At 61.8% G+C, this 54,513-nt stretch carries 56 protein-coding genes, 5 tRNA genes and 1 riboswitch (1 of these 62 running past the window's edge); of the genes, 34 read left to right on the forward strand and 27 right to left on the reverse strand.

Annotated elements, in window-relative coordinates:
• Positions 1-49: 49 nt before the first annotated feature.
• From I6L48_RS12680 to mepA, 5 genes are all read right to left on the reverse strand, one after another.
• A tRNA-Ser gene (locus I6L48_RS12680) sits at positions 50-137 on the reverse strand.
• Positions 138-314: 177 nt separating this feature from the next.
• A complete protein-coding gene (locus tag I6L48_RS12685; protein WP_010675024.1) occupies positions 315-932 on the reverse strand; it encodes a TPM domain-containing protein in 618 nt (205 codons plus the stop codon).
• Between the two features lie 22 nt (positions 933-954).
• Positions 955-1,689, reverse strand: a complete 735-nt coding sequence (locus I6L48_RS12690) for a YgcG family protein (RefSeq protein WP_045524444.1) — start codon at positions 1,687-1,689, stop codon at positions 955-957.
• Positions 1,686-2,291, reverse strand: coding sequence for a LemA family protein (locus tag I6L48_RS12695; RefSeq protein WP_010675022.1), 606 nt, complete (start codon positions 2,289-2,291; stop codon positions 1,686-1,688). The genes I6L48_RS12690 and I6L48_RS12695 overlap by 4 nt, the downstream gene beginning before the upstream one ends.
• Positions 2,292-2,333: 42 nt before the next feature.
• Positions 2,334-3,077, reverse strand: a complete 744-nt coding sequence (gene mepA, locus I6L48_RS12700) for a penicillin-insensitive murein endopeptidase (protein WP_113070135.1) — start codon at positions 3,075-3,077, stop codon at positions 2,334-2,336.
• A 174-nt stretch (positions 3,078-3,251) separates the two neighbouring features.
• On the opposite strand from mepA, the gene I6L48_RS12705 reads away from it, so the two are divergent.
• Together I6L48_RS12705 and I6L48_RS12710 are read left to right on the forward strand one after the other, a co-directional pair.
• Positions 3,252-3,794 carry a hypothetical protein gene (locus I6L48_RS12705; protein ID WP_039038705.1) on the forward strand — a complete coding sequence of 181 codons (543 nt, stop codon included), beginning with the start codon at positions 3,252-3,254 and terminating at the stop codon, positions 3,792-3,794.
• A gap of 245 nt (positions 3,795-4,039) precedes the next feature.
• A complete protein-coding gene (locus I6L48_RS12710; RefSeq protein WP_010675019.1) occupies positions 4,040-4,285 on the forward strand; it encodes an RNA-binding protein in 246 nt (81 codons plus the stop codon).
• Between the two features lie 69 nt (positions 4,286-4,354).
• Here I6L48_RS12710 and I6L48_RS12715 read toward each other — a convergent pair whose 3' ends face one another.
• Complete coding sequence (locus I6L48_RS12715; RefSeq protein ID WP_113070136.1) at positions 4,355-5,254, reverse strand: aldo/keto reductase family oxidoreductase; 900 nt, start codon at positions 5,252-5,254, stop codon at positions 4,355-4,357.
• Between the two features lie 166 nt (positions 5,255-5,420).
• Between I6L48_RS12715 and I6L48_RS12720 the strand changes: the two genes are divergently transcribed.
• The 3 genes from I6L48_RS12720 to ltaE all read left to right on the forward strand — a co-directional run bounded on the left by I6L48_RS12720 (position 5,421) and on the right by ltaE (position 7,714).
• Positions 5,421-5,828, forward strand: coding sequence for a transcriptional regulator (locus I6L48_RS12720; RefSeq protein ID WP_042016637.1), 408 nt, complete (start codon positions 5,421-5,423; stop codon positions 5,826-5,828).
• A gap of 75 nt (positions 5,829-5,903) precedes the next feature.
• Positions 5,904-6,611 carry a short-chain dehydrogenase gene (locus I6L48_RS12725; RefSeq protein ID WP_103260271.1) on the forward strand — a complete coding sequence of 236 codons (708 nt, stop codon included), beginning with the start codon at positions 5,904-5,906 and terminating at the stop codon, positions 6,609-6,611.
• An 86-nt stretch (positions 6,612-6,697) separates the two neighbouring features.
• Entirely contained in the window at positions 6,698-7,714 is a 1,017-nt protein-coding gene (gene ltaE / locus I6L48_RS12730) for a low-specificity L-threonine aldolase (RefSeq protein ID WP_113070137.1), read from the forward strand.
• Positions 7,715-7,777: 63 nt separating this feature from the next.
• On the opposite strand, the gene I6L48_RS12735 is transcribed toward ltaE, so the two are convergent.
• From I6L48_RS12735 to I6L48_RS12750, 4 genes are all read right to left on the reverse strand, one after another.
• A complete protein-coding gene (locus I6L48_RS12735; RefSeq protein ID WP_039038700.1) occupies positions 7,778-8,209 on the reverse strand; it encodes a PAS domain-containing protein in 432 nt (143 codons plus the stop codon).
• Positions 8,210-8,240: 31 nt separating this feature from the next.
• Positions 8,241-9,263, reverse strand: a complete 1,023-nt coding sequence (locus I6L48_RS12740; protein ID WP_041211557.1) for a response regulator — start codon at positions 9,261-9,263, stop codon at positions 8,241-8,243.
• Between the two features lie 46 nt (positions 9,264-9,309).
• Positions 9,310-10,254, reverse strand: coding sequence for a LysR family transcriptional regulator (locus tag I6L48_RS12745; RefSeq protein WP_039038698.1), 945 nt, complete (start codon positions 10,252-10,254; stop codon positions 9,310-9,312).
• Between the two features lie 83 nt (positions 10,255-10,337).
• Positions 10,338-11,060: a DUF2982 domain-containing protein gene (locus I6L48_RS12750; RefSeq protein WP_319911464.1), complete on the reverse strand. Its 723-nt coding sequence runs from the start codon at positions 11,058-11,060 to the stop codon at positions 10,338-10,340.
• A gap of 148 nt (positions 11,061-11,208) precedes the next feature.
• Between I6L48_RS12750 and I6L48_RS12755 the strand changes: the two genes are divergently transcribed.
• From I6L48_RS12755 to I6L48_RS12775, 5 genes are all read left to right on the forward strand, one after another.
• Positions 11,209-13,149, forward strand: coding sequence for a bifunctional diguanylate cyclase/phosphodiesterase (locus I6L48_RS12755; protein WP_039038812.1), 1,941 nt, complete (start codon positions 11,209-11,211; stop codon positions 13,147-13,149).
• 154 nt (positions 13,150-13,303) lie between these two features.
• Positions 13,304-14,866, forward strand: coding sequence for an AbgT family transporter (locus I6L48_RS12760; RefSeq protein WP_113070138.1), 1,563 nt, complete (start codon positions 13,304-13,306; stop codon positions 14,864-14,866).
• A gap of 67 nt (positions 14,867-14,933) precedes the next feature.
• Entirely contained in the window at positions 14,934-15,659 is a 726-nt protein-coding gene (gene nfsA, locus I6L48_RS12765) for an oxygen-insensitive NADPH nitroreductase (RefSeq protein ID WP_216987295.1), read from the forward strand.
• A gap of 153 nt (positions 15,660-15,812) precedes the next feature.
• The gene (locus tag I6L48_RS12770; protein ID WP_010675007.1) at positions 15,813-16,577 is read left to right on the forward strand and encodes a hypothetical protein; all 765 of its coding nucleotides are present in this window, start codon (positions 15,813-15,815) and stop codon (positions 16,575-16,577) included.
• Positions 16,571-17,125, forward strand: a complete 555-nt coding sequence (locus tag I6L48_RS12775; RefSeq protein ID WP_216987296.1) for a VOC family protein — start codon at positions 16,571-16,573, stop codon at positions 17,123-17,125. Before I6L48_RS12770 ends, I6L48_RS12775 begins: the two co-directional genes overlap by 7 nt.
• Here I6L48_RS12775 and I6L48_RS12780 read toward each other — a convergent pair.
• Positions 17,110-18,363, reverse strand: a complete 1,254-nt coding sequence (locus tag I6L48_RS12780; RefSeq protein WP_041211552.1) for an MFS transporter — start codon at positions 18,361-18,363, stop codon at positions 17,110-17,112. The genes I6L48_RS12775 and I6L48_RS12780 overlap by 16 nt on opposite strands.
• 93 nt (positions 18,364-18,456) lie before the next feature.
• On the opposite strand from I6L48_RS12780, the gene I6L48_RS12785 reads away from it, so the two are divergent.
• On the forward strand, positions 18,457-19,359 hold the full coding sequence (locus tag I6L48_RS12785; protein ID WP_113070140.1) for a LysR family transcriptional regulator: 903 nt from the start codon (positions 18,457-18,459) through the stop codon (positions 19,357-19,359).
• Between the two features lie 66 nt (positions 19,360-19,425).
• Here I6L48_RS12785 and ribA read toward each other — a convergent pair whose 3' ends face one another.
• Positions 19,426-20,019, reverse strand: coding sequence for a GTP cyclohydrolase II (ribA, locus tag I6L48_RS12790; protein ID WP_010675003.1), 594 nt, complete (start codon positions 20,017-20,019; stop codon positions 19,426-19,428).
• A gap of 263 nt (positions 20,020-20,282) precedes the next feature.
• On the opposite strand from ribA, the gene cmk reads away from it, so the two are divergent.
• From cmk to pyrF, 6 genes are all read left to right on the forward strand, one after another.
• Positions 20,283-20,975, forward strand: a complete 693-nt coding sequence (gene cmk / locus I6L48_RS12795) for a (d)CMP kinase (protein WP_113070141.1) — start codon at positions 20,283-20,285, stop codon at positions 20,973-20,975.
• 93 nt (positions 20,976-21,068) lie between these two features.
• A complete protein-coding gene (gene rpsA / locus I6L48_RS12800; protein ID WP_010675001.1) occupies positions 21,069-22,739 on the forward strand; it encodes a 30S ribosomal protein S1 in 1,671 nt (556 codons plus the stop codon).
• A gap of 92 nt (positions 22,740-22,831) precedes the next feature.
• Positions 22,832-23,116, forward strand: coding sequence for an integration host factor subunit beta (gene ihfB / locus I6L48_RS12805; protein WP_005299934.1), 285 nt, complete (start codon positions 22,832-22,834; stop codon positions 23,114-23,116).
• Positions 23,117-23,272: 156 nt separating this feature from the next.
• Positions 23,273-23,557, forward strand: a complete 285-nt coding sequence (locus I6L48_RS12810) for a LapA family protein (RefSeq protein ID WP_216987297.1) — start codon at positions 23,273-23,275, stop codon at positions 23,555-23,557.
• Positions 23,558-23,566: 9 nt separating this feature from the next.
• Positions 23,567-24,733 carry a lipopolysaccharide assembly protein LapB gene (gene lapB, locus I6L48_RS12815; RefSeq protein WP_069651372.1) on the forward strand — a complete coding sequence of 389 codons (1,167 nt, stop codon included), beginning with the start codon at positions 23,567-23,569 and terminating at the stop codon, positions 24,731-24,733.
• 121 nt (positions 24,734-24,854) lie between these two features.
• A complete protein-coding gene (pyrF, locus tag I6L48_RS12820; protein WP_039038689.1) occupies positions 24,855-25,553 on the forward strand; it encodes an orotidine-5'-phosphate decarboxylase in 699 nt (232 codons plus the stop codon).
• Between the two features lie 85 nt (positions 25,554-25,638).
• On the opposite strand, the gene rrtA is transcribed toward pyrF, so the two are convergent.
• Positions 25,639-26,217 (reverse strand): rhombosortase, encoded by a 579-nt coding sequence (gene rrtA, locus I6L48_RS12825; protein ID WP_254203213.1) that lies wholly within the window; start codon positions 26,215-26,217, stop codon positions 25,639-25,641.
• Here rrtA and I6L48_RS12830 point away from each other — a divergent pair.
• From I6L48_RS12830 to I6L48_RS12850, 5 genes are all read left to right on the forward strand, one after another.
• Complete coding sequence (locus I6L48_RS12830; RefSeq protein ID WP_216987298.1) at positions 26,183-26,836, forward strand: tRNA-uridine aminocarboxypropyltransferase; 654 nt, start codon at positions 26,183-26,185, stop codon at positions 26,834-26,836. The two genes, rrtA and I6L48_RS12830, sit on opposite strands and share 35 nt — an antisense overlap.
• A 22-nt stretch (positions 26,837-26,858) precedes the next feature.
• Complete coding sequence (gene queC, locus I6L48_RS12835) at positions 26,859-27,566, forward strand: 7-cyano-7-deazaguanine synthase QueC (RefSeq protein WP_216987299.1); 708 nt, start codon at positions 26,859-26,861, stop codon at positions 27,564-27,566.
• Between the two features lie 61 nt (positions 27,567-27,627).
• Positions 27,628-28,299 carry a 7-carboxy-7-deazaguanine synthase QueE gene (queE, locus tag I6L48_RS12840; RefSeq protein ID WP_216987300.1) on the forward strand — a complete coding sequence of 224 codons (672 nt, stop codon included), beginning with the start codon at positions 27,628-27,630 and terminating at the stop codon, positions 28,297-28,299.
• Position 28,300: 1 nt separating this feature from the next.
• Positions 28,301-28,531 carry a DUF3820 family protein gene (locus I6L48_RS12845; protein ID WP_039038687.1) on the forward strand — a complete coding sequence of 77 codons (231 nt, stop codon included), beginning with the start codon at positions 28,301-28,303 and terminating at the stop codon, positions 28,529-28,531.
• Positions 28,528-29,091 (forward strand): cob(I)yrinic acid a,c-diamide adenosyltransferase, encoded by a 564-nt coding sequence (locus I6L48_RS12850; protein ID WP_041211547.1) that lies wholly within the window; start codon positions 28,528-28,530, stop codon positions 29,089-29,091. Before I6L48_RS12845 ends, I6L48_RS12850 begins: the two co-directional genes overlap by 4 nt.
• A 79-nt stretch (positions 29,092-29,170) precedes the next feature.
• On the opposite strand, the gene I6L48_RS12855 is transcribed toward I6L48_RS12850, so the two are convergent.
• Positions 29,171-29,569 (reverse strand): H-NS family nucleoid-associated regulatory protein, encoded by a 399-nt coding sequence (locus I6L48_RS12855; RefSeq protein WP_041215041.1) that lies wholly within the window; start codon positions 29,567-29,569, stop codon positions 29,171-29,173.
• Between the two features lie 317 nt (positions 29,570-29,886).
• Positions 29,887-30,058: riboswitch (Lysine riboswitch) on the forward strand.
• 87 nt (positions 30,059-30,145) lie between these two features.
• Between I6L48_RS12855 and I6L48_RS12860 the strand changes: the two genes are divergently transcribed.
• Positions 30,146-31,726 carry a Na+/H+ antiporter NhaC family protein gene (locus tag I6L48_RS12860; RefSeq protein ID WP_041211545.1) on the forward strand — a complete coding sequence of 527 codons (1,581 nt, stop codon included), beginning with the start codon at positions 30,146-30,148 and terminating at the stop codon, positions 31,724-31,726.
• A gap of 85 nt (positions 31,727-31,811) precedes the next feature.
• Positions 31,812-32,393: a thymidine kinase gene (locus I6L48_RS12865; protein WP_045524473.1), complete on the forward strand. Its 582-nt coding sequence runs from the start codon at positions 31,812-31,814 to the stop codon at positions 32,391-32,393.
• Between the two features lie 70 nt (positions 32,394-32,463).
• Here the strand turns inward: I6L48_RS12865 and I6L48_RS12870 are convergent, their stop codons facing one another.
• Complete coding sequence (locus I6L48_RS12870) at positions 32,464-33,801, reverse strand: flavohemoglobin expression-modulating QEGLA motif protein (RefSeq protein ID WP_048207843.1); 1,338 nt, start codon at positions 33,799-33,801, stop codon at positions 32,464-32,466.
• 155 nt (positions 33,802-33,956) lie between these two features.
• Here I6L48_RS12870 and I6L48_RS12875 point away from each other — a divergent pair, with 155 nt between their 5' ends.
• Positions 33,957-34,412 (forward strand): YbjN domain-containing protein, encoded by a 456-nt coding sequence (locus I6L48_RS12875; RefSeq protein ID WP_160839247.1) that lies wholly within the window; start codon positions 33,957-33,959, stop codon positions 34,410-34,412.
• Between the two features lie 248 nt (positions 34,413-34,660).
• Positions 34,661-34,748, forward strand: a tRNA-Ser gene (locus tag I6L48_RS12880).
• Positions 34,749-34,964: 216 nt separating this feature from the next.
• Here I6L48_RS12880 and I6L48_RS12885 read toward each other — a convergent pair.
• Both I6L48_RS12885 and I6L48_RS12890 read right to left on the reverse strand, forming a co-directional pair.
• Positions 34,965-35,480 (reverse strand): phosphoribosyltransferase, encoded by a 516-nt coding sequence (locus I6L48_RS12885; RefSeq protein WP_113070146.1) that lies wholly within the window; start codon positions 35,478-35,480, stop codon positions 34,965-34,967.
• Entirely contained in the window at positions 35,477-35,803 is a 327-nt protein-coding gene (locus I6L48_RS12890) for a hypothetical protein (RefSeq protein WP_113070147.1), read from the reverse strand. Before I6L48_RS12890 ends, I6L48_RS12885 begins: the two co-directional genes overlap by 4 nt.
• A 177-nt stretch (positions 35,804-35,980) precedes the next feature.
• Here I6L48_RS12890 and I6L48_RS12895 point away from each other — a divergent pair, with 177 nt between their 5' ends.
• From I6L48_RS12895 to I6L48_RS12905, 3 genes are read left to right on the forward strand one after another with little or no spacing between them, the layout of a single operon-like run.
• Positions 35,981-36,643: an HAD-IIB family hydrolase gene (locus I6L48_RS12895; RefSeq protein WP_216987301.1), complete on the forward strand. Its 663-nt coding sequence runs from the start codon at positions 35,981-35,983 to the stop codon at positions 36,641-36,643.
• Positions 36,643-36,789: an HAD family hydrolase gene (locus I6L48_RS12900; protein WP_200164072.1), complete on the forward strand. Its 147-nt coding sequence runs from the start codon at positions 36,643-36,645 to the stop codon at positions 36,787-36,789. Before I6L48_RS12895 ends, I6L48_RS12900 begins: the two co-directional genes overlap by 1 nt.
• Positions 36,790-36,832: 43 nt before the next feature.
• Entirely contained in the window at positions 36,833-37,597 is a 765-nt protein-coding gene (locus tag I6L48_RS12905; protein ID WP_048207840.1) for a DeoR/GlpR family DNA-binding transcription regulator, read from the forward strand.
• Positions 37,598-37,697: 100 nt separating this feature from the next.
• Here I6L48_RS12905 and katG read toward each other — a convergent pair whose 3' ends face one another.
• The 4 genes from katG to I6L48_RS12925 all read right to left on the reverse strand — a co-directional run bounded on the left by katG (position 37,698) and on the right by I6L48_RS12925 (position 40,705).
• Positions 37,698-39,872: a catalase/peroxidase HPI gene (gene katG / locus I6L48_RS12910; RefSeq protein ID WP_216987302.1), complete on the reverse strand. Its 2,175-nt coding sequence runs from the start codon at positions 39,870-39,872 to the stop codon at positions 37,698-37,700.
• Positions 39,873-40,393: 521 nt separating this feature from the next.
• Positions 40,394-40,469, reverse strand: a tRNA-His gene (locus I6L48_RS12915).
• Between the two features lie 46 nt (positions 40,470-40,515).
• Positions 40,516-40,592: transfer RNA gene (locus I6L48_RS12920), tRNA-Arg, on the reverse strand.
• A 36-nt stretch (positions 40,593-40,628) separates the two neighbouring features.
• Positions 40,629-40,705: transfer RNA gene (locus I6L48_RS12925), tRNA-Pro, on the reverse strand.
• Positions 40,706-40,908: 203 nt separating this feature from the next.
• Between I6L48_RS12925 and folD the strand changes: the two genes are divergently transcribed.
• Entirely contained in the window at positions 40,909-41,766 is an 858-nt protein-coding gene (gene folD / locus I6L48_RS12930) for a bifunctional methylenetetrahydrofolate dehydrogenase/methenyltetrahydrofolate cyclohydrolase FolD (protein ID WP_010674955.1), read from the forward strand.
• Between the two features lie 83 nt (positions 41,767-41,849).
• Here the strand turns inward: folD and I6L48_RS12935 are convergent, their stop codons facing one another.
• The 3 genes from I6L48_RS12935 to I6L48_RS12945 all read right to left on the reverse strand — a co-directional run bounded on the left by I6L48_RS12935 (position 41,850) and on the right by I6L48_RS12945 (position 45,114).
• Entirely contained in the window at positions 41,850-43,013 is a 1,164-nt protein-coding gene (locus I6L48_RS12935) for a PLP-dependent aspartate aminotransferase family protein (RefSeq protein ID WP_041215045.1), read from the reverse strand.
• Positions 43,014-43,105: 92 nt separating this feature from the next.
• Positions 43,106-44,128: an isopenicillin N synthase family oxygenase gene (locus I6L48_RS12940; protein ID WP_103260261.1), complete on the reverse strand. Its 1,023-nt coding sequence runs from the start codon at positions 44,126-44,128 to the stop codon at positions 43,106-43,108.
• A gap of 347 nt (positions 44,129-44,475) precedes the next feature.
• A complete protein-coding gene (locus I6L48_RS12945) occupies positions 44,476-45,114 on the reverse strand; it encodes an NAD(P)-dependent oxidoreductase (RefSeq protein WP_113070149.1) in 639 nt (212 codons plus the stop codon).
• Between the two features lie 101 nt (positions 45,115-45,215).
• Between I6L48_RS12945 and I6L48_RS12950 the strand changes: the two genes are divergently transcribed.
• Complete coding sequence (locus I6L48_RS12950; protein WP_113070150.1) at positions 45,216-46,115, forward strand: LysR family transcriptional regulator; 900 nt, start codon at positions 45,216-45,218, stop codon at positions 46,113-46,115.
• A 116-nt stretch (positions 46,116-46,231) separates the two neighbouring features.
• Positions 46,232-47,131, forward strand: coding sequence for an AraC family transcriptional regulator (locus I6L48_RS12955; protein WP_113070641.1), 900 nt, complete (start codon positions 46,232-46,234; stop codon positions 47,129-47,131).
• On the opposite strand, the gene I6L48_RS12960 is transcribed toward I6L48_RS12955, so the two are convergent.
• Both I6L48_RS12960 and I6L48_RS12965 read right to left on the reverse strand, forming a co-directional pair.
• Positions 47,128-48,696 carry an EAL domain-containing protein gene (locus I6L48_RS12960; protein ID WP_162726188.1) on the reverse strand — a complete coding sequence of 523 codons (1,569 nt, stop codon included), beginning with the start codon at positions 48,694-48,696 and terminating at the stop codon, positions 47,128-47,130. The two genes, I6L48_RS12955 and I6L48_RS12960, sit on opposite strands and share 4 nt — an antisense overlap.
• A complete protein-coding gene (locus I6L48_RS12965; protein WP_216987303.1) occupies positions 48,686-50,209 on the reverse strand; it encodes a sensor domain-containing diguanylate cyclase in 1,524 nt (507 codons plus the stop codon). The genes I6L48_RS12960 and I6L48_RS12965 overlap by 11 nt, the downstream gene beginning before the upstream one ends.
• Before the next feature lie 425 nt (positions 50,210-50,634).
• On the opposite strand from I6L48_RS12965, the gene I6L48_RS12970 reads away from it, so the two are divergent.
• Complete coding sequence (locus I6L48_RS12970) at positions 50,635-52,779, forward strand: TonB-dependent siderophore receptor (protein ID WP_113070153.1); 2,145 nt, start codon at positions 50,635-50,637, stop codon at positions 52,777-52,779.
• A gap of 146 nt (positions 52,780-52,925) precedes the next feature.
• On the forward strand, positions 52,926-53,648 hold the full coding sequence (locus I6L48_RS12975; RefSeq protein ID WP_180321026.1) for a siderophore ferric iron reductase: 723 nt from the start codon (positions 52,926-52,928) through the stop codon (positions 53,646-53,648).
• A gap of 73 nt (positions 53,649-53,721) precedes the next feature.
• Here I6L48_RS12975 and I6L48_RS12980 read toward each other — a convergent pair whose 3' ends face one another.
• Positions 53,722-54,513, reverse strand: partial view of a LysR substrate-binding domain-containing protein gene (locus I6L48_RS12980; protein ID WP_039041273.1) — the 3' portion only. 144 nt of this gene lie beyond the right edge of the window; 792 of the gene's 936 nt are visible here — the last part of the coding sequence; its start codon lies off the right edge, out of view; it ends in the stop codon at positions 53,722-53,724.

Raw genomic sequence — 54,513 nt, forward strand, 5'->3', positions numbered from 1 at the left:
GCAGACGCCTTGAAGCAAAAAACCGACCCTGAGGTCGGTTTTTACAATTTGGCGGTGAGGGAGGGATTCGAACCCTCGATACGTTGCCGTATACACACTTTCCAGGCGTGCTCCTTCAGCCACTCGGACACCTCACCAAATTTTGGTCTGTGATTTAACGTGTTCAGCCAACACGGTGTTCGCTGCGCCGTTGCGCTGGAACGGGGCGTAATTTAGGGGAAAGGGCTGCCTGGGTCAACCACTTTTCCCCTTATTTTTCATAATCTTTATCGAGTGCCTATCCCTTGAACAGAATGCCGGTTTTTTAAGCCCGTTCAGGGCTTGTCGAGAATGATCAGGCTGTCAGGCAGCTCGTTCTGATCCCGGGTGGCGGGGAAGGCGTCGGTCAGAATGGCGCTGGTGCGCTCCACGCACTCCAGGAATCCCTGCTCGACCTCCTTGTTGCGTACCCGAACCACGAAGTCGTCGATGATCTGCTGCCACTGGGTGTTGTCGATGTGCTGGGCGATCCCGTCGTCTACCAGGATCTCCACATAGTGCTCCGCCACCGAGACGAAGATGAGCACCCCGAGCCGGTCCCGGGTGCGGTGAAGTCCCTGCTCGACAAACTGCAGGCGGGCCATCAGGGCGGCCCGGTGACGGCGTACCTTGTTGGGAATGAGCCGCATCTTGATGGGCGTCCAGTGGAACAGCAGGCTCAGCAGCAACCAGACCGACCACTGCACCAGCAGGATCTCGTACCAGCCAAGCCAGAAGCCGAGCTGGAAGACCAGCAGGGGGGTGAGCATGGCCAGCAGGGCGGCCCACAGGGTCGGGATATAGCGATAGCCATCGCTGGCCGGGGCCAGCACGGTGACCAGTTCGGCATCCGTGGCCTGCTCGGCCTGTCGAACCCTGGCCTGCAAGGTGTGGAAAAACTGTTTCGAAATCATCTTGTTGTCTCTTTTTCCCTGATTACCAACCGCCAGATGCACCGCCGCCGCCAAAGCTGCCGCCGCCACCACTGAAACCGCCACCACCACCGCCAGTGCGGCCGCCAAAGGAGCCGGCACCGAATCCACCGGCCATGTAGGCGGCCCGGCGACGTCCTCCCGGCCCACCGCCGCCGCCGCGCAGGTTGTGCAGCACGATCATCGCAATCACCACCAGGATGAAGAGCCAGGGACCTCCCTGCTTGTCGGCCTTGCTGGTGTTGTCCACGGGCTGATACTCCCCGGCCAGGGCCTGCATGATGCCCTGGCTGCCGGCGAGGATGCCGGCCACCATGTCACCGCGCTTGAAGGCGGGCAGGATCCGGGTCTGGATGATATTGGCGGCGATGGCGTCGGGCAGGGCACCTTCCAGACCATAACCCACCTCGATGCGCACCTTGCGCTCGTCCTGGGCGATGATCAGCAGAACGCCGTTGTTCTTGCCTTTTTGGCCGATGCCCCAGTGGCGACCGAGCTGGTAGCCGTACTCTTCGATGGTATCCCCCGCCAGCGTGTCGATGGAGACCACCACCAGCTGGACGCCGCTGCGCTTCTCGAAGACGGCCAGTTGCTGTGCGAGTTGGTGGGCCTGCTTGCGGGACATCAGATTGGCCTCGTCCACCACCCGCCCGGTCAGGGCCGGGAAATCGGGGGCGGCATGCAGTGCCGTGGCACAGAGCAGCAGACAGAGCGCCAGCCAGTGTCTCATCACGTTCATTGGAAGCTGACCTTGGGCGCCTCATCGGCACCGGGTTTGGCGCTGAAGGTGGGTTTGGCTTCCAGATCGGAGTAAAGCAGCTTGGACCAGATGACCCCGGGGAAGGTACGGATCTCGGTATTGAACTGGCGTACTGCTTCGATGTAATCCCGTCTGGCCACCGCGATGCGATTCTCGGTGCCTTCCAACTGGGCCTGCAGGGTCAGGAACTGCTGATCGGCCTTCAGATCCGGGTAGCGCTCGACCACCACCATCAGCCGGGAGAGGGCGCTGGAGAGCTGCTCCTGCGCCGCCTCGAACGCCTTGAGCTGGGAGGGGTCACTCACCTGCACGCTGCCGACTCGGGCACGGGCATCGGTGACAGCCTTGAGGGTCTCCTGCTCGTGGCTGGCGTACCCCTTGACGGTGGCCACCAGGTTGGGAATGAGATCGGCCCTGCGCTGGTACTGGTTCTCGACCTGTCCCCAGCTCGCCTTGACCTGCTCATCCAGGGTCGGAATGGTGTTCATGCCGCAGCCGGTCAAACCCAGCAGCAGGGTCAGGGTCAGCAGGGCACGGGTACCACGCTGCCAGAGTGAAGTGGCCATCTTGTTGTTCTCCATTGATATTTCTCTCGGAAATAGGTTCACCATAACAGCTTGTGGTCAGCCCTCACAACGCCTGGGTAAGAGGGGGGCGCGGTAGCTCATCGACACCTTGGGCAGCTGGGGTTTGTCCTTGAGCCAGGAGGCCAGCTCCTCCCCACAGCCATTGCCGGGGGGAATGGGAGCCTGGGACTGGCAGTCCGGACTGTTTGCCGGGCAGCGCAGGCGCACGTGAAAGTGGCTGAAGTGGCCGACCCAGGGGCGCAGCTTGCCGACCCAGGCTTCACCGGGTGCCTGTTTGCACACCTCGGCCTTGATGACGGGGTTGACGAAGATGCGCGCCACCTCGGGGCGATCGGCCGCAAGGCGCAGCAGATTGAGCTGCCTGGGACCGAATCGGCCGGGCAGTATCCGGTAGCTGGGTTCGTCGATCAGCGCCCACTCCCTGGGGGCATCCTGCTCCCAGCGGCTGATGGGTCTGTCAGCCATCCTGAACCAGATGTCGGCATCCAGGCCGGTCTGGTGGCTGCGATGACCTGAGGTAAAGGGCCCCCCGTGCATCATGGCGAGGTCGGCGATATAGAGATCCGGCATGCCGGCCAGTCTGGTCTGGTTGGCCAGATGCTGCAGGTAATGGATGAGGTCGGGGTGACCGTAATAGCGCAGCCGTTTGGTGCGGATCACCTGATAACCAGGACCTTCGAGGGGCAGGGCCACGGCATTTTTCAGGCAGCCGGCGGAGTAGCCGCCGATGGCCTCGGCATAGAGTGTGCTCGCGGACAAGAGCAGGGCGGTGGCGAACATGGGACTCCCGGGATGGCGCCCAGTGCGGGCTCAGACAGCCCCAAGCATACCAAGAGTGGCGGCTGGCCGTCATCCGTGTCGCGGTGGCGGTTGCATCGCGGCGCGTCGCTCGCGCACAATGCGCGGCAACGCAGCGACGGCAAGGCCGTTCGCATCACAGAAGGAGAAGAGAAGATGAGAGTCAGTGAGCTGGCAGCGCAAGAGAACGTGCGCTGGCTGATGCCCCCGGCCCGGCGGTTTTACGGGGTGATGATCTGCCTGTTGCTGGCGAGTCTCGCCACTGTGGTGGCCGCCCTCTGGCTGGGATATCCCGACATGGGCCTGCTGCCCTGGGTCGGGGTGGTCTTTGGCGGTATCGTGCTGGTGATGATGGTGTTGCCGCGCAACTGGCAGCGCTGGCGTCTGGCGGAGCTTGCCTGGGATGAACGTCATCTCTATCTGCTCAATGGCGGCGAAGACCGGGCCTTGGCGCTGCCCAGGGCTGTGCTGGTGGGCATGGAGCGGGATCGAAAGGTGGGACACGATGGCCAGTGGCTCGATTTCAGCCTGGATCTCGGGCTGGATGAGGTGACCCTGGCGACGGCCACCAGCCTGCTCGGGTTGTCCCGGGAAGGGACTCACGAAGTGGCCCCCGGGGTCTATCGATTCGGGTTCAAACGTGCCTGGCATGGGCGTCGTGCCCTCGGCACATTGCTGGCCGAGCTGCACCCGCTCTGACTATTTTCTCGACAATTCATCCCAATGCTCAGATACTGCCTCTGATTCGATTTGATCTTTCCTGCTCTGATAACCCAAGAGATCAAGGACTTGGGATACGAAGCTGGAAGTGCCATGGCATGATGCCGTGGCTGGTCCGGCAGGGGGGTTGTGCCCTTACTCCCAGGTCGGTGGATGCATAGATAAGGCACCTTGAATCGAGAGTGGATGGCATGAAGATTTACGTAGGTAATCTGTCGTACCGGATGACGGCCGACGAACTGACAACCGTGTTCAGCCAATTTGGGCAGGTAGACAAGGTCGATATCATCATCGACCGCGATACCGGTCAGTCCAAGGGGTTTGGTTTCATTGAAATGCCGGTCAATGGTGAGGCCGAGAAGGCCATCGCCGAGTTGCACGGCACCGAGGTCGGCGGCCGCACCATCACGGTCAATCAGGCCAAACCGAAGACGGATGCACCCCGTGGTCGCCCCCAGCGCCATCGTTGAATCGTCTCGATAACGGAAAACGGCATGGAATCCTCCATGCCGTTTTTGTTTTCAGGGTCTGGTGCAGACTCAGGGAACGTCATAACCCAGAGCGGCCTTGCGGATGCGGAACCACTGCTGGCGAGTGAGCTCAATGGACTCGGCTGTCACGGCGGCGGCGATCCGCTCCCGTTTGCCGGAGCCGATGAGGGGCAGCGGCTGACTCGGCAGCATCATCACCCAGGCGTAGACCACCTGCTCCAGACAGTCGGCGCCCACCTCCTGGCGGATCTGCTCGAGTTCCGACCGCAGCGGGGCATAGTCGGGGGCATGGAACAGCCGCCCGCCGCCAAGGCAGGACCAGGCCATGGGCTTGATGCGCAGTTGCTGGCATTGATCCAGGGCTCCATCCAGCGTCCCCTCCTGATGGAGTGGGGAGATCTCCAGCTGGTTGGTGACCAGAGGGAAGGGCAGGCGGGATTGCAGCAGGGCGAACTGGTGGGGCGTGAAGTTGGAGACCCCGGCGTGCTTGATCTTGCCTGCCTGCTTGAGGGTGATGAAGGCGTCGGCCACCTCGTCGGCGTTCATCAGGGGGTCGGGGCGATGGATCAGCAACAGATCCAGATGATCGGTGCCGAGCTTTTGCAAGGAGGCTTCGGCACTGGCGACGATGTGTCCCTTGCCGGTGTTGTAGTGATTCAGGGCGTGGGCCGGATTGGCGGTGAGGGCGATGCCGCACTTGCTGACGATCTCCATGCGATCGCGCAGGGAGGGCTCCAGGCGCAAGGCATGGCCGAAGGCCTCCTCGCACTGGTAGCCACCGTAGATGTCGGCGTGATCGATGGTGGTGACCCCGAGATCAAGGTGATATTTCATCAGGTCCAGCAGGGCGGCGGGGGAGAGCTGCCACTCCATCAGGCGCCAATAGCCCATGATGAGGCGGGAGAAGGTGGGGCCTTGCTCATGCAGGGCCAGACGGGATACGGACATGGTGACTCCTCTGGAGATAACAATGCGAAAAGAAAGGGGCAAAATCATGTGCCAGCATCTTGGTCTCTTCCGGCGGACAAGGCAATAATGCCCCCTTCGCGAATTCGAACTATGGTTCTGACTCCGACGGGTCAAGATCCCGGTGTCAGTGAGAGGAGAAGGGGTGATGGAAGGATTTGCCGCCAGGCTGCAAAGCCTGATCGGGGAGGGGAGCGTGAGCGCCTTTGCCCGCAAGGTGGGGTTGAGTGAAGCCCTGATCCGCAAATATCTGAAAGGGGCCGAGCCCGGCCTTGGCAAGGCGAACCAGATTGCCATGGGGGCCAACTGCTCGCTGGAGTGGCTCGCCACCGGTTGCGGGTATCTCTATCGTCAGGCCGAGGTGGTGGACAGGGACGCGCTGGCGGCGGCGGGGTCGCTGGTGCAGGAGACCCGTCCGGGAAAGCCCATGCCGGACGAGGAGCAACTGGTGACCCTGCTCGCCTATTACCAGTTCCTGCGCAGCCACAAGCAGGCGGACGGTTTTCTGGACCTGGCCCGGGCGCGGGAGTTTGGGCGCCATCTGGCCGAGGCCTGAGCCTGACGGGGGCTCCCGGCAGTCCGCCATTCTTCTGATACCCTCTAAGCAGTGATCAAATCCAAGGACACGCAGATGAGCTATCTGATCCTGGGCAGTGGCGGGTTGGGCAGTGCGCTGGCACGGGAGCTGGCCAGACGGGGCGAAGAGTGGTTGCTGGCGGGCAGGCAACTGCCCAGGGGGCTGGATCCCGCCTGCTACTTTCCGCTGCAGGAGGTGGACTCGCTCTCTTTTGAGGCCCTCTTCACCCTCTATGACAGCACCACCCTGCCGACGGTGGTGATCAACACCATAGGCCTGCTCCATGATCTTGCCCACATGCCGGAGCGGCGGGTGGAGGAGGTGACCCCCCAATGGCTCGAAGAGAGTCTGCTGGCCAATGCCTGGCCCCACCTGGCCCTTGGTGCCAATCTGAGCCGGCGCATGATGCCCCAGAGCACGCTCTGGCTCTGCACCCTTTCGGATCGGGCGGGAAGCCTGGAGGAGGGGGGCCAGGAGGCCATGTGCCACTACAGCTACCGCATGAGCAAGGCCGCCCTCAACATGGGATCCCGGATCCTGGCGGGTGAGTGGGCCGGACGTTTTCCCGGCGCCGGTGTCATCACAGTGCATCCCGGCCTCATGAATACCTCCATGCAGCAACCTTTTCTTCAGGAGATGGATCCCGCCCTGCTGCAGGATCCCGCCGAGGTCGCCGTCCGCCTGCTGGATCTGATGGCCACACTGACGCCCGCGCACTCGGGCCGTTTCGTGGATCTGCAGGGTCAGTCGCTGCCCTGGTGAGCCGCCGGGCTCACATTCCCGCTTGCCGTTTCTTGCCAGCCGGGTGTCGGCTGGTTAATGTCATCGTCCTGCATCAGGAGGATGACATGCGCTATATCGATTTACGAAGTGATACCGTGACCCAACCCACGGAAGCCATGCGCCAGAGCATGCTGCATGCCGAGGTGGGAGACGATGTCTATGGGGAAGATCCCAGCATCAATGCGCTGGAGCGCCGCGGCGCCGAACTGCTTGGCAAGGAGGCGGCCCTGTTCGTGCCCTCTGGCACCATGTCCAACCTGCTGGCCATGATGAGTCACTGCCAGCGTGGGGAAGGAGCCGTGCTGGGGGCGGCTTCCCACATCTATCGCTACGAGGCCCAGGGCTCTGCCGTGCTGGGCTCGGTGGCCCTGCAATCCGTCCCCATGCAGGCGGACGGCACTCTGGCCATCGAGGATGTGCGGGGGGCCATCGCTCCCGATGATCCCCATTTCGTCCAGACGCGCCTCGTCTGCCTGGAAAATACCCATAACGGCAAGGTGCTGCCATTGACCTACCTGCGCGCCATGCGCGAATTCGTCGACGAGAAGGGGTTGAAGCTGCACCTGGACGGGGCTCGCCTCTTCAATGCGGTGGTGGCGAGCGGGGAACCGGTGGCCGCCATCGCGGCGCCTTTTGACAGCATCTCTGTCTGCCTCTCCAAGGGACTGGGAGCACCGGTGGGTTCCCTGCTGGTGGGATCGGCTGCGTTCATCGCCCGCGCCAGACGGCTGCGCAAGATGCTGGGGGGCGGCATGCGCCAGGGAGGGATCCTGGCCCAGGCCGCCCTGTTCGCGCTGGATCAGCACGTTGCCCGGCTGGCGGATGATCATCGCCGCGCTAGGCGTCTGGCAGAGGGGCTGGCCGCGTTGCCAGGCATCACACTCAACATGGGGGAGGTGCAGACCAACATGGTATTCCTGCGCCTGACCCAGGGGGATCCCGCCACCTTGCTGGGTTTCATGAAGGAGCGCGGTATTCTCTTCTCCGGCTACGGGGAGCTCAGGCTGGTGACCCACCTGCAGATCACCGACGATGACATCGACGAGGTGATAGACGCCTTCACCGAGTACCTGAGTGGCTGACGCCATTCCCCATCGCAACAACAAGGGCGCCATTAGGCGCCCTTGTTGTCATGGCAGGGGCGGTCATCCCTGGCGCTGGCCGGTGATCAGCATGGCCTCGTCGGTGGCGTCATAGATCATGATGGCCAGGTGGGTGACCTCTCCGGCGAAGTCGGCCAGCGGCACCAGGGTCAGGTTCTGGTACATGTAGGGGGCCGATCCCGTGATGGGGCGGTAGTTGGAGAAGCGCAACAGGTAGGGGCGCTGCTCCCAGGTGCTGAAGGCACGGTTGTTGAGCTTGAACACCATGTTGGCCTTGCGCTCGAACCAGGCCTTGTCCACATCGGGGAAGAGCGAGAACAGCCCTTGATCGCGCACCTCGCCTGCCAGCCGGCCGCTGTGACTCTCCATGAAGCCGTTCCACACCTGGATCCGGTACTCCCTGTCGAGCACGACCAGCCCCACGTCCAGATTCTGGACGATGTTCATCAGCCAATGAAATTCCCGAATGTCCATGGTCACTCCTGGTGGTTGCTGCCGCGGGCGGTCAGAGCATGTGCATGATCTTGTTGTTCATGGTGGCGATGGAATCTTCGGTAAACAGCAGCAAGAGATCGCACTGCACCGCATAGCCCTGCACCCGATAGTTGATCTCGATGGCCAGAGTGCGGCGCCAGCGGCTCTGGTTGGTCCGAATGAGATCCTGAATGGGCCTGTGCTGGCCCAGCACCACGGGGTGACCCTGGCTAAAAGGGGTGTCGAGCTGGTTGGCGTAGCCGCGCAGGAAGGCACCGATCAGCACGTTGGCGGTGTCCATCAGCAGTTCCAGCTCGGCGCCGTGATCCAGCTCCCCCTGATGGTTCATCAGGCGGGCCAGGTCCTGGAAGCTGGCATCGTGGAACAGCAGCAGGGCCTCCCCGGCGATCCCGGCCCCGATGAAGCCCTGGCAGACCGCGGAGAGCGTCTCCGACTCGGCGGCGGCCGAAAGCGCCATGTGCAGCTCGGAGACCTCCAGCACGTTGACGTTGGGGATGGGGAGCAGCACGAAGGCGCCGAGCAGGCGGGCCAGCAGATCCGCCCCCTGGCCCATGGCGACGTTGGCCAGTTCCTGATAGACATCCCGCAGCTCGGGGGTGAACTGGATGCTGCTCTGGGCAGCCTGGTGGCTGGCGACGGGCTGGGGCTGGATGGCCGTCACCTGGGTGGCTGATTGCCACAGACCGTGGCGCTTGAGCAGGGCAAGGAGGGTGTCCGGGGAGGCCGGCTTCTTGATGAAATCGAGGGCGCCAAGAGCCATGACACGCTCATGGGCTTCCGGCTGGATGTCGCCGGAGACCACGATCACCTTGCTGCGCACCCCCTCTCGCTTGAGGGTCTCGAGAACCCCATATCCGTCCATCTCCGGCATGGTGAGATCGAGAAAGATCAGGTCCCCGTGCCCCATCAGGATCTGCTCGACCCCTTCCAGTCCGTCCGCGGCTTGGTGCAAGGTGACACCCCAATCGGCGGGCAGGGCGCGCACCAGCTGTTTGCGCGCGAACCCGGAGTCATCACATATCAATACATTCATAGTGTTAGCCGACCTGTGCAACGAGGATTGCGCTAAGTGTGGGTCATCAGCCGTCAGATGCAACGGGCAGCGGCTGCGCCGGTGAAAATTGATCGTTCTGCTGGCGGGTACGATAGCGCTCGGAGTGCTTCTCGACGAAATCGGCGAACATCTTAACACGCAACGGGGTGAACCGGGGCTGGCAATGGAGCATGTAGAAGGGACGTTTTCCCGACTGCCAGTCAGGCAGGACGGGGACGAGCTGACCATCTTGCAGGAAGGGGTGCACATAGTGCTGCGGGGCGTTGACGATGCCGAGGTGGCGCTGGGCTGCTCGCACGGCGGCCTGGGTCTGGTCGATGCAAAGGCGGGGTGTGCGCTTGATGCAGACCGTCTGTTCGTCCCGCCCGCTCAGTTGCCAGTGCTGGTGGGGCCAGCAGTAGATGAGATCGTGCTCTTCCAGCTGGGTCGGGTGGGAGGGCACACCCATCTTCTCCAGATAGAGGGGGGAGGCGAACAGACCGTACTGGATGTGGCCCAGGCAGAGGGCGTTGGGCAGGGTCTGGGGAAGCTCGCCGTTGAAAAAGACCAGGTCCCTGTCCTGATCCGCCTGGAGGGCATGATCGTTGGACTGGCGGATGTCGAACTGTACCCCGGGATAGCGCAGGCCGAAGTCCGCCAGCATGTCGACCAGGATGGTGTTGGAGAGGGCGATGGGGGCCGCGAGGCGGATGAGGCCGCTGATGTCCGTCTCCTCACCCCTGATTTCGCCGGTGGCCTGCTCTATCTCTGCCAGGGGGGTACAGAGGCGCTCGTAATAGCGCAGCCCTTCGTCCGTGAGACGCAGCTTGCGGGTGGATCTGTGCAGCAGGCTGCATCCGAGCTGCTCTTCCAGTTGGGAGATACGTCGACTGATGGTGCCGGTCGGCATGCCCAGCGCAGCGGCGGCGTGGGAGAAACCGCCCTCTTGCACCACCTTGACGAACAGATAGAACTCTTCGATGTACTTCATAAGCGGTTTTAGGGGGTGTTCTGGCTGTAACAAGCCAGTGACCTTATGAAGAGTCACCGGGCTTGGCAAGCGCAATCCGGCGTTTAATTGATCTGGATTAGATTCGACTCGCGCTGGTATTGCTGGAGCAGATGGACGAAATCTTCCGGGGATCTGTCCAGGCTGTTGTCGGGCACCAGCAGATCGTACCCCAGCAGGTCACGCAGCCGTGCCATCCGGTTGCCGAGCATGGCGATCACCCCCTCATAGCGCTGGCCGGAGGGTGAGCAGAAGCGGCTCTCCTCCAGCAGTCCCTCTCCCAGGAGCCCACTGCCGCACCCTCCGGTCGGGCAGTCGGGGCGCTCGCTTCGCATGGCCTGCATCAGCACGGCGCGCTGCTCAGTGAGCAGACGGACGGCGAGCCGGGGTGTGATCAGCGTCAAAAAAGCGTCGTAATCCTTTATTTTCAAACCGATGTAGGGCAGCTCCACCAGATCCCACCCCAAATGGATACGTGGTTGGTCAATTCGCTGAATATTTCTCCATTTCAGGATCCAGCCGCCGTACTTGTGATGGTATTGCAGGCAGTCCTGACACAAAGAGAGACTAAAATGAGGCTCACCCAGTTTCCAAACCCCGACAAGAATTGTCATCAGGCCCGCCAGGAGGAGGGAAATGGCGGGGATTAGTAGTTGTTCACGAAGAAAAAAAAGTATAAAAATCATAGCAATGGTTATCACCATGCCCAACAATACCAGTGTGAGTCCATTTCTTCGTACCATGGGGATCACATGTAGCGTTTTCATATGATTTCGGCCTTTTTTCATCCGTTTGTTATCCGATTATGGGCCGGAACGGATTTTGTACCAGCGTGAATGCTCCTGTCAGGGGGCGCAAGCGACTGGTTCGACCATGAGCTTTCAGCATGAATCATCACTCAACATGAATACGCTAGACGAACGCCTGCTCACCGTGATGGATGTCCTCCACACGCCTGTCTGGGTCTATGACATCCAGCGTCATCATATTTACTGGGCCAACGATGCTGCCCTCGGGCTCTGGGAGGCGAGCTCCCTGGCCGAGCTGAAGTCCCGGGATTTCTCCGCCGACATGGCCGCCGCCATCGATCTGTTGCTGCAGCGCTATCTCGGCGATTTCCAGCAGGAGCGCAGTTACAACGAGTGGTGGACCCTCTCGCCCAAGGGGGTCAAGAAGCAGGTCTATCTGCGTCTTTCCGGGATCCAGCTTGCCGGAAGGCAGATGATGATGGCGGAAGCGGTCATCGATGCCGACACCCTCTATCAGGAGTCCTCCCTCGCCACCGGCGACACCCTGGCCTGTCTCTTTGACAACGAGGGGCGCCTCGAGAGCGGCAACCATCACTTCGACATGTGCTTTGGCACCGGCATTCTGACGCTGCCCCAGATCTTCTCCGGTGCGGACGAGGCCTTCTATCGTCGCCTCTCTCGTCTGGACGAAGTGGTGGCCGAAGGGGAGTGCCGCACCCAGAAGGGGATGCGCTGGTTCCAGTACCAGTTTCGCCATATCCAGCAGGGGGCACGGATCCTGCTGACCATGCGGGACATCACGGATCGCAAGCTCGAAGAGCTGGAGCATCGCCACCTGGCCTGGCACGACTCCCTCACCGGGCTGCTCAACCGCTACGGCCTGATGAAATCCCTGGAAGCCTATTGCGGCCTCGGGGGGCGCTTTGCCCTGGTGTTCATGGATCTGGACAACTTCAAACTGGTCAATGACAACTACGGCCACAAGGCAGGGGATCGCCTGCTGGAGCGGGTCGCCGGACGGCTCAAGCAGATCTGCCCGCGGGACGTGGAGCTGGCGCGCCTTGGCGGGGACGAGTTCACCGCCCTGGTGCCCCTCAACCAGGCGAGCGATCGGGCCCAGGAGGTGGCGGATCTCATGCTCTCCCAGATGAGCAAGCCACTGCAGCTGAGTGGTGTCCCCGAGGTCACCATCGGCGGCAGCATTGGCATCGCCATCTACCCGGACGACGCGGATGACGGCGACAACCTCATCACCCGTGCCGACATGGCCATGTACCAGGCCAAGCAGATGGGGCGGCTTCGCTGGCAGCGCTTCACCCCCAGCATGCAGCAAAGCCTGCATCGCAAGCTGACCCTCAAGCAGTTTCTGGCCAAGGCCGTCGGTCGGGGGGAGCTCAGCCTGCGCTATCAGCCCCAGGTGGATGTGGCGCAAGGTCGGGTCATCGGTTTCGAGGCCCTGGTACGCTGGTACAATCCCGTGCTCGGCCATGTGTCGCCGGCGGAGTTCATTCCGCTGGCCGAAGAGATGGGGCTCATCCGGGAAATTGGAAGCTGGGTGCTTTCCACCGCATTGGCCCAGATGGGGGAGTGGCAGCGACAGGACGGGGTGAGGGTGCCGGTGTCGGTCAATCTCTCGGGCTTCCAGCTCTCTGCCAGTTTGCCGGAGCTGGTGGCCCAACTGCTCGAGGCATTCTCGGTGGAGGCGGCGCTGCTGACCCTGGAGCTGACCGAGACGGTGCTGATGCTCGACATGAAGGGGTGCATCGAGATCCTCGACGCCCTGAGCGAGCAGGGGATCAAGATCGCCATCGACGACTTCGGGACGGGCTACTCCTCCCTGGCCTACCTCAACCGGTTGCCCATCGACACCATCAAGCTGGACCGCTCCTTCGTGGTGGGGCTCAACCTGCCGGTGATCCGGGCGACGGTGGCCATGGCCACCAGTCTGGGGCTAGGGATCCTGGCGGAAGGGGTGGAGGAGGAGCACGAGCTCGCGGCCCTGCAGACCCAGGGTTGCCACGTCTTCCAGGGGTTCCTGTTCAGCCGTCCCATGACACCGGAAGAGGTGGCGGCGGCGGGGTTCGCAGTACAGTGCCGGCTGGGTCGCTATCCCCTCGCAAACCATTGAGCAAGTTGTCGATAAATGTGCGGCATCTCCCAATTATGAAGTGCGAGATGCCAAATTAAACATAATTAATCGAATTTTTGTCTCATATCATGGGATCCATTAGACGTTATCGCTAGTATGCGCGCTCATTCCTTGGTAATGGAGTATCACCATAATGAGTCAAGCTGCAGTGAACGAGCGTCCGGCCCCTCCCAACGGCTGGTTGAACCGCTTTCTGAACGGGGTGGAGAAGGCGGGCAACAAGCTGCCGGATCCCGCCATGCTCTTCCTCTATGCCTTGCTGATCGTCTGGGTCGGCTCCTGGATAGGCTCCCAGTTCTCCTTCGATCTGGTCAATCCCCGCACCGGAGAGGCCGTGGTCATCAACAACCTGTTGACCGGGGCAGGGCTGGCGGACTTTCTCGCCAGCATGGTTACCACGTTCACCGGGTTTGCTCCCCTTGGCATCGTGCTGGTGGCCATGCTGGGGGTCGGGGTGGCTGAACAGTCCGGTTTCATCAACACCGGGCTCAAGAAGCTGCTCAAGGTGACGCCGGCGCGCTTTCTGACCCCCATGCTGATCCTGGTGGCCATCGTCAGCCATACCGCCGCCGATGCGGGCTATGTGCTGGTGATCCCCATTGGCGGCATCATCTTCCATGCAGCGGGTCGCCACCCGCTGGCGGGGATTGCCGCAGCCTTTGCCGGGGTTTCCGGCGGGTTTGCCGCCAACTTCCTGCCCTCCGGCGGGGATGCGCTGCTTCAGGGTTTCACCCAGTCTGCAGCCCAGTTGTTCGACCCTGACTACATGGTCAACACCCTGTGCAATATCATGTTCACCGGTGCTTCTTCCTTGCTGATCATCTGCGTGGGCTGGTTTGTCACCGAGAAGATTGTCGAGCCGCGCCTCAAGCAAGTGCCCCTCAACGAGGATCTGGAGAGCGCCGACGAGATGGGTCGTTACAGCGCCCAGGAGAGCCGGGCCTTCAACTGGGCCGGGTTCGCCATGCTGGCGGCCGTGGTGCTGCTGGGGCTGGCGCTGGCCCCCGGCGACTCGCCGATGCGGGCACCGGACGGTTCCCTCACCACCTTCGCCGCACCGGTGATGAAGTCCATCGTGCCCCTCATCTTCCTGCTCTTCATCCTGCCCGGGATCGTCTACGGCTTTGTCGCCGGCAGCTTCAAGAGCGGCAAGGATGTGATCGACGCCATGTCGGCCACCATGAACAAGATGGGCTCCTACATGGTGATGGCCTTCTTCTGCGCCCTCTTCATCAAGGCGTTTGGGGATTCCAACCTCGGTACCCTGCTGGCGCTCTCCGGTGCCGAGGTGCTTCACGCCCTGGCGCTGCCGGGAGAGGTGACCATCGTCGGCATCATACTGCTGACGGCCACCGTCAACCTGGTGGTGGGCTCGGCCTCCGCCAAGTGGGCCCTCATCAGCCCCATCCTGGTGCCCATGCTGATGGCGGTGGGGATCTCGCCCGAGCTGACTCAGGCCGCGTATCGGGTGGGGGATTCCGCCTCCAACATCATCACCCCGCTGATGGTCTTCTTCCCCCTGGTGGTGGTCTATTGCCAGCAGTATGTGAAGAGCACAGGCATCGGCACCCTGGTCTCCATGATGTTGCCTTACTCCCTGGCCTTCCTGGTGAGCTGGACGGGCTTCCTGCTGCTCTACTGGGCGCTGGGGTTCCCGCTTGGGTTGCAGGCCCCCTATGTCTATCCTGCCCCTTGAGGGTGACGGGGGGCCTTGGGCCCCCCGCTTTTTTTGGGTAGAGTGTGACCTTCATCCCGGAGGTACCATGAACCCGACCATCGATCTCATTCTTTCCCATCGCTCCATTCGCCAGTTCACCCCAGAGCCCGTCAGCGCAGAGCAACTGGATCAGATCCTGAGCGCCGCCCAGAGCGCCGCGAGCTCCAGCTTCCTCCAGGCCAACAGCATCATCCGGGTCACCGACAAGGGGCTGCGGGCCACCCTGGCGGAGCTGGCCGGCCATCAGGCCTATGTGGTCGAGGCGGCGGAGTTTCTGGTGTTTTGTGCCGACTACCATCGTCACAGCCAGATAGTGCCGGAGGCCCGCACCGGCTTTGTGGAGCAGCTCATGATCGGGGCCATCGACGGCGCCCTGATGGCGCAAAATGCCTTACTGGCGGCCCAGTCACTTGGGCTGGGCGGGGTCTATATCGGCGGCATTCGCAACAATCCGGCCGAGGTGAGCGAGGTGCTGGGTCTGCCCCATCAGGTGATCCCGCTGTTTGGCCTCTGCCTGGGCCATCCCGCCCAGCGGCCGGAGCAAAAACCGCGGCTGCCCCGGGCGCTGGTGGTGCACGAGAACCGCTATCCTGCCACCCTGGACCGCACCCTGCTGGCCCGGTATGACAGGCAGATCCACGACTACTACCAGGCCCGCAGCAGCAACAACAAGGATCAGACCTGGAGCGGACAGATCAGGGGGATCCTGGGCAAGGAGGCGAGGCCCTTCATGCTGGGATTCCTGCAGTCGAAGGGTTTTTGCCTCAAGTAATGGGGGCGGCGGGCGATATGGAGCATGACGCACCGGATGCGGTCACCGCCTGCGAGCGTTCTTGTGAGGCAATACGGGATCTGGGCGCTACCCTATGAGGCTAAGCTGTTGTAGGATCTCGCAATTGGATTGGGACTGGAGTGTGAACACCCTATGATTTTAACCCTGATATTGCTGTCAATCGGCGCACTCCTGTTTCTGGTCATCGCCTATAACGTGGTGCAGCAATACAAGCAGAAGGCCGAATCGGACAAGCGCCAGGCCATTGCCCGTCACAAGGCGGTGGCAGACGAGACTGAAGAGGTGTTGCTGAACGTCAATCTGGTGCCCTTTTCCAAAAACATGGTGCTGCTGTTGCAACACCGGATCCTGGATGCCTACCGCGCCATCGCGCTGGTGATGCCCAATGCGCAGGTCAAGCAGCGCATCGCCGACGTCCAGCTCCAGATCAAGAACGTGCAGGAGAACTACAGCAGCCAGGACGAGGGACATTTCAAGACGCCGGAGTCCGACCGCCAGGCCATCCAGATGCTGCAACTGGCCAAGAAGATGCGGGCCGTGCTGCGTGTCGAGCACAACAAGGGCAAGATAGATCCCCAGGGCTTTGCCCAGGAGGATCGCCGCCTCGAGCTGATGCAGCTCAAGATCAACATCGCCAACCTGCTCAAGCGGGCCATGGATGCCCAGATCCAGGGGCAGTACGGCACCTGCCGCCAGCTCTACACCAAGGGGCTGGGGGCGCTGGCCAATGTCACCGACAAGGATCCCTACCTGCTGGCGCGGGAAGAGGACATGCGTCAGGGGATGCGCCAGCTGGAAGAACACCTGCAGCAGCACAGCGAGAAGGAGCTGCAAAACATCAAGGACAAAGAGACGGACGAACTGGACGTCCTGTTCCAACCCAAGAAGAAATGGTGATCATGTCACATCCCCTGGATTCCACACTGGGGCCCATGGCCCCATTTGTTTGCCAACTGCTCACGGAAATGCGTGCCGTCATGGGAGTCAAGGACTCCCCCGTGGTGGATCACCTCTGCTACCGCGCTGCCACCCTGCCGGAATATCTGGAGTTGAAAGCGGTGCTGGCCGCCCACGGAGTCTTGCTGGTGGAGGGGATGATAGGCGGGCGTCCCATCGCCACCTATCGCTTGCACCAGCCCGTCTGCTGGGAGCAGGTGACCGTCCCCTGCATCGAACTGGCCGCCCCCAAGGCGGGCCGACGCCATCAGGCCGGGCTCGAACATATCGAGCTGGTGGTGCCCTCGCTCACGGCCTTGGTGGCGACGCATCCCGATGTCCCCTTCAAGACCGGCAACATCGATGACGGACGCAATCCGGATATAGGATTGATGCTGCCCTCCGGGCAGATCAAGTTTCATCTGCGCCCGCTTGAGGAGGTGATCGACGAAGAGCTCTGTACCGGCGCCGTGGTGCCGGTACCGGCGGACTATTATGACGGTCTGTGAGGGGAGGGCCCGTTGACGGGAGCCTGACCCTGTGGCGTCAACGCACAAGCGGGCGCCACACGTCCTTTCAAGTGACCGAGCCAGAGGCTCAACCCCGCGGTGATCATCAACACCAGCTCGATGCCGAGCACCAGACCCCATAGCCCCCCTTGCTCCCAGAAGGGATGCAGATAAAGCCCGCCCAGACTGGCTCCCAGGTAGTACCCCACCAGATAGAGCGACGAGGCGAGCGCCCGGTTGTGCTCTACGTGCTGGCCGACCCAGGCGCTGGCGCAGGCGTGGGCCAGGAAGAAGCCGAAGCTCGAGACAAGCAATCCCCCGATGATGGCGACAAGGCTCCCCTGCAACAGGGCCAGGCTGCCGAGTGCCATCAAGGTTATTCCCGCCAGCAGCAGACGATGTGCTCCCCAGCGATGTGCCCCGCGGCCGCTCAGTGAAGAGGCGACGGTGCCGGTGAGGTAGGTCAGAAACAGCATGCCGAGCCACTGGGTCGGCAGGGAGAAGGGGGCCTTGGCCAGCAGGAAGGTGAGATAGCTGTACTGGTTCAGGAAGACCATGAAGTTGAGGCCACCGATGAGATAGGCCCCCACCAGCAGGGGATTGCCAAGGTGACTCTGGATGGCGCGGCGCAGTTGCCCAGGCGCTGCCTCCACGGCCACGAAGCAGCGCTGGGCGGGCAGCAGCCAGATGACCAGTGGCAGCAGGGCGAGGCTGATGATCCCGATACCGAGGAAAGTGTGCTGCCAGTCACCAAACCAGCCAGCCAGCAGACCGCCGACCACCCGGCCCGCGATGCCCCCCAGGGAGTTGGCCGCGATATAGACGCCGACGGCTACGATCAGGGCACGTTTGCTGAACTCTTCCCCCATGTAGGCAATGGCGGTGGCGGGCAGCCCTGCCAGCAGGACGCCTTGCAGGATGCGCAGGCTCACCAGCACATCAAAGTGGGTGACCCAGGGGATGCACAGGGAGAGCAGGATGGCGGCCGCCAGGGTCCACAGCATGATCCGCCGCCGTCCGAACCGATCAGCCAGACGGGCACAGACGAGCAGGGAGCCTGCAAGCCCTGCGGTGCAGCCTGCCAGCGTCCAGCTGGCGGACAGGGCGCTGACGGAGAAAACCTCTGCCAGGAGCGGCAGCAGGGGATGGGTCTGGTAGAGATTGAGGAATACCAGGAAGGAACCCAGGCTGAGGGCCAGGGTGGCGCGTATCCATTCGCGACTGCCTACTTCGATCATATGGAGTTGTCCCGACGACTTTTGTGCAGGGTAGTGCGACGAAACGTATAAATATAATATATTTAAGTTATCACCCTGATAAATGAAATTGATATGGATCTGAAACAGCTCGGATACCTGCTGGCGGTGCGCGATGCCGGCTCCTTCACCAGGGCGGCCCAGGGGCTGAACGTAGCCCAGCCTGCCGTCAGCATGGCCATCGCCAAGCTGGAGCAGCAGCTCGATCTGCGGCTGTTTGACCGGCAGGACCGCAGCGTGCGCCTCACCCCGGAGGGAGAGGTCCTCTGTCGCCACGCCGAACGGCTGCTGCGCCAGATGCACCAGGCCGAGGCCGAGATGGCCGAGCTCAAGGGGCTGGAGCGGGGGGAGGTGCGCATCGGCATCCCCTACATGATGGGATCCTATTACTTCCCGCCAATCCTGATGGCGTTCAAGCATCGCTACCCCGGCTTGAAGATCCGGGTGGAGGAGGCGGGCACCCGGGAGCTGCTCAGCCGCATGGTGGATGGCAGTCTGGATCTCGCCATCCTCATCACCAGCGATCTGCCACCGGCCCTCGAGGGGGCGCAACTGCTGCGGGAAGAGATGCTGATGGTGGTGGGGGAGGAGCACCCCCTGCGTGGCGCTGAGGCGGTCTCGCTGCCACAGTTCTTCGGCCAGGAGCTCGCCATGTTCCGGCGAGGCTTCTACCACAGGGAACACATGGAGGTGTTGGCGCAGGGGCTGGGGGTAGAGCCTGACATCGCGTTCGAAAGCAATCTCATCCCGCTGCTCAAGGCGGTGGTGCGTCAGGGATTCGCCGTGACCACCTTCCTGCGCATGGCGCTGGAAGAGGAGCCGGCCCTCACCGGCATCCCTTTTTCACCCCCCATCTTCCTGGATCTCTGCGTAGCCTGGCGACGGGGGGATCCGCTCTCCATGGCGAACCGGGCATTGCGGGATTTTTTGCTGTCACAAAGGGATATTTCTCACCATTGCGCTACAAATACTGAATGATTGAGTGGTATCACCAATAAAAACGCCTCCAATCTGGAGGCGTATGCTGGCAAGGTGGATGCAGCCTTATTTCTTGAACAGGTGATCCAGCTTGTTTGCCTTGGTGGAGAGATAAAACTCGTTGTGGGGATTGCGACCTTCCTGAAGGGGCACGCGCTCCGCCACCGGGATGCCAAAGGATTCCATCGCCTTCAACTTGCGCGGGTTGTTGGTCATCAGGCGCAGGGACTTGACCTCGAGCGCCTTGAGCATGTCGGCACAGATGGTGTAGTCGCGCATGTCGGCGGCAAAGCCAAGCGCCACGTTGGCCTCCACGGTATCGGCCCCCTGATCCTGCAGATGATAGGCCCGGATCTTGTTGAGCAAGCCGATGCCTCGCCCTTCCTGACGGACATACAGCAGGACGCCGCGGCCCGCCTTGGCGATGTTTTCCAGCGCGGCCTGCAATTGGAAGCCGCAGTCACAACGCAGACTGAACAGGGCATCCCCGGTCAGACACTCGGAATGAATGCGTCCCAGCACGGGTTCGCCGTCTGCGATATCGCCCATCACCAGCGCGGCATGATCCTTGCCCGTGCCGGTTTCCTGAAAACCAACCAGCGTGAAAGTGCCCCAGGGGGTCGGCAACTTGGATTTGGCCACGAGGGTAACGCTGCTCATATGGTTGCTCCTGACTACAGCTGCTTAAAAAAGGGCGGCCAGTTTAGCGCGCATTGTCCGGAACAACCATAAGAACAAAACCTTGCGTGAGAAGTGGGTTAACCCGATTGGTCAGAATAGGTGCAATCGCGACGACTTTTGCGCAATTGTGTGCCCTGACAACTGCCAGCGACGGCGCATTCGGGTATAATCGGCGCCCATTACCCCATCCCGACAGGGATGTGTGCAACCAGTCAAGATGCCGAGTGCGCAGGAGAAACGTTATGGCTCAGATGGCCCCCGTGATGACTATTGATGGCCCAAGTGGAGCAGGAAAAGGCACCTTGTGCCAGTTGCTGGCTGAAAAACTGGGCTGGCACCTGCTCGATTCCGGTGCCATCTACCGGGTGCTCTCCCTGGCAGCCCTGCATCACGATGTGGAGCTCGATTCCGAAGCCGCATTGGTTCCCCTGGCCGCCAATCTGGATGTGCAATTCCAGGTAGAAGGGGAGCTGGTCAAGGTGATCCTCGAAGGGGAGGATGTTTCCCGCACCATTCGTACTGAAGAAGTGGGCAACGCAGCCAGCAAAATTGCGGCGTTTCCCCGGGTACGTGAAGCCCTGCTGCGCCGTCAGCGAGCATTTCGCCAAGCCCCCGGTCTCATCGCCGACGGTCGCGACATGGGGACAGTGGTTTTCCCCGAGGCGGATGTGAAGATTTTCCTCGACGCCAGCGCCGAGGAGCGGGCCCAGCGCCGCTATAAGCAGTTGCAAGATAAGGGCTTTGATGTTAACTTTGAGCGTCTTTTAACCGAGATTCGGGAACGTGACGATCGCGACAGAAATCGCGCCGTCGCTCCCCTGAAACCCGCGGAAGATGCTCTTGTTGTAGACTCAACGTCCATGACCATAGATGAAGTGCTGGCAACGGTGCTTGCCTATGCAGAGCAACAACTTTGTGATGTCAGCGCAAACTGATGTCAGTCGTCTGCACCAAGGATGGCGCAGATAATTTAAAACAACCCCGCTTGTGCCGGATTACAAGTGGATGTTTCATTTGTGACATAAACAATGATCGAATCTTTTGCTCAACTCTTTGAAGAGTCCCTGAACGCCGTTGAAACCCGTCAAGGTTCCATCGTCAAGGGCACTGTCGTTGCTATCGAGAACGGTTTCGTACTGGTTGATGCCGGTCTGAAATCCGAGTCTGCTATCCCGGCTGAAGAATTCAAGAACGCCATGGGCGAGCTGGAAATCAACGTAGGTGACTCCGTTGACGTGGCTCTGGACTCTATCGAAGATGGTTTCGGCGAAACCAAGCTGTCCCGCGAAAAAGCCAAGCGCCACGAAGCCTGGCTGCAGCTTGAAAAAGCTTACGAAGAGCAAGCTACCGTTATCGGTATCATCAACGGCAAGGTCAAGGGTGGTTTCACCGTTGAGCTGAACGGCATCCGTGCCTTCCTGCCGGGTTCTCTGGTTGACGTGCGTCCGATCCGTGACACCGCTCACCTGGAAAACAAAGAACTCGAGTTCAAAGTCATCAAGCTGGACCAGAAGCGCAACAACGTTGTTGTTTCCCGTCGTGCCGTGATCGAGACCGAGAACACCTCCGAGCGTGAAAGCCTGCTGGCCAACCTGCAAGAAGGTCAAGAAGTTAAGGGTATCGTCAAGAACCTGACCGACTACGGTGCATTCGTAGATCTGGGCGGTGTTGACGGCCTGCTGCACATCACCGACATGGCGTGGAAGCGCGTTAAGCATCCTTCCGAAATCGTCAATGTTGGCGACGAGATCGCTGTCAAGGTTCTGAAGTTCGACCGCGAGCGTACCCGTGTATCCCTGGGCCTGAAGCAGCTGGGCGAAGATCCCTGGGTTGCTATCGCCAAGCGTTACCCGGAGACCACCCGTCTGTCTGGCCGCGTGACCAACCTGACCGACTACGGCTGCTTCGTTGAAATCGAAGAAGGCGTTGAAGGCCTGGTACACGTATCCGAGATGGATTGGACCAACAAGAACATCCACCCGTCCAAGGTTGTCAACGTTGGCGACGTGGTTGACGTGATGGTTCTGGACATCGACGAAGAGCGTCGTCGTATCTCCCTGGGTCTGAAGCAGTGCAAATCCAACCCGTGGCAGCTGTTTGCCGAAACTCACGCCAAGGGCGACCGTGTTTCCGGCAAGATCAAGTCCATCACTGACTTCGGTATCTTCATCGGTCTGGATGGCGGCATCGATGGCCTGGTTCACCTGTCTGACATCTCCTGGAACAACCAGGGCGAAGAAGCCGTGCGTGAATTCAAGAAGGGCGACGAAATCGAAGCCGTTGTTCTGCAAGTGGACCCGGAGCGTGAGCGCATCTCCCTGGGCGTCAAGCAGATCGAAGAAGACCCGTTCAATAAGTACCTGTCTGACAACAAGAAAGGTGCTATTGTGAAGGGCAAGGTTACCGAGGTTGATGCCAAGGGTGCCGTGATCGAACTGGCTGACGGCGTAGAAGGCTACCTGCGTGCCTCCGACGCTGCTCGTGACCGCGTAGAAGACGCCACTCTGGTGCTGTCTGTTGGTGACGAAGTTGAAGCCAAATTCATGGGCGTTGATCGCAAGAACCGCACCGTAAGCCTGTCTGTCCGTGCCAAGGACGAGGCTGACGAGCGTGTTGCCATCGACAGCCTGAACCAACAAGAAGAAGTTGTGTTCAGCAATGCCATGATGGAAGCGTTCAAAGCCGCCAAGGGTGAGTAATCCTTGATGCAAGAAAAGGGCGGCATTGCGCCGCCCTTTTTTATCTTGGCAAAATGATTATTGCATGTGATCGGGGAAGGAGATTTAACCTTATGACCAAATCAGATCTCATCGAACAACTGGCAGCCAGCCGCATGCATATGCCGGCCAAGGATGTCGAAGCCGCCATCAAGGAGATCCTTGAGCAGATGGCATCGACCTTGCAAAACGGCGACCGGATTGAAATCCGAGGATTTGGCAGTTTCTCGCTGCACTATCGTGCGCCCCGCGTGGGTCGCAACCCCAAGACCGGGGACAAGGTTGAACTGACCGGGAAATATGTCCCGCACTTCAAACCTGGCAAAGAGTTGCGCGAACGCGTCAACATCATCGAATAATGCAGAAAACGGCATACCTGAGTATGCCTTTTTCATTTTTATGGCCTGGAGTCTGCCCGTTGTCGGGTTTCTCACACTCTTTTCCCATTCGCGCTAGAGTCTGCCTGTGATTTTAAGGATAATCAGTCACTCATTCGCTACAGACAGGGAGCTCCCATGAAGCGTATCTTGGCCCTCATTCCACTGGTGCTGGTGTTTGTCCTGACCCTTGCCATTGGTTCTCAAAATGGTCAGCTGGTGCAGTTCAACTACCTGATTGCCCGGGGGGAGTTCTCGCTCTCCATGTTGCTGGGGTTCTTCTTCGCCGGCGGCTTTCTGCTGGGCTGGCTGGTGTTTGGCCTGCTGTTCCTGCGTCTCAAACTGCAAAATCGCACCCTGAACCGAACCATGCGTCGTCAATCTCGCGAGTTGGAGCTTGCCCGGTCGACAACCAAGGAATAATGTCCCTCGATGCTTGAACTGCTTTTCCTGCTGTTGCCCATCGCCGCCGGTTATGGCTGGTACATGGGCCGCAGGAGTGTTCGCCAGGACACCCAGCAACAGAGTAACCAGTTTTCCCGCCAGTACGTGGCGGGCCTCAACTATTTGCTCTCTGACGAGTCGGACAAGGCGGTGGATCTCTTTATCCAGCTGCTGGAAGTCGACAGCGAAACCATCGAAACCCACCTCTCCCTCGGCAACCTGTTCCGTCAACGGGGCGAGGTCGATCGCGCCATCAAGATCCACCAGAACCTGGTCGCCCGTCAGCTGACCCGTGAGCAGCGTCAGCTTGCCTTGCAGGAGCTGGCCCGTGACTTTCTGGCTGCCGGCTTGCTCGATCGGGCCGAAGCACTCTGGAAAGAGCTGTGTGATGACAGCGATTTCGAAGAGACGGCTCTGGCACAGCTCCTGATCATTCATCAGCAGTTGCGTGACTGGGACAATGCCATCGCCGTGGCGGTGCGTCTGCAGAAATTCCAGGGCAAGAAGCTGGCCGAGCCCATTTCCCACTTCTATTGCGAACAGGCTGAGAGTGCCTTGCGCGATGGTGACAAGCCTGCGGGCATCACCAAGCTCAAGCGTGCGCTCGGTGCCCACCCGGCCTGTGCCCGCGCCAGCCTGCGGCTGGCCGATCTGGCGATGGAGGAGGGCAGGTTCGAGGATGCGGCCAAGGAGCTCCTGCGGGTGTTCGAGCAGGACATCGACTTTGCCTCCGAAGCCATGCCGAAACTGCTCGAATGCTATCGCCAGCTTGGTCGCAGCCAGGAGCTGATCCCGCTGCTTGAAAAAGCGGTAGAGGATCATGCGGGGGTCAGCGTGACCCTGGCGCTGGCCAATCTGGTGGAGGCCCGCGATGGGTTGAGCCAGGCCCGGGCCCTGGTGCTGCGCCAACTGCGTCGCCACCCCTCCATGAAGGGCTTCTATCAGCTGGTCGGTTTCCAGTTGGCCAGTGCCGAGGAGGGGCCTGCCAAGGAGAGCCTGGAGCTGCTGCAACAGTTGGTCGGTGAGCAGATCAAGATCAAGTCGACCCACAAGTGCCGTCAGTGCGGCTTTGCCACCCATTCGCTGTTCTGGCAATGCCCTTCCTGCCGGCAGTGGGGCACCATCAAGCCGATCCGAGGGCTGGATGGAGAGTAAACGCCAGCGAGGCCAACACGCCCGGGCGAGCACGGATACCCAAGAATTTCAGATGCCAGTGTGCAACCGGGCCCCGGCTCTGCTGCGCCTGGCTGTGGCATAACAATCCATAGGAAGTGACATGCAAGACCCCAAAGTACTGGTCGCGCTGGATTATCAGCACGAAGCCGACGCCTTTGCCTTCATTGAGCAGATCTCACCGGCCCAGTGCCGCCTCAAGGTAGGCAAGGAGATGTTTACCCTGTTTGGTCCCCAGTTCGTTCGCCAACTGGTGGCCAAGGGGTTCGACGTCTTCCTGGATCTGAAATTTCACGATATTCCCAACACCGTCGCAAAGGCGGTGGCGGCCAGTGCGGAGCTGGGCGTCTGGATGGTGAATGTCCATGCCAGCGGTGGCGAACGCATGATGCGTGCCGCCAGAGAGGCGTTGCTGCCATACGGCGACAAGGCGCCCCTGCTCATCGGGGTAACCGTGCTGACCAGCATGGAGCAGTCCGACATGGCGCCCCTGGGTCTGGATGTGACGCCGGCAGAACAGGTGATCCGCCTGGCCACCCTTGCCAAGACGGCCGGGCTGGATGGAGTGGTCTGCTCCGCGGAAGAGGCGAGTGCGCTGAAGGGGCTGCTGGGGGCCGAATTCAAGCTGGTGACGCCGGGCATTCGTCCGAGCGGATCGGCTGCCGGCGATCAGCGCCGCGTCATGACGCCGCTGGCAGCGGTGGAGGCGGGTGCGGATTATCTGGTGATCGGGCGTCCCATCACCCAGTCCTCGGATCCCGCCGCCGTGCTTGGGGCGATCAATGCCGAGCTTTGCCGGTAACGGCGTAATGGGCGATTGAGCGCAGGCCGGATCCCAGATCCGGCCTGCTGCATTTTGGCCGTGGGCTGGCCTGCCTATGGGGAGCTCAGGAGTGGACGGCCTGGGCGTCCAGACGAATGGGGAAGAGGCCGAGCAGCAGGCCGGCGAGTGCACCGATGAAGTGTGACTCGATATGTACCCTGGCACCGATGAGGGCGGAGACCGGACTCTCACCTGCGCTGTAGAAATCCAGCCCGAGCTTGATGACGATGCCGAGCAGCATCAGCCAGCCGGAGTGACGGCGAAAGCGGATGTCCTGCATGGCACCCCATACGAACAAGCCATGCAGCAGGCCGGAGAGTCCCATGTACCACTGGGTTTGCGGGCAGCCCCACCAGATGCCGAGTCCGACCGCCGTTCCCAGCAGCAGCAACAGCACGGGCAGGCGCCATCCCGTCAGGTACTCCTGAAACAGGCTGTAGAGCACGGCCAGACCGCTCAGGTTGAGCAGCAGGTGCCATCCATTGGTGTGTGCCAGATTGCCTGTTATGATGCGCCACCCTTCGCCCTGGGCGATCAGGTCGCGATCGAAGGCGAGCTGATGATTTGGCACGGTGAAAAAGAGCAAGGCAGTGACGAGCGAAAGCGCGATGACCCAGAGCAGACCCGATTTTCCTGACAACATGAAGCAGCCCAACGACAAAGAGAGCCGATACTGTACACGCTGTACCCGGGCCCTCAAAGCGTGCCTGTGCGATTATATTCAGCGGGTGCCGAACCTGGCTGCACTCCATATTCTGCAACACCCTGCCGAAGTAGGTCACCCCAAGGGGACGGCTGCGTTGCTGGCGGCGTCCCTGACCGATGTGCGCATCCATGTGGGAGAGGACTTTTCCGACGATGAAGGGCTCAATACCCTGCTTGCCGACCCCGCTGTCCAGTGCTACGTGCTGTGGCCCGATGAGGAGGCCCTGACCCTGATAGAGGCAAGGGAGCATCTCCTGAAGCGTGGACGCACCGTGCGAGCCCACTTCATCCTCCTCGATGGTACCTGGCGCAAAGCCTATCGCATGTTGCACAGCTCGCCTGCACTGCTCGGGTTGCCGCGGATCACCCTCGGCGCCATTGCCGGGCAATATTCCATTCGCAAGAAGCCCTTTGAGGAGGCACTGTCCACCCTGGAAGCGGGCTACCATCTGTTGTCCCGGTGGGAAGGAGAGCCTGAGCGCTTCGCCCCGCTGATGACCCTGTTTACCCATTTGAACCGGCAGTGGCATGACTTTGCACAAGGCCGCCGCCGTTGAGTTGCCCAGAGGAGTGAAAAACATGAAAAAAGCCGTCGTGGTCTTCAGTGGCGGGCAGGACAGCACTACCTGTCTGGTGCAGGCACAGGCCCGCTATGACGAAGTGCATGCCATCACCTTCGATTACGGCCAGCGCCACCGGGCGGAGATTGACACCGCCCGCCATCTGGCGACGGCGCTCGGGATCGCCGCCCACAAGGTAATGGATGTGACCATGCTCGGGGAGCTGGCCATCTCTGCGCTGACCCGGGACGACATACCGGTGAGCTTCGAGCTCCAGGAGAACGGCCTGCCCAACACCTTCGTGCCGGGACGCAACATCCTGTTCCTGACCTTGGCGGCCATCTATGCCTATCAGGTGGGCGCCGAAGCGGTGATCACCGGGGTGTGCGAGACTGACTTTTCGGGTTATCCCGATTGCCGCGACGACTTCGTCAAGGCGCTCAATCAGGCGGTCTCCTTGGGGCTGGATCGCCCCATCCGCTTCGAAACCCCCCTGATGTGGCTCGACAAGGCCGAAACCTGGGCGCTGGCGGATCATTACGGTCACCTCGATACCGTGCGTCACCAGACGCTCACTTGCTACAACGGTATCCAGGGAGATGGTTGCGGGGCCTGTCCGGCCTGCGAGCTGCGTCGCCGTGGCCTGGATCACTATCTGTCTGACAAGATCGGCATCCGTGCCAGACTTTACGAGAAGAGCGGACTGGGCGAGAAAAGCGGATCCTGAGCCTGTGCCTAGCCCGGGTTTGGGGTATAATCCGCCCCTTTTGCAGCAAGTCGTGACCAAGATGCACTACCCAATCAACGAGATCTTCCAGACCATCCAGGGGGAGGGGGTATTTACCGGCCTGCCCGCCATCTTCGTTCGCCTTCAGGGCTGCCCGGTGGGCTGCCCCTGGTGCGATACCCGCCACACCTGGGTGGTGGACCCCGAGCGTGAGCTGGCCCCTGGCGAGGTACTCGATCGTTCCAATGAGTCCGACGGCTGGAGCAAGATGAGCACGGAAGATATTCTGGCCAGCTTTACCCGGCTCGGTTACCGGGCCCGTCACGTGGTGTTGACCGGTGGTGAGCCCTGCCTCTACGACTTGCGCGAGCTCTCTTCGGCCCTGGTGGCATCGGGTTATCAGGTGCAGATCGAAACCAGCGGGACCAGCGAGGTGCTGACCCATGAGCAGACCTGGGTGACTGTTTCCCCCAAGATCGGCATGAAGGGTGGGTTGCCGGTGCTGGTCTCTGCACTGGAGCGGGCCAACGAGATCAAGCACCCGGTGGCCACCGAGCACCATATCGAGGAGCTGGATGCCCTGCTGGCCACCGCCCGGCTGCGCCCCGATGTGATGATTGCGCTGCAACCCATCAGCCAGAAAGCCAGGGCCACGGAGCTGGCCATGGCGACCTGCATCGCCCGTAACTGGCGACTCTCCATCCAGACCCATAAATACCTGAATATCGATTGATATGGATGGACTCAGCGATGAGCGCATCTTGCTGACGCTGGCCAGCAAGATGCCTTACGGGAAATACAAGGGGCGGCGCATCATCGATATTCCCGAGCCCTATCTGGTATGGATGGCGCGAAGCGGTTTTCCAGCCGGTACCCTGGGCCAGTCTCTGGCACTGGCCTACGAGATAAAGCTCAATGGACTCGAGTCCATGATTATTCCCATTATTAACAGGATGTCAGAATGAGAATATATACAAGGCAAGGGGACAAGGGGCTCACGCGACTGGCCGATGGCACTTCCCTGGCCAAAGACGATAAACGTGTCGAGACCTATGGCGCCATCGACGAGCTGAATTCCCAAATAGGCTTGTTGATGGCTGAAATACCCGCCGGGGAGACGACTCTCCTGGCCGATCTCATATTGTTGCAGCAGGAGCTGTTTGATCTGGGGGGGGAGCTGGCATTTTCCAGTGAATCACAAACGGATACGCTGTGGCAGGTGAACGAGGCTTGGACGAACAGGCTCGAGCAACAGATCGATGCCTACAGTGCCGGGTTGCCGGTGCTGCGCAATTTTATTTTGCCGAGCGGTTCGCGGGCGGCGGCCCAGGCACATGTGGTGCGTACCCTGACCCGTCGCTGCGAGCGCCTGCTGCTTGGGTTGAGCCGCGTAGAGCGGGTGAATCCGGCCGTTTTGCCCTACCTCAACCGGCTGAGCGACTGGTTTTTCACCATCGCCCGATACCTGCTGGTATCGTCGGGTACCCCGGAGATCCTCTGGGTCAAGGCGGCTGACAGAGGCTGACCACCGCTCGACGCAGCAATAAAAAAACCTCGCCTTGCGAGGTTTTTTTATTGCTGTGGAAAGGGGCCTGATATTGCTGTCAGATAGCAAAGGCTTCCACGGATTTGCCTTCAGCAACGGCCTTGGCAATGACCGAGGGCATGCGGCCCTGACCGGTCCAGGTTTTTTCCACACCATTGTCCAGATAACGATATTTGGCGGGGCGGGGCGCACGTTTGCTGACCTTGGTATTCTCGGGCACCACGGTGTTGACCAATTCGGCGGGATCGATCCCAGCGGCCTTCAGCATTTCGGCATATTCGGCAATTTTCTTTTGATGCTCTTCACGGGCCTGGCGTTCGGCGGATTCATCTTGCCGACGTTCATCGACGATGGCGGAGAGCTTTTCCAAGCCTTCTTCCAGTTGTTCCAGCGTCAAATCGCGGCAAGCTGCACGCAGGCTACGGATATTCAACAGCACTTTCAGAAATTCGTTCATATTGGCTACCACGCGAGCAAAATATTAAGGGAAGAACTGGTTTTTCGATAATTTATAGGGGTATTTGGCACCAAGTCAAGCCTGCCAAAATAATTAATTAGGCTGATAAATTAAGTCTTGAAATAGATATGAAGGATATTTTTATCCGTTTGACGGGCCAACATCTTCGAATGGGTTCATGTCAGATGAAAATATCGCCAGCGGAGTCTTTGATGAACCATTTGACTACCTTTGCAGATATGGGGGCCACAGAAACCTTGAAATTTAATCAAAAAACTTGCTATCACCCGGTGGCTCGATAAAATGTGCCGCGAATACCTTTAAGTAGAGGCGCGCTGCCTATGAGTAACCGAGCGGAGGGTGATGCCTGCGATGCTCGATGAAAGGAGTCGGCGCCGAAGTGACCAGGCCATCATACCGGGTTGCTGGTTCTGCATCTAATAGGTGCAGGACTGCCATAGTCATCCACTATGGAGCGCTACCTGAAGGGGCTGAGGAGTATACCCTCCCCATGGGTTTTGTTTCTTTGATCCTCTCGGTAGATCTCCACCTGTTGTCTTTAGGTGCAAAGAGATCATGGACATCGTTCATTACGCCGACTCCGGTTGGTCCGTCGTTCCCCCCCTGCTGGCCGTTGCGCTGGCGATCATCACCCGCCGCGTCCTGGTGTCGCTGGGGGTGGGCATAGTCGCAGGCAGCCTGCTGCTCAACCAGTTCTCTCCCCTTGCGTCCCTGCATTACATGCTCGATACCGTGCTCAGGATCTTCTGGGTCGACGGTGCGCTCAACCGTGACAACGTCAACATGATCCTCTTCATGTTGCTGCTGGGCGGCCTCATCAGTCTGATGAGCGTCTCCGGTGCGACCCGGGCGTTTGCCGAGTGGGCGGAGCGCCGCGCCAAGACCCGCAAGGGTGCCAAGTCCCTGACCGGTCTGATGGTGTTCGCCTTCTTCATCGACGACTTCTTCCACAGCCTGTCGGTGGGGGCCATCTGCCGTCCGGTGACCGATCGCTTCCAGATTTCCCGCGCCAAGCTGGCCTATCTGCTGGACTCTACCGCCGCGCCGGTCTGCGTGCTGATGCCGATCTCCTCCTGGGGGGCCTACATCATCGCCCTCGTCGGCGGCATCATGGCGGCTCATGGTCTGACCGACCAGAGCCCCATCTCCGCCTTCGTCGAAATGATCCCCATGAACCTCTATGCGGTGTTCACCCTGATCATGGTGCTGGTGGTGATCGCCTTCCAGCTCGATATCGGCCCCATGCGCCAGCATGAGCAGTGGGCACTGGAGGGCAAGCTGTGGGACGAGTCCAAGGGGCGCCCCATCGGGCTCGACATGGAGAGCCCGGAGGAGAGCAATGGCGGCATGATTGACATGGTGCTGCCCATCCTGACCCTGACCCTGGCCACCGTCTATTTCATGATTGACTCCGGGGCTGCGGTGCTGGCCGACAAGGGGCTGCCGTTCAGCGTGCTCGGCTCCTTCGAAAACACCAATGTCGGCTCCTCCCTGGTCTATGGTGCCCTGTGCAGCCTGGTGGTCTCCATCGGTCTGGCCATGCGCCTCAAGCTCGGGGCAAGCAACTGGATGAAGGCGGCTCCGCAGGGGATCATGGCCATGCTGCCCGCCATCAACATCCTGCTGTTCGCCTGGACCATCGGCGCCGTGGTGCGCGATGTGGAGACCGGTAAATACCTGGCCTCTCTGGCCAATGGCAATCTGCCGGTGGAAGTGCTGCCCGCCGTGGTCTTCGTGCTCTCCTGTGCCATGGCGTTTGCCACCGGCACCAGCTGGGGTACCTTCGGCATCATGCTGCCGCTCGCCGGCGACATGGCGGCCGCCAGCGACATCAGTCTGATGCTGCCCATGCTGGCCGCAGTACTGGCAGGGTCCGTGTTCGGAGATCACAGCTCCCCCATCTCCAGCACCAGCATCCTGTCTGCCACCGGGGCCGGTTGCCATCACATCGATCACGTGATGACCCAGCTGCCCTATGCCCTGGCCATCGCCTTTGGCGCGGCGCTCGGCTACCTGGTGATGGGGCTGATGCACTCCGCGCTGGCCGGTTTCACCGTGAGCGGGCTCTGGTTCCTGATCTTCTCCGGTTACCATTTGCGCAAAGCCCGGGCGTATAGCGCCGTGGCAGTCGCATAAGAGAACAAGGGGCCTGCGGGCCCCTTGGTTTTGGCAGGGGCTTTGGTTAGCATGCGCCCCATCACTCCCGTTTCGGAACCCCATCATGGCTTCACTGCACTACAAATTTGCCACCATGAACTCAGGCAAATCGACCCAGCTCATCCAGGCCCACTTCAACTATCTGGAGCGTGGCATGTACCCGCTGGCCATGACGCCCGCCATCGACGATCGCTTCGGTGCCGGCGTCATCAGTGCCAGGGTCGGTCTTGAGCTGAAAGTGGAGGTGTTCAGCGATAGCTGCGATCTCTTCGAGATGGTCAAGGCGCGCCACGCCGAGCGGCACATCGATGTCTTCATCGTTGACGAGGCGCAGTTCCTGACCCGTGAGCAGGTCTACCAGCTCGCCCGCATCGTCGACGAGCAGGACATTCCGGTGATTGCCTACGGTCTCAAGACCGATTTTCGCGGCGAACTGTTTCCCGGCTCCTACCACCTGCTCTGTCTGGCGGACAAGTTCGAGGAGCTCAAAAGCATCTGCTGGTGCGGCAACAAGGCCCACATGAACTCGCGGGTCAACGAGGCGGGGCAGGTGATGCGGGATGGGGAACAGGTGGAGATAGGGGGGAACGATCGCTATGTGTCGCTCTGCCGCAAGCACTATCTGGAAGGACGGGCCTTCAAGTAACCCGTGGCTGGCTCGTGCAGCCTGGACACCAAAGAGGGCGCCCATCTGGCGCCCTCTTTGTCTGTGGGGGTCAGTCGATCTCGATGTCGACAGGGGCGATGATGGGGTCGGCCGCCGGGAGGCGGTGGAAGAGCTGGCGAAAATGCTGCTGTACCCGGCCTATGTCCACCAGGGACATGCCGGAAGCGAAGCCGAACCAGACGTAGAGCCCGGTGAGGTCGCGAAACATGGGAGGGAGGTAGCGAGGAGCGTCGATGAGCCCCTCCAGATAGTGCTGATAGAGCACGGGGATGTCGTCCAGGGTCACCTTGCCGACGAACAGCATGGGCAGGATCTCCGGCACTCCCTCCAGCACGGCGCTGCGAATGAAGTTCACCGTCTCCACATAGCCTTTCACATAGGAGAGATCCTTGGTAAAGCAGGCGCCCCCCTCGACCATGCCACCGCGAAACACCCGCTGGGTGATCTTGTAGGCGTCGTGCTCGCTGGCCCCCTTGGCCACGAAGTGGCGGAACACCTCGATGAAATCGGCGCCACGCTCCGCCATGTCGATGGCCATGACCCGATCCGAGATGCGCTTGGCCCTGTCCGGGAAGGAGCTGAACGTGAGGGTCTCGATGAGTACCGCCAACCCCTCCTGACAGGCGGTGATGCGGGGCGAGCCGGCGCCGAGCCAGGTGGCGTAAGATTGCTGACGGCCGTTGAGGGTGGTGCCGACGTGAACCCAGCCTTCGTGTACCTCCAGCACCTGCAGATCGAGCTCCGAGAAACGGGCGTGGGAGTTGAGCTTGATGTAATCCCCCCCGGCGGCGGCATCGGAGACGATGCCATCGCTGAGCTTGACCTGGACTGTGCCGTCGCTGAAGTAGCTCGACAGCTTGCCCTGCAACCTCGCGACAGCGGCGTCCCCCTCGAACTCCTTGGGGTAGGGGCGCACCAGGTGGCGGGCGCCGGGCAGGGAGAAGATGTCGCACAATCTGGCCCCCAGCTCCTTCAGGGTCTTGCGATCCCCGCGCAGGTGATCGCTTGCCGAGCCGTAGAGCCGCTGGCTGTAGCGCTGAAAGTCCGGCTGCCCGCGCTGGCGCAGCATCTCGATGACCACCATGTACTGATCCACCGTCTCTTGCAGGATCCGGCCGAGATCGTCCTGAGGGCCGAGGCGCCGGCGGATCCTGTCCCTCAGCTCCTTGAGCTCAAGGTACTTGTTGCGGGGATCGAACCCCAGGGGGAGGGATTCATAGAAGTGCCTGTCGATGGCGGGCAGTGCCTTGCCGCCACTTGCCAGAAAGTCGCTTTGCAGGTGACGGGGCCATTTGATGGCATCCAGGATGCGGATGGGTTTTTGCAGGGCGAGCAGTTCATCCGAGAGGGATTTGAGGTGCAGGCGATACTTTTCTTGGATGGTCATCGGGCTCTTTGGAGGCGAGTGCGCTACGAGAATGGCTGAGTATAGGCACAGGGCCTGTCAAAAAGAAGCGAGACGACGGGGATCCGGCCTGTGTGCTTTTGGTTGTCTGAAAATTGGTTTAGACTGCGCCCCTTGATCTCTACCGTGTCGTGAAAATGATGAATATCCCCAGCTCTGAAATGATAATGCGTTGGTTGCAACAGGCCCGGATCGAGCACTATGTGTGCGATCAGTGTCATGGCATCCACATGGTCTCCCTGCAGTCCGTCGAGGGCATCCAGGAGAGCCGGATCTTCGTGGAAGAGGAAGGGCTGCTGTTCTCATCCGAGCTGGAGGTGCGCCCCTCATCGCTGCTGCCCCTGGTGGCCGAACTGGGTCGTCTCAACATGCAATATCCGTCTCTCAAGGTGTTCCTCGACATCATCGATGACAACCTGCCACGCCTCGTTGTGGGTCACACCGTCTTTACCAAGGCGGGGCTCACCGTCGAGCAGTTCCTGCTGTTCGTTGAAAGCACTACGGCAGCTACCCATGAAGTGGTTTCCGAATGTGAACGCCTTGGCTTCCTCAATCTGCCGGAAATCCAGGTCGCACCGGAATCCGTGCACTGACCTCAGCACCTGAACTGTGCGTTTAATGTGCAAACGGTTCGCTGCGGCTAAAAAGCCGTTGACGGCGGCGGGGCTTTCCCCTAAATTACGCCCCGTTCCAGCGCAACGGCGCAGCGAACATCGTGTTGGCTGAACACGTTAAACCACAGACCGAAATTTGGTGCGGTATCCGAGAGGCTGCCCACCGACGAAGTCGGCAAGATGCACGCGCAGCGCGCTCCGAAAGTCACTTCAAGCAGTAAAAATTTGGTGAGGTGTCCGAGTGGCTGAAGGAGCACGCCTGGAAAGTGTGTATACGGCAACGTATCGAGGGTTCGAATCCCTCCCTCACCGCCAAATAAAACAAAAGGCCCCGTCGCAAGACGGGGCCTTTTGTTTTTCCGGTAACCGGCAATCTGGTCTCTACCCGGTATCGACAGGCGGGTGGACTAGCCCTGCTGGAGTGGCATAGGCCGTACACCGGGCGACACCGGGATGTAGTCTGGTCAATGCCTCCCTTGCTGTCAGGTTTATCCTGATCGGTTTATCGCTCCCTAACCTTGTCCCGTCCCGTTATCTCTTCAACCTGGAGACATAGGGGATATTCCGGTACTTGTGCTCCCAGGGCAGGCCGTAGCCCACCAGCAGGTCATCGCTCGTCATTTCATAGGCATAAAACTGCTCGGCGGGGATAGCCACGCGCCCTGGTTTGACAAACAGGGTCGCGATGGACAGGGAGCGTGGCGCAAACGCCTGCAGGTGTGCGATCAACCGCTTCATGGTACCGCCCGATTCGATGGCGTCGTCCATCAGGATGACGTCTCTGCCCCGGATGCCGACATTGTCGTGAAAGATGATGGGGGAGGCGTTGTGGCGCTCCCCCGGAGTGTGGGGGCAGGAGATGTAATCCATGGCGACATCAAAGCGCAGCGCCCTGACGACATCGGCGGTAAACAGCATGCCGCCCGGCACCACGGTGATCACCACCGCCTCCGTGAATCGCTCGTTGAGCCGTTTCGCGATGACCTCGACGCCGAGCGCAATGTCCTCGGCTTTCAATACCACGTCGCCGAAAACAGGGTTTTTCATGGCAGCTCCTGACAGGTTGTTGAAAGAGGGGTGGCCCGGGGTGCCAGTCCCACGCCTCTGCTGAGGAGCAGGGCCAGCACCATCAGCAAGACGACGCCGTGGAGGGCTGCCGGCAGACCGAAGGCGTTGGCACCAAAGCCGACCAGGGCGGGGCTGGAGAGCACGCCGACATAGTCCAGGGTAGCGTCGCTTATCTGGGCGTTCAGTTTGACGAAGGGGATGATGGAGGCCCAGGCCGCCGTGGCAAAGCCCGAGCAGAAGAAGGTGGCTCGGGTGGCGAGCCGCTCACGCCGGGGCCGCCGGCTGGAGAGTGTGGACAACATGGGGTCTCCTTGGATGACAGTCGAAGGAGGGGCGGTGCCTGGGATCCTCCGAGCGAGGAGGTCATGCTATGATTATTTCGCTCAAATATGAACATAAATGATCTTATTTTTGTTTGTATGTGTTCATTGTGGCGATATGATGACCGTGGTCAGAATGCATACATCCGAGGTAACAGCATGATCAAACTCATCATCACGGACATGGACGGCACCTTCCTCAATAGCGGGGGGGATTACAACCGAGCCCTGTTCGCCGAGGTGGTTGCCGCCATGGCACAGCAGGGGATACATTTTGCCCCCTGCACGGGAAAACAGGTCGACCGGGTCGAGGAGCTGCTGGGGGCGCAGAGCGCCAATTTCTGGATCCTGGGAGACAGCGCCACTCGCATCAAGCACCAGGGGCGCTACGTCTATCAGTCGCTGCTGGACAACGCCCTGGGCCTGGCCATCATCCGTCGGTTGGAGCGTCTACCGGGCGAGCATATCGTCATCGCCTGCACGGCGGCCTGCGCGGCGATCCGGGAGGGGGTGCCGGATCATCTGAAAGCCCTGGTGCGCCGCTCCTACACCCAGGTGCAGACGGTCGCCGATTTTGGCGACATTACCGCGGACGTTGTGAAGATCACCGTCTATGACGAGCAGGGCCGCTGCCTGGATCTGCGGGGCCAGCTTGACGAGTTTGATGACGAGGCCTACATAGTGGCGTCCGACAAGCAGTGGATAGACATCGCCAATGCCGGCGTGCACAAGGGGACGACGGTGGCCAGGTTGCAGCAGCTGGTCGGCGCCGGTCGCCATGAGACCCTAGTCTTTGGCGACGGGCTCAACGACTCGGGCTGATGGCGTGCGCCGACTTCAGTTTCGCCATGCGCAATGGCCACGACGAGACCAAGGACGCCGCCCATTTCATCACCCGCTCGAACGATGAGGACGCCGTCATGCACACCATCTTGCAACTGCTCGCACTGCAGCGGCAGGGGGCGTGAGACGGGCCAGGCGATGATCGCCCGGCCATTACAAGGGAACACCATGGACAAGTATTCACCGGAGGAGCGACGGCTCCTCATTCTGGATCTGCTGGCCGCGCACCACAAGGTGATGGCGGCGGAGCTGGCGGAGCCGCTGGGCACCACGGAGGCGACCATCAGGCGGGATCTGCGCTATCTGGCCGATGAGGGGCGCTGCAAGCGCATCCACGGTGGCGCCATCTCCCTGTCGCCCCAGACGGGGACCCTGACCGAGCGCAGTACCCAGCATGTGGCGCAGAAGCAGGCCCTGGCCATGGCCGCCCTGAGCCTGGTCAAACCGAACCAGCTGATCTTCCTGGATGCCAGCAGCACCCACCTGCTGCTGGCCTCCCTCATGCCGGAACACCAGGGCCTGACGGTGGTGACCAACAGCCCGGCTATCGCCTGCCGGCTGCTGGAGAGACCCGGCATCAGGACCATCCTCATCGGTGGCGAGCAGGATCCGCTGGTCGGCGGGGCCGTCGACATCACGGCGGCCGAGGGCATCAACAAGTTCCGCTTCGACCTCGGCTTTCTGGGGGTCTGCGCCTGGTCCTCGGATCTTGGCTTCAGCGCCGTGCATTACCAGGACAGCGAGTTCAAGCGCCGGGTCGCGGAGCGTTGCGGCTCGCTGGCGGTGCTGTGCAATGACGACAAGCTGGAGTCCCTGGCCTCCTACCCCTTCCTGCACGCTGCGGATCTCGACTACCTGATCTGCACCCGGCAGGATCCGGTCCTGGTCAAGACGCTCGAAGGGGAGGGCTGCACCGTGATCACCGCCGGCTGATGCCGCCGCGAGAAGAGCGGGGAGAGGCCGGGGGCTGGAAGCGGCCCATAAAAAACGCCCCGTTCCCGGGGCGTTGGGAACGGGGCGCCTGCCAGCGTCCTCAGGCGAGGTCGAAGCGATCCAGGTTCATCACCTTGGTCCAGGCCGCCACAAAGTCCTTCACGAACTTCTCCTTGGCATCCGCACTGGCGTAGACCTCTGCCAGGGCGCGAAGCTGGGAGTTGGAACCGAACACCAGATCGACCCGGGTTCCGGTCCACTTCACCTTGCCGCTCTGGCGATCACGGCCTTCATAGACACCCGGGCTGCCCGCCGCCGGCTTCCACTCCGTGCCCATGTCGAGCAGGTTGACGAAGAAGTCGTTGGAGAGGGTGCCCGGGGTGGCGGTAAAGACCCCGTGGCAGTTGCCCGCGTTGGTGCCGAGCACCCGCATGCCGCCCACCAGTACCGTCATCTCGGGGGCACTCAGGGTGAGCAGCTGCGCCTTGTCGATCAGCATGGTCTCCGCGAAGCCCGCGCACTCGCCCGCGTAGTTGCGAAATCCATCGGCGAGGGGCTCGAGCACCGCGAAGGAGTCCACATCGGTCTGGGCCTGGGAGGCATCCATCCGGCCCGGAGTGAAGGGCACGATCACGGCGACACCGGCTCTCTTCGCGGCCTGCTCGACCCCCACGCCGCCCGCCAGCACGATGAGATCGGCGAGGGAGACCCGCTTGCCGCCGGTGGCTGAGGCGTTGAAGGCCTGCTGTATCCCGTCGAGGGCCTGAAGCACTTTCGCAAGCTGGGCAGGCTGGTTCACGGCCCACTCCTTTTGCGGAGCCAGGCGGATGCGGGCACCGTTGGCGCCACCGCGTTTGTCAGAGCCACGGAAGGTGGACGCGGAGGCCCAGGCGGTCGACACCAGCTCGGTCACGGACAGGGAGGCCGCCAGGATCTGCTCCTTGAGCAGGGCCACGTCCTTGTCATCGATCAGGGGATGATTGACGGCGGGGATGGGGTCTTGCCAGATCAGCTCCTCTTTGGGTACTTCCGGCCCCAGGTAGCGGGCAATGGGACCCATGTCGCGGTGGGTCAGCTTGAACCAGGCGCGGGCGAAGGCATCGGCGAAGGCCTGCGGATCCTCGTAGAAGTGGCGGGAGATCTTGCCAAACTCGGGGTCAAAGCGCAGGGTCAGGTCGGTAGTGAGCATGGTCGGCTTGTGGAACTTGCCCGGGATGTGCGCATCGGGAATGATCTCGGGCGCATCCTTGGCCACCCACTGCTTGGCGCCGGCTGGCGACGTGGTCAGCTCCCACTCGTAGTTGAACAGGTTTTCAAAGAAGTTGTTGCTCCACAGGGCCGGTGTCTTGGTCCAGGTCACTTCGAGCCCGCTCGAGACGGTGTCCTTGCCATGGCCGCTGCCGAAGTCGCTCATCCAGCCGAGGCCCTGGGCCTCCAGAGGCGCGGCTTCCGGCTCTGGCCCCTTGTGGGATTCGGGCGCGGCGCCGTGGGCCTTGCCGAAGGTGTGGCCGCCCGCGATAAGGGCGACCGTCTCTTCATCGTTCATGGCCATGCGACCGAAGGTGGAACGGATGTCCTTGGCAGCCTCCATGTAGTCACCGCTGGCGTTGGGCCCTTCCGGGTTGACGTAGATGAGGCCCATGTGGGTGGCGCCGAAGGGGGCCGTGAGCTCGCGATCGCCCTTGACCCGATCGGGATCGACCCCGAGCCAGGCAATTTCATCCCCCCAGTTGACGTCCTGATCCGGCTCCCACACGTCGGGCCGCCCACCGCCAAAGCCGAAGGTGCGAAAACCCATGGTCTCCAGGGCGACGTTGCCGGCGAGGATCAGGAGATCGGCCCAGGAGATCTTGTTGCCGTATTTCTGCTTGATGGGCCAGAGCAGGCGACGGGACTTGTCGATGTTGACGTTGTCCGGCCAGCTGTTGAGGGGGGCGAAGCGCTGTTGGCCACGGCCGCCGCCACCGCGACCGTCGGTGGTGCGATAGGTGCCCGCAGCATGCCAGGTCATGCGGATGAACTGGGGGCCGTAGTGACCGAAGTCCGCCGGCCACCACTCCTGGGAATCCGTCATCAGCTTGACCAGATCTCTCTTGAGTGCCTTGTAATCCAGGCTGGCGAAGGCCTTGGCGTAGTCAAAATCCTTGTCCATGGGATCGGCGCCGGGGGAATGCTGATGCAGCAGATCCAGCCGCAACTGGTTCGGCCACCAATCTCGATTGGTTCTGCCGACGCCGGCGGTGTGGTTGAAGGGGCATTTGCTTTCTTCACTCATCTTTGTCTCTCCTTGGCAGTCATGTGCAATGCAGACAACTCAGTATGGGAACTTTTCCTGCAACCGGCGGGGCATGTGACAGGTTGGGCCTTGGACCGGCATCGGGGGGTTATCAATAACTCCTTATATTTCAGCTAATTGATTAAGGATGGGATGACCGTATTACGAAAAGATGAATCGGTGCCATCGAATTTGGCTGCTCCTGGACAAGGGATAAGAGAAGGAAGGAGCGCCCTGGCAGCCGTGTTATCAATCTTTTTATCCATAACACTAGGGATCAGACCTGGACTTGCGCTGGGTCATGGCATGAGGAGGGCTTGTCTTGAGCGGGGCAGAAAACCCCATTTTTGTGACGGCGGTCCGGATTGCGTCCTGAGCAGGGCGCCGAGCGCCAGAGGATGGGGTGGGGGCGTTGCGCCAAAAAGCGGACGGCGCAGAAACAAAAAGACCGGCCAGTGGCCGGTCCAAACAGACAGCGTGCTGCTGTCTCATCAGGCTGATCCCAGCCTGGAGGGGAATAATGGGGTGGCTGATGGGGCTCGAACCCACGACAACCGGAATCACAATCCGGGACTCTACCAACTGAGCTACAGCCACCACTGAAATCTGCCTTCGATACAGCAATCAAACTCATCCGTATCGATGGCGCGCCCTGCAGGATTCGAACCTGCGACCCACGGCTTAGAAGGCCGTTGCTCTATCCGACTGAGCTAAGGGCGCGTTGTATCAAGAAATCCTGGGATTTCCCGATGAACCTGGTCGGTGATAAAGGATTCGAACCTTTGACCCTCTGGTCCCAAACCAGATGCGCTACCGGGCTGCGCTAATCACCGAAAATTCGCCATCCAGCATACCTTCGGCGGCACCACTGGGCAACGGGCGGGCATCATACCCAAGCGCCAAAGTCAGCGTCAACGACTTTTTCCGCCAGTAAATTCAAGTGCCTACTTATTGCCCTCCCTGCGAGAGCCGCTAACACCCGCGCCAAAAAAATGCGACAATGCGCCGCAGTTGAACACATGGTGAGTGAAGAACGATGTCTGCCAAAATCATTGATGGAAAACAGGTTGCGCAAACGATTCGCAATCAGGTCGCCGCGCAAGTCCAACAGCGGTTGGCGCAGGGGAAACGGGCACCGGGTCTGGCGGTGATCCTGGTGGGGCTGGATCCGGCCTCCCAAGTCTATGTGGGCAGCAAACGTCGCGCTTGTGAAGAGGTGGGATTTGTCTCCCGCTCCTATGACCTCAGCGCCACGGCGACACAAGCGGAGCTGCTGTCTCTGATCGACCAGCTCAACGAGGATCCGGAAGTGGACGGCATCCTGGTGCAGTTGCCCTTGCCGGCCCACTGCGATACCACCCAGGTGCTGGAGCGCATTCGTCCCGACAAGGACGTTGATGGCTTCCATCCCTACAACGTGGGTCGTCTGGCCCAGCGCATCCCGGCGCTGCGACCCTGCACCCCCAAGGGGATCATGACCCTGATCGAGACCACCGGCGTCAAGACCCACGGTCTGCATGCGGTGGTGGTCGGGGCTTCCAACATCGTGGGGCGCCCCATGACGCTGGAGCTGCTGCTGGCCGGTTGCACCACCACCACCTGTCACCGCTTCACCCAGGATCTGGAGACCCAGGTGCGCCGGGCCGACTTGCTGGTGGTGGCGGTGGGCAAGCCCAACTTCATTCCGGGGGAGTGGGTCAAACCCGGTGCCCTGGTGATCGACGTGGGCATCAACCGCCTTGCGGACGGCTCCCTGGTGGGAGATGTGGAGTATGAGACCGCGCGCAATCACGCCGCCTTCATCACGCCGGTACCGGGTGGCGTGGGCCCCATGACGGTCGCCAGCCTGATGGAGAACACCCTGAGCGCCTGCCAGGATTACCACGACGCCTGATGAGGGCGCCGGGCAGAAAAGAGAAAGGGAAGGCATTGCCTTCCCTTTTTTATTGCGTCACTCGCCCGGATCGCTACTGGATATCAGAGGAGGGCCAGGGCGGCGGCCAGATCGGCAATCAGGTCGTCGGCGTCTTCCACCCCGATGCTGAAGCGGATGAGATCGTCATTGACTCCGGCGGCGAGGCGGCTCGCCTCGTCCATGGCTGCGTGGGTGGTGCTGGCCGGATGGCAGGCGAGGCTCTCGAGATCGCCGAGGCTCACCGCCTGCACGAAGAGTTGCAGGTTGTCGAGCAGGGTGGCGCAGCGCTCAAACCCGCCTTCCAGCTCGATGCTCACCATGCCGCCAAAGCCGCTGGCGGAGGCGCCGAGGGCATCGTGGCCCGGATGGCTGGCAAGGCCCGGGTAGATCACCTTCTTCACCGCTGGGTGGGCATCCAGGAACTCGGCCACCTTCTGGGCGTTGTGCAGGTGGGCATCCATGCGCAGGGGCAGGGTCTTGACCCCCCGTTGCAGCAGGTAGGCCTCCTGGGGGCCGATGGGAGAGCCGATGTGCTTGAGGGCCACGGTGCGAATCGACTTCATCAGCTCATGACGACCCGCCACCACCCCGGCGATGATGTCGCCGTGACCGCCCAGGTACTTGGTGCCGCTGTGCATGACGATGTCGATGCCAAGCTCGAGCGGGCGCAGCAGATAGGGGGTGAGGAAGGTGTTGTCACACACCGTGATGGCACCCACCTTGCGGGCCGCCTCCACCACCACCCGCGGATCCACCACCTTGAGGGTGGGATTGGTCAGGGTTTCGAACAGTACCACCTTGGTGGCGGGGCGGATGTTGGCCAACAGCGCCTGATCGCTCTCGTAGGCGGTGATCTTGATGCCGGCGCGGCTGAAGGTCTGCTTGAGGAAGGCATCGGTGCCGCCGTAGAGGGGGCCGATATAGGCCACTTCATCACCGCTGTCGGCCAGGGCATACATGATGGCACTCACCGCCGCCATGCCGCTGGCCACCACCAGTGCCTCATCTGCACCTTCGAGGGCTGCCAGCTTCTGTTCCAGTTCGGCGGTGGTAGGGTTGCCAAAGCGGCTGTAGATGAAGCCGGGGGCTTGACCTGCGAAGCGCTCCTTGCCCGCCTGGGCGTTGAAGTAGCTGAAGGTGCTGCTCTGGTAGAGCGGGGTGGTGAGGGCGCCGGTCTGGGGATCGATCCGCTGGCCGCTGTGCACGCTCATGGTCTTGAATTTCATTTTTTTACTCCGTCATTGTCAGGTCGTTGCCCGACTGCTTGTGTTATCCGGGGCGCCGTCGCGCCCCTTTTTTAATGTCGATTGGCGGGTTGTCAGACTAGCGCTGGCTCGCGCTGCGGCTCGCCTGCATAGTGGCGGGCCGCCACATCCGGGTGGGAGCGCAGCCTCCCCTTGAGCACGTTCTCCCCCACCTGATAAAAGAGCGGGTTGGCGGGATCGCTCTGGGGCCCTTCGGCCAGCGCCGCCAGCTCGGGGGAGAGGCTAAGCAGTGGCACAGTCGCATCCAGCCTTGCCGCCATGAAGAAGGCGCAGGAGAGGCGCGATACCCCGGGAGGTGGGCTCACCACCCGGTGCAGGGTGGCCTTGAGGTAGCCGTCGGACGCGAGCTCCAGCAGCTCGCCGATGTTGACCACCAGGGCGCCCGGCAAGGGGGGCGCGGGGATCCAGCCATCCGCCGTCTCCACCTCGAGCCCGGAGTGATCGTCCTGCATCACCAGGGTCAGGTAGCCGGGATCCTTGTGGGCACCTACCCCCTGACCACTGCTGCCTTCGGGTTGTCCGGGGTAGTGAATGAGCTTCATGTGCTGGTAGGGGGCACCGCGAATGCTCTCGTCAAATACGCCGGCGGGCTGCCCCAGCACCTCTGCGAAAGCGTCCAGCAGGGTGAGGGTGATGTCGCTCAGTCGATCCTGCCATGCCAGCAGCCGTGTTTTCATCTCGGGCAGGGCGGCGGGCCACTGATTGGGGCCGATGAGGCGCTGCCAGGGTTCACGAATATGCGCCACAGGCAGGGCCTGGGCCTCATTCATGATATCGAACTGCTCCCGCAGATCCGGCCGTGCCCGGGTGAGCTCTGCCCCCACCTGGTTGTAGCCGCGAAAGTGCGGGGAGTGAACCATCTGCACCGCCAGTTTTTCTTCAAGTGGCAGGGCGAAGAAGCGGGCGGCGAGCGCCAGGGTCTCCTGGCGCGCCGATTCGCTCAGATCATGGCCCACCAGATAGAAAAAGCCCACTTCGCGGGCGGCCTGGCCAAGCTGCGCCAGCATCTGGCTGCGTGCAGCCGGGGTGCCTTTGAGGGCGGCGAGATCGATGATCGGCAATGATGGGGTGGTCATGGGCATCTCCTCACTTTCCGTGAACGGGGTCTGCGTGCCCCGGCGTGCGGGGTGTTGCGAAACCGGGGCGCACTCTTCTTGAGTGGCGCCGTTTGGGTTGAGGGTGATGCTACTGTTCGAGGTTATAAGGTGGAAGCAACAAAAAATTCTTAGTTATATACAAAATTCGAAATGGAATTCGGATTTGAGCGAATGGAACGAGCATCGGGCGGCTCCGGCGGCGATCTGCCGTACCGGGCGAGAGCGACATTGGCGTGACGGGATAGACGCGGGAGAGAAAAGACGGAGGGAGGCATCCGCCTCCCTCCGTGTGACTGTCATGGGAAGGGTTGCTGGCGCGCCTTTCCTCAATAACCCAGGGTGAAACGCTGGCGCAGGTGAGCCGGTGCTTGCGCCTCGTTCAGCACCCCGTCCGCCAGATCGCCAACCGTGATCCCGGCGGGCTGCTCGCCGCGGAACAACACCTGATCCGTGCCAAGGCGGTAACCGCCGCGCTTCTCGCCGGGTTCGAGGAACACGGGCGGGGAGACGAAACGCCAGTCGAGGGTGGTTTCCCGGCGAAGGGCGGTGAGACCATCCCGGGCCGCGAGGGCCCCTTGCTTCCACTCTGCCGGGAACTCCGGGGTGTCCACCAACTGCACGCCCGGGGCGATTTCCAGACTGCCGGCACCGCCGACCACCAGCAGCCAGCTGTTGGCCGCGACGGCGGCGGCCACGATGGCGCTGGCCCCCTTGAGGTACTGATCGTAGATGTCCGGGGCACTCCAGCCCGGGTTGTAGGCACTGATCACCCGATCGTGCCCCTTGAGCACCCTGGCCAGTGCCTGGCTGTCCTGGGCGTCCACCGCCACGGCGGTGACTTGCGGGTGAGCGGCGACCTTGCTCACGTCACGCACGATGGCGGTGACCTGATGACCGCGGCTGACGGCCTCCTGGAGGATGGCTGAACCGACAAAACCGCTGGCACCGATGAGGGCAATCTTCATGGGGAACTCTCCTTCACTGTGGGAATGGGGCTATCCTACGCCCCCGAGTGTGATTTAATAATCCACTTAAAATTGCATTCACTTGTAAGCAGGGCTTCATAATGGATCAGCTCAGACGCTACGCCATCTTCGCCGCCGTGGTGGAGGCGGGCAGCATGACCGGCGCCGCCAAGGCCCTCGGCATGACCCCGTCCGCCGTCAGCCAGCATATCAGTCAACTGGAGAGCCAGCTCGGCCTGCCCCTGCTGCACCGCTCCACCCGCCGCCTCAGCCTGACCGAGGCGGGGGAGGTGGTGTGGCAGGGCTGCCAGTCGTTGCAGCAGACCTTGAACGACACCGAGCTGCGCCTCTCGGAGGTGCGCGACAGCCTGCTCGGAGAAGTGCGGATCACCGCGCCGGTGGGGATGGCGGGCCAGCCCCTGGCGCGGGCGCTCTCGCCGCTGTTGCAGGCGCACCCCGGCCTGGGCATCCAGATCATTGCCGACGACGAGAAGCGGGATCTCATCAAGGATCGCATCGACGTGGCGCTGCGGGTCGGCACGCTTGAAGATTCCACCCTGGTGGCGCGCAGACTGGGTCAGACCCGGATGCTGCTGTGTGCCTCGCCCGCCTATCTGGCACGCAAGGGCACGCCGCGCAGCCCGGCGGATCTGCTGGCCCACGACTGGCTGGCCTCGGACATGCTGGGGGGCGTGATACTGCTGCTGGACGAGAAGGGGGAGGCCCACAAGATCAAGCCCAAGCCCAGGGTGCTGTGCAACAACGTCTTGCCCCTGCGCCAGTTCACCCTGGCAGGGCAGGGGATTTCGCTGCAACCGGAAGGTGAAATAGAAGAAGATATCGCCACCGGTCGGTTACTCGTGCTGCTGCCGGGTTTTTCGGCCCCTCCCATGGAGATCCATGCCATCACCCCCCAGCGGGAGATCCCGGAGAAGGTGCGACGGGTGATCAGCGCCCTTCGCAGCCACTTTGCCGAGCATGGCCAGAGCCGTCTACCCTGAGCGGGGCGGGATGAATAGCCAGGCGGTGCGCCGGCCTTGCGGTCGGCGCGACACCCCTGTTTAATGTGGCCCTCCCGGGCCAGAGTGCCCTCTGCTGGCGTGGTCTCAAGCGCATCATGACACCGACTTCTCCCCACCCACTCCGTGAGCCGGCACCCGAGGCGCGCGCCCACCTCACCCGCATCGAGCGAGTGCTCGACTACATCCATGCCAATCTGGATCAGCCGCTCTCCCTGGAGGCGCTGGCCCGGCAGAGCTGCTGGTCCCGCTGGCAGTTGCAACGGGTATTCCTGCATGAGACGGGTCAGACGGTGGCTCACTATGTGCGCGAGCTGAAGCTGAGCATGGCGGCGGAGGCGCTGCTCTCCACCCGGCTGCGGGTGCTGGATGTGGCGCTGGATCACGGGTTTGGCTCGGAAGTGAGTTTCAGCCGCGCCTTCAAGCAGCAATTTGGCTGCTCGCCGCTGGCGTATCGCAAGCGGGGCCTGCGGTTGGGGCTGCGCACGCCTCTGGTGCGGGCGGCGGTCCCCCGCTCTGCCTCTCCCAACCTGGTGCAGGTGCGCATAGAGAGCCTGCCGGCGTTCACCTTGTTGGGGGTCAGGGGCACGATCCGGGGGTTGTTCGATGCCTCACCGGATTTTCAGCAGACGGTGCCCGCCATCTGGCGAGCGCTGCGCGCGACGGGGGCGCTGGGCTTGTCGAGGGAATGGCTGGGGGTGGTGGATGTGTCGGGGGCAGGGGAGCGGCTGCCTTACTGGGCCGGAGTGGCCACGACGGCGCCTACGCCCCCCGGCCTGTCGAGTCTCAACGTGCCGGCTCAGGAGTATGCCGTGCTCACCCACAAAGGACCCATTGCCCAGCTGGGGGAGAGCCTGCACTGGTTCATCCTGCACTGGCTGCCGGAGTCGGCATACCGGGGGCTGGACGGTTTCGAACTGGAGCGCTATGCCCCCGGCTTTGACGGCCAGCAGCCCGACGCCACCATGGAGTACTGGCTGCCCGTCGCCCCCCGTTAGGGAAGGAGGCTCATTTCGGCATGGCGCCGGGATGGCTCCGGGCGTGTGGCGCTGGCCAGGAGATCAGTGAACTGGGCCGGTGGCAGCGGCTTGGCGAAGTAGAAGCCCTGCAAGTAGTCGATGCCATAGTGGCGTGCCATCTCGACCTGCTCCTGGGTCTCCACCCCCTCGGCGACCAGAGCCAGCCCCATGCGATGGGCAAGATCCAGGATGTTTTCGACGATATGGCGGGAGGGGCCTTCCTCTTTCATTCCCTTGATAAAGCTGCGATCGATTTTGATGATGTCCACATGGAACATCTGCAGATAGCAGAGGCTGGAGTGGCCGGTGCCAAAGTCATCGATGGCGATGAGCACGCCCAGCTCGTCCAGGGCATCGAAGATGGCGCGGGTCTGCTCGTCCGCATCCACCATCTCCCGCTCCGTCACCTCGAGCACCAGACGCAGATCCTGACCCGGGAAGGCGCGGAGAAAGTCGCGGCACTCGGCGACGATGTCCCGGTTTTTGAAGTGCTGGGCGCAGACATTGACGGCGACGTGAAAGCCGGGGGGCAGCCTGTCGGCTACCTCGAGCAGATAATCCCGGGTCTGGGCCATCAATTGGCGGGTCATGGGTACTATGTAGCCGCACTCCTCCGCGAGGGGAATGAAGTGGTTGGGGGCAATCATCCCTTGTGTGGGATGACGCCAGCGCATCAACACTTCACAACCGCGCAGGCGTTCCTGCCTGTCCATCACGGGTTGCAGATGGGGGATGAACTCCCGGGCCGCCATGGCTCTGGCAAGCTCGCTGCGGGGGGAGCCGCTGCGCCCCCTCAGATAGAAGGTGAGCAGCCCCAGCAACAGCGCCAGCACAGGGGCGGCAAGCAGGTTCTCCTGGTTGTACGCCCAGGCAAACGCCAGCACTTCCTTGTAACCGTTGAGCGCCACCAGGCGATAGGGATGAGCGGTGGGCTCGCTCTGTTGCAGACGCTGTCCCCCTTCCAGCAGGCGGGCTGCGGGCAGGGTCCTGCCGTGGCCATCGAGTGCCTGGTCCCCGAGGAGGAAGAAGAGGTTGTCCTCTCCCATCACGGCCTGCAAGGCGCCGAAGATGTGGAAGCCGTCCAGCTCCACCAGCAGGGTGCGATCGCCGGATGGCTGACGGTAGAGGATGGCGGTCTGCCCGGTGATGGGGCTGTGTCTGGCGAGGATCAGCGTCTGGTTGCCCGCCGGGCCACGGGGAATATCCCGGGTGAGGATGGGCCTGTGCAGGGTGGTACAGCGCAGTTGCTGCCCCTCCAGCACATAGAGTGCCCGCGCATAGGGGGAGGCGGTGATGAGGTCGCGCAGGGCCAGTTGCTCATCCTGGCAGCGGCCCATGGCGAGGGGGTGGGCGGCCTTGACCAGGGACTGACTGTCGTTGATGGCGCTCTCTATCATGGCCCTAGCATGGTTCAGGCTGCGCGCGTTGTCCTTGCGAAGGCCGCTGGCCGCCTGCAGGAGGTTGAGGGCGGTGAGGCCGACCAGCAAGAGGAGCCCGAGCACGATGGCCAGACGCAGACGCTGTGCAAGGGGATCAGTCGGCATGGTGCACCCGATTCTTGCCGGCATCCTTGGCCTGATAGAGCGCCTGATCGACCCGCGCCAGCAGTTGCTCGGCGGACTCCTGTCGCCACAGTCCCAGCCCGGCAGAGAAGGTCACCACCAGGTCCGGTTCGCGCCATGGTCGCTGTGCCACCTGGGTGCGCCACTGCTCGAGCATCGTCCGTGCTCTGGTGCTGTCATCCCCGGGAATGATGATGGCCAGCTCCTCGCCGCCGTAGCGGTAGAGGGTGGCCTCCTGGCCTGCAATCTGCCGCCCTTCCCGGGCAACCGCCCGCAGGACGTCGTCACCGACCGGGTGGCCGTGGGTGTCATTGATGGATTTGAAGTTGTCCAGATCGATCAACCCCAGGCAGAAAGGGCGGCCGGCGATCAGCTGGTCGTCGAGTGCCTTGTCAAAGCAGCGGCGATTGAACAGACCCGTCAGGGCATCCGTGTTGGACGCCTCCACGGCTTCCAGCATCTGGCGATGGCCGCTCTGGATCTCCTGGCGCAACTGATCCCCTGGTTTGCCCGCGTGGATGCGTCCGGTGCGCATCAGGGCGATGATCTCGAAAATCATCTTGCTGAGCACATGACGCAAGGACCACCAGCAGAGCAGGCAGATCAGCATGCAGCCCACCAGGGTGATCTGGATCTGGTGGGACTCGCTGCTGCTTACCTCCTTGAACCTGGCATCGCTGACGGCATAGATGACGAACCAGTCCGGGTTGGAGAAGGAGTAGTAATAGAGGTGGGTCTGGCGCTTTGCATCGAAGAGGTGGTCGGCGCCGTTGGTCATCTGCTCGATGAGCCGGCGGTCCACGCGATGGCGAAACAGGTTCCCCACATCCGAGTGCAGCAGGATGTCACCTGCCCGATCGACCAGGTAGAACTCCCCCTTGAGAGGGCTCATGAGCTGACGCAGGGGATAGCTCATCTGCTCGAGATCCACGTTCATGGCCAGGGTGCCGAGGAAGACCCCCTCCTTGTCGAGCAGGGGGCGGGAGACGGAGACGCTGCGGCTCTTGTCATCGAACTTGCTGGTGTAGTGGTCGGTGTAGTGCACGAAGAGGGTTCGCACGGCGGCCGCGAGAAACCAGGGGCGCTCCCTGGCATCAAAGTGCTCCCCGACCGGCAGATGGGGGATGGAGTTGAACCGCCCCTGCGGATCGGCGAGCAGGATGCTCTTCACATAGGGGGTGAGCGCCAACGTTTGCATCAGGGAGAGGCCAAGGGGCGTGTGATCCTCATTGAGGAAGGCATCCAGGCCTGATTCATCGATGACACTGCCCGTTTCGTTGAGGACATGCTCCAGTGACTTGAACTGTGGCTCGATGGACTGGGTCGCCATGTTGTGCACGAACATGGCCGCCACCTTGTGATACTTGCGCTCGGCAGAGGTCCGGATGCTGACACTGACGGCCATCAGGGCGATGAGCAGGGTCAGGATGATGACTCCGAAGGTGACGTTGAGCTGGGTATCGCAGTGCAGGTTTTGGTGGGCGGTCTCATTCATAGGCGTGTGCTGATGGTTTCAGATTGTCTCAATCAGGGCTGATAAAAGGGTGGGCATGCTATCGCCTCGTTTATCAATAGCGATTGACCAGGATCAACAAGGGGAGGGAGAACGCGACCATACTTGTCTGATGAGTGTGAATATGGGGGTTAAAATGCCGCCATGTTCTGAATATGTGATGGCTACTTGCCGATTGACGATGCGAGTGAAGGCGGTGTCCTTCATCAGGCGGCCATGATGGCCCTCTCAGAGAGCCTCGACGACGTTGCCATGTTGCCTCCGATAGGAGATGGCATGCCTGCCACCCTCGCTTTTCCCGCTTCCCCGCCAACATGCCCCAAATTGTTAATATCGGGGCAAAATAGAACAATAAAATGCAAATGATATTTGTTACTATTCACATGCAGTAAGTAATCGAGGATCAGATGCAGCTTGTTCACCCCCCTTTGACCCTGGTCGCCGTGACCATCTCCACCCTGCTTGCAGGCTCTGTACAGGCCGCCGCGTCCGACAGTCAGGATACGGCCACCGCCGACGAGACCCTGACCGTGCTCGGCCAGACCTATCGCAACACCGCGACCAAGACCCGGCTCGACCCCATCGAGACGCCCCAGGCCATCTCGGTGGTGGATGGGGAGACCCTGTCGCTGCGCGGTGTCAGCTCGGTGAGCGAGGCGCTGCGCTACGTGCCCGGCGTCAACACCGAGCTGCGGGGCGGGGCGGTCAACCGGCTGGATCTGTTCAACATCCGTGGCTTTGACAACTACCAGAACTTCTATGACGGCCTGCTGCTCCAGTACAACGACTGGAACCTGCAACCCCAGATAGATCCGGTGGCCATCGAGCAGCTGGAGGTGTTCAAGGGGCCGACATCGGTGCTCTATGGCAGCATGCCCCCCGGCGGCATGGTCAACCTCATCGCCAAGCGCCCCCAGCGGGAGAGCAAGCACAACGTGAGCGTGGCGACCGGCACGGGCACCCTCAAGGAGATGACCCTCGACAGCACCGGTGCCATCAATGAGCAGCTCGCCTATCGGCTGGTGGGACTGGCCCGGGAGAAGGATGGCCAGGCGGTGACCTCGAAGGAGGAGCGCTACGTCTTTGCGCCGTCCCTGGACTGGCAGCTCGGCGAGCGCACCCTGCTGAACCTCAACCTTTACTACCAGAAGGATCCCGAGGCCGGCATCTACACCACTGTGCCCGCCAGCGGCTCGGCCAAGTCCAACCCCCTGGGGCAGCTTGGCAGCGACACCTTCCTTGGCGACGAGAACTGGAACGAGTACAACCGGGACGTGACCCTGCTGGGCTACAAGCTGAGCCACGACTTCAACGAGCGCTGGCAGGTGCTGCAAAATGCCCGCTACATGGATGCGTCCGCCTATCAGCGCAACACCTACAACGCGGCCCTGGCGGCGGACAACCGCACCCTGGCCCGCAACGCCTATCTCACCGATGAAGACTCTCGCGGCGTTGTCATCGACAACCAGCTGGCGGGCAAGGTGCAGACGGGCTCTGCCCAGCACAACCTGCTGCTCGGGGTCGACTACCAGTACCTGGATGCCCATATCCTCTACCGGGATACCCTCGACTACTCGGCGCCCAGCATCGACATTTTCAACCCGAACCATAGCCAGATAGTCCCAGAGGCACTCACTTTCAACTACCAGGATAAAAAGGTGATCCGTCAGTCCCAGACCGGCGTCTATCTGCAGGATCAGGTGCGCCTCGATCGGCTGGTGGCCATCGGCGGCGCCCGCTACGACCGCTACCGGATGGACACCGACAGCCGGACCCTCTATCAGGGGGCGGACAGCCAGTCCCTGGCCCACATCGATCAGGACAACCTCTCCTTCCGCGTCGGCGCCCTCTATGAGCTGGATGGCGGCTTCTCCCCCTATGCGAGCTATGCCGAGAGTTTCGAGCCGGTGCCGGGGGCGGACAAGCAGGGCCAGGCGTTCAAACCGGCGACCGGTCATCAGTGGGAAGGGGGCGTCAAGTTCCTCTCCGACGACATGAGCAAGACGGCGACCCTGTCGGCGTTCCACATCACCAAGAAGAACGCCCTGGTAACGGATCCGGACAATGTCTACGGGCCCAAGCTGCAGACCGGGGAGACGGTCTCGAGGGGCATCGAGCTTGAGGGGAGAGCCGATCTCACCAGCCAGCTGGATCTGGCCCTCAACTACACCCTGATGGACATGGAGATCACGCGCGATACCACCACGCTGCAGGGCAAGACGCCGGTCTGGGTCCCCAGACAGATGGCGTCGCTGTGGAGCAACTACTACCCCGGCGGCAACCTCGAGGGGATGCGGGTGGGCGCCGGCCTGCGCTACGTGGGGGAGGCCGAGATGGATGCCGCCAACACCGACAAGGTACCGGACTACCTCCTGATGGACATGTCCGCCTCCTACGATCTCGCCGCCCTCAGCGCAAGCCTGAAGGGGATGGGGGTATCGCTTGGCGCCAGCAACCTGTTCAACAAGACCTACTACTCCTGCTACGACCAGAACAACTGCTGGTTCGGGGCCGAGCGAAGCGTGGAGGCGCGACTCAAATACGCATTCTGACCTTGCGCCCCGGCACGCGCCCGGGGCCCTTTCAACGAATGGGCGAGGAGAGGGGGCGCGGTGTGCCGCGCAGCCTTGGTCGGGAGCACGGCCTTGGCCGGGAGAAAGCGGACGCGGAACGCGCCCTCGTCTCGGATCACCAGGCCCTGTTCGCGGCGGCGGCCAGCCTGATCCCGTCCCTCAAGGGGAACCTGGTGGCGGCCGGTGACGTACGCCCGCCACTGACGGATGCCGCCGGGGCGACGTCGGCCGCGGTGGCCGCAGCCCTCCATGCGCACTGGCAGCAGGCACACCCAGAGGCGGGACCCGCCTACTGGCTCACCCGCAGCTGGGGCATGCTCTGCTGGCAATCCATCTATCTCGCCATGGTGGCCGTCTACCGCCATCAGGCCGTGCCTGCCCTCGACAGGCTGGGACAGGGGCATGAGGCCGGCGTGGTGTCGGGTTTTACCCTGCCGGCCGAGCCCATGATCAGAGGGGAGGCCGGCGTGTTGATCAAGACGGCAGGGGAGCGACTCCAGGCGCACTGGCAGGGGCAGTTCACCCTCCTTGGGACGGCGCAGCGGCTGCGTCCCGGTTTCGTGCGCCCGCTCCTGGCGGACGATCTGCTGGCGGCCCTGGTGCGGGTGCCCGATTTCTTCGGGGAGGTGAGTCGGGAGGAGGTGAGGGCCCATGCCCCCCTCTGGCTTGAATCCTGTGGCCTGCCGTCGGCACATCTGACGGGTTGGCGCGAGGCGGGGCTGCCCCGGGGCGAGGCCTTCCCGGGCTATGTGCGCCAGCGCTGCTGCCTGCACTACAAGCGCCGGGATGGGGAGCTTTGTGGCAACTGCCCGCGAAGGCAGGGTGGGGCGAGGGGTGATGAATGCTGATACCCGACTCTTCGTCTGCGCGGGCAACCCGTGATGAAAGCCGCCTGATCCTGGCGGCTTTTTTGTGTCCGGCTTACTGGGCCGCCATCCGGGTGCGGATGCGCTCGAACAGGCTCTGCAGGCAGGCCTGATCTTTGTCGGCGGCGCGCACGGCGCCATACATGTGGCGGCGAATGCCCTCCCCGAGAGGGCGCGCCTCAAGCAGGCCCTGGCGCACGAACTCCTCGCTGGCCCAGCGGGGCAGGGCGGCGAGCCCGAGCCCGGCGGCGGCCATCTGCAGCATGACAGAGGTGTTGTCCACCGGCTTGCAGCGGGCGGGCTCCACCCCGGCCGGTTGCAGGAAACGGCTGAACACGTCCATGCGCGCCCGCTCCACCGGGTAGACCAGCAGCACCTCCGGCCGCAGATCGTCCGGTGCGATGCGCCGCTGCTGGCAGAGGGGGTGATCCGGCGCCATCACCAGGGTGAGATCGAAGGCGAACAGCGGCTCGAAGTGAAGATCCCCGCGGGCCTGTACATCCGAGGTGAGCAGCAGGTCGAGCTGGCCGCCAAGCAGGGCACTGATGGCATCGAAACCCGGCACCGACTCCACCTCCAGATCCACGCCGGGCCACTGGCGGCGAAAGTCCGGCAACAGCGGGAGCAGCCACTGGATGCAGCTGTGGCAATCGAGGGCCAGATGCAGCCTGCCCGCCTCGCCGCTGTGCAGGGCGACCAGCTGGCGCTCGGTCTGGGCCAGGGCGGGCAGCACCTGACGGGCCAGGGCCAGCAGATGCTGGCCTGCCGCCGTCAGCACCAGAGGGCGGCTTTTTCGAAGAAACAGCTCCAGATTGAGGCGGGTCTCCAGCTCCTTGAGCTGGTGGGA

Origin of the sequence: Aeromonas sp. FDAARGOS 1418 (assembly GCF_019048585.1) — a bacterium.
GTDB lineage: Bacteria > Pseudomonadota > Gammaproteobacteria > Enterobacterales > Aeromonadaceae > Aeromonas > Aeromonas caviae.

Excerpts from the sequence above, each read along its gene's own strand:
- I6L48_RS12685 (WP_010675024.1), bottom strand. The coding sequence starts at position 932 with ATGATTTCGAAACAGTTTTTCCACACCTTGCAGGCCAGGGTTCGACAG.
- I6L48_RS12690 (WP_045524444.1), bottom strand. The coding sequence starts at position 1,689 with ATGAACGTGATGAGACACTGGCTGGCGCTCTGTCTGCTGCTCTGTGCC.
- I6L48_RS12695 (WP_010675022.1), bottom strand. The coding sequence starts at position 2,291 with ATGGAGAACAACAAGATGGCCACTTCACTCTGGCAGCGTGGTACCCGT.
- mepA (WP_113070135.1), bottom strand. The coding sequence starts at position 3,077 with ATGTTCGCCACCGCCCTGCTCTTGTCCGCGAGCACACTCTATGCCGAG.
- I6L48_RS12705 (WP_039038705.1), top strand. The coding sequence starts at position 3,252 with ATGAGAGTCAGTGAGCTGGCAGCGCAAGAGAACGTGCGCTGGCTGATG.
- I6L48_RS12710 (WP_010675019.1), top strand. The coding sequence starts at position 4,040 with ATGACGGCCGACGAACTGACAACCGTGTTCAGCCAATTTGGGCAGGTA.
- I6L48_RS12715 (WP_113070136.1), bottom strand. The coding sequence starts at position 5,254 with ATGTCCGTATCCCGTCTGGCCCTGCATGAGCAAGGCCCCACCTTCTCC.
- I6L48_RS12720 (WP_042016637.1), top strand. The coding sequence starts at position 5,421 with ATGGAAGGATTTGCCGCCAGGCTGCAAAGCCTGATCGGGGAGGGGAGC.
- I6L48_RS12725 (WP_103260271.1), top strand. The coding sequence starts at position 5,904 with ATGAGCTATCTGATCCTGGGCAGTGGCGGGTTGGGCAGTGCGCTGGCA.
- ltaE (WP_113070137.1), top strand. The coding sequence starts at position 6,698 with ATGCGCTATATCGATTTACGAAGTGATACCGTGACCCAACCCACGGAA.
- I6L48_RS12735 (WP_039038700.1), bottom strand. The coding sequence starts at position 8,209 with ATGGACATTCGGGAATTTCATTGGCTGATGAACATCGTCCAGAATCTG.
- I6L48_RS12740 (WP_041211557.1), bottom strand. The coding sequence starts at position 9,263 with ATGAATGTATTGATATGTGATGACTCCGGGTTCGCGCGCAAACAGCTG.
- I6L48_RS12745 (WP_039038698.1), bottom strand. The coding sequence starts at position 10,254 with ATGAAGTACATCGAAGAGTTCTATCTGTTCGTCAAGGTGGTGCAAGAG.
- I6L48_RS12750 (WP_319911464.1), bottom strand. The coding sequence starts at position 11,060 with ATGAAAAAAGGCCGAAATCATATGAAAACGCTACATGTGATCCCCATG.
- I6L48_RS12755 (WP_039038812.1), top strand. The coding sequence starts at position 11,209 with ATGGATGTCCTCCACACGCCTGTCTGGGTCTATGACATCCAGCGTCAT.
- I6L48_RS12760 (WP_113070138.1), top strand. The coding sequence starts at position 13,304 with ATGAGTCAAGCTGCAGTGAACGAGCGTCCGGCCCCTCCCAACGGCTGG.
- nfsA (WP_216987295.1), top strand. The coding sequence starts at position 14,934 with ATGAACCCGACCATCGATCTCATTCTTTCCCATCGCTCCATTCGCCAG.
- I6L48_RS12770 (WP_010675007.1), top strand. The coding sequence starts at position 15,813 with ATGATTTTAACCCTGATATTGCTGTCAATCGGCGCACTCCTGTTTCTG.
- I6L48_RS12775 (WP_216987296.1), top strand. The coding sequence starts at position 16,571 with ATGGTGATCATGTCACATCCCCTGGATTCCACACTGGGGCCCATGGCC.
- I6L48_RS12780 (WP_041211552.1), bottom strand. The coding sequence starts at position 18,363 with ATGATCGAAGTAGGCAGTCGCGAATGGATACGCGCCACCCTGGCCCTC.
- I6L48_RS12785 (WP_113070140.1), top strand. The coding sequence starts at position 18,457 with ATGGATCTGAAACAGCTCGGATACCTGCTGGCGGTGCGCGATGCCGGC.
- ribA (WP_010675003.1), bottom strand. The coding sequence starts at position 20,019 with ATGAGCAGCGTTACCCTCGTGGCCAAATCCAAGTTGCCGACCCCCTGG.
- cmk (WP_113070141.1), top strand. The coding sequence starts at position 20,283 with ATGGCTCAGATGGCCCCCGTGATGACTATTGATGGCCCAAGTGGAGCA.
- rpsA (WP_010675001.1), top strand. The coding sequence starts at position 21,069 with ATGATCGAATCTTTTGCTCAACTCTTTGAAGAGTCCCTGAACGCCGTT.
- ihfB (WP_005299934.1), top strand. The coding sequence starts at position 22,832 with ATGACCAAATCAGATCTCATCGAACAACTGGCAGCCAGCCGCATGCAT.
- I6L48_RS12810 (WP_216987297.1), top strand. The coding sequence starts at position 23,273 with ATGAAGCGTATCTTGGCCCTCATTCCACTGGTGCTGGTGTTTGTCCTG.
- lapB (WP_069651372.1), top strand. The coding sequence starts at position 23,567 with ATGCTTGAACTGCTTTTCCTGCTGTTGCCCATCGCCGCCGGTTATGGC.
- pyrF (WP_039038689.1), top strand. The coding sequence starts at position 24,855 with ATGCAAGACCCCAAAGTACTGGTCGCGCTGGATTATCAGCACGAAGCC.
- I6L48_RS12830 (WP_216987298.1), top strand. The coding sequence starts at position 26,183 with ATGACCCAGAGCAGACCCGATTTTCCTGACAACATGAAGCAGCCCAAC.
- rrtA (WP_254203213.1), bottom strand. The coding sequence starts at position 26,217 with ATGTTGTCAGGAAAATCGGGTCTGCTCTGGGTCATCGCGCTTTCGCTC.
- queC (WP_216987299.1), top strand. The coding sequence starts at position 26,859 with ATGAAAAAAGCCGTCGTGGTCTTCAGTGGCGGGCAGGACAGCACTACC.
- queE (WP_216987300.1), top strand. The coding sequence starts at position 27,628 with ATGCACTACCCAATCAACGAGATCTTCCAGACCATCCAGGGGGAGGGG.
- I6L48_RS12845 (WP_039038687.1), top strand. The coding sequence starts at position 28,301 with ATGGATGGACTCAGCGATGAGCGCATCTTGCTGACGCTGGCCAGCAAG.
- I6L48_RS12850 (WP_041211547.1), top strand. The coding sequence starts at position 28,528 with ATGAGAATATATACAAGGCAAGGGGACAAGGGGCTCACGCGACTGGCC.
- I6L48_RS12855 (WP_041215041.1), bottom strand. The coding sequence starts at position 29,569 with ATGAACGAATTTCTGAAAGTGCTGTTGAATATCCGTAGCCTGCGTGCA.
- I6L48_RS12860 (WP_041211545.1), top strand. The coding sequence starts at position 30,146 with ATGGACATCGTTCATTACGCCGACTCCGGTTGGTCCGTCGTTCCCCCC.
- I6L48_RS12865 (WP_045524473.1), top strand. The coding sequence starts at position 31,812 with ATGGCTTCACTGCACTACAAATTTGCCACCATGAACTCAGGCAAATCG.
- I6L48_RS12870 (WP_048207843.1), bottom strand. The coding sequence starts at position 33,801 with ATGACCATCCAAGAAAAGTATCGCCTGCACCTCAAATCCCTCTCGGAT.
- I6L48_RS12875 (WP_160839247.1), top strand. The coding sequence starts at position 33,957 with ATGATGAATATCCCCAGCTCTGAAATGATAATGCGTTGGTTGCAACAG.
- I6L48_RS12885 (WP_113070146.1), bottom strand. The coding sequence starts at position 35,480 with ATGAAAAACCCTGTTTTCGGCGACGTGGTATTGAAAGCCGAGGACATT.
- I6L48_RS12890 (WP_113070147.1), bottom strand. The coding sequence starts at position 35,803 with ATGTTGTCCACACTCTCCAGCCGGCGGCCCCGGCGTGAGCGGCTCGCC.
- I6L48_RS12895 (WP_216987301.1), top strand. The coding sequence starts at position 35,981 with ATGATCAAACTCATCATCACGGACATGGACGGCACCTTCCTCAATAGC.
- I6L48_RS12900 (WP_200164072.1), top strand. The coding sequence starts at position 36,643 with ATGGCGTGCGCCGACTTCAGTTTCGCCATGCGCAATGGCCACGACGAG.
- I6L48_RS12905 (WP_048207840.1), top strand. The coding sequence starts at position 36,833 with ATGGACAAGTATTCACCGGAGGAGCGACGGCTCCTCATTCTGGATCTG.
- katG (WP_216987302.1), bottom strand. The coding sequence starts at position 39,872 with ATGAGTGAAGAAAGCAAATGCCCCTTCAACCACACCGCCGGCGTCGGC.
- folD (WP_010674955.1), top strand. The coding sequence starts at position 40,909 with ATGTCTGCCAAAATCATTGATGGAAAACAGGTTGCGCAAACGATTCGC.
- I6L48_RS12935 (WP_041215045.1), bottom strand. The coding sequence starts at position 43,013 with ATGAAATTCAAGACCATGAGCGTGCACAGCGGCCAGCGGATCGATCCC.
- I6L48_RS12940 (WP_103260261.1), bottom strand. The coding sequence starts at position 44,128 with ATGACCACCCCATCATTGCCGATCATCGATCTCGCCGCCCTCAAAGGC.
- I6L48_RS12945 (WP_113070149.1), bottom strand. The coding sequence starts at position 45,114 with ATGAAGATTGCCCTCATCGGTGCCAGCGGTTTTGTCGGTTCAGCCATC.
- I6L48_RS12950 (WP_113070150.1), top strand. The coding sequence starts at position 45,216 with ATGGATCAGCTCAGACGCTACGCCATCTTCGCCGCCGTGGTGGAGGCG.
- I6L48_RS12955 (WP_113070641.1), top strand. The coding sequence starts at position 46,232 with ATGACACCGACTTCTCCCCACCCACTCCGTGAGCCGGCACCCGAGGCG.
- I6L48_RS12960 (WP_162726188.1), bottom strand. The coding sequence starts at position 48,696 with ATGCCGACTGATCCCCTTGCACAGCGTCTGCGTCTGGCCATCGTGCTC.
- I6L48_RS12965 (WP_216987303.1), bottom strand. The coding sequence starts at position 50,209 with ATGAATGAGACCGCCCACCAAAACCTGCACTGCGATACCCAGCTCAAC.
- I6L48_RS12970 (WP_113070153.1), top strand. The coding sequence starts at position 50,635 with ATGCAGCTTGTTCACCCCCCTTTGACCCTGGTCGCCGTGACCATCTCC.